Annotated in this window: 31 protein-coding genes; 17 read left to right on the top strand and 14 right to left on the bottom strand. The window is 70.3% G+C overall.

Annotated elements, in window-relative coordinates:
- Nucleotides 1-1,222 precede the first annotated feature (1,222 nt).
- Nucleotides 1,223-3,676: a (Fe-S)-binding protein gene (locus BKH32_RS06335; protein ID WP_075249154.1), complete on the bottom strand. Its 2,454-nt coding sequence runs from the start codon at nt 3,674-3,676 to the stop codon at nt 1,223-1,225.
- 476 nt (nt 3,677-4,152) lie between these two features.
- Here BKH32_RS06335 and BKH32_RS06330 point away from each other — a divergent pair, with 476 nt between their 5' ends.
- Nucleotides 4,153-5,592: a hypothetical protein gene (locus BKH32_RS06330; RefSeq protein WP_075249153.1), complete on the top strand. Its 1,440-nt coding sequence runs from the start codon at nt 4,153-4,155 to the stop codon at nt 5,590-5,592.
- Between the two features lie 247 nt (nt 5,593-5,839).
- On the opposite strand, the gene BKH32_RS06325 is transcribed toward BKH32_RS06330, so the two are convergent.
- From BKH32_RS06325 to BKH32_RS06305, 4 genes are all read right to left on the bottom strand, one after another.
- On the bottom strand, nt 5,840-6,157 hold the full coding sequence (locus tag BKH32_RS06325) for a DUF4235 domain-containing protein (RefSeq protein WP_075249152.1): 318 nt from the start codon (nt 6,155-6,157) through the stop codon (nt 5,840-5,842).
- A 1,580-nt stretch (nt 6,158-7,737) separates the two neighbouring features.
- Complete coding sequence (locus BKH32_RS06315; protein WP_075249150.1) at nt 7,738-8,103, bottom strand: hypothetical protein; 366 nt, start codon at nt 8,101-8,103, stop codon at nt 7,738-7,740.
- A gap of 80 nt (nt 8,104-8,183) precedes the next feature.
- Entirely contained in the window at nt 8,184-8,633 is a 450-nt protein-coding gene (locus tag BKH32_RS06310; protein ID WP_075249149.1) for a TetR/AcrR family transcriptional regulator, read from the bottom strand.
- A 78-nt stretch (nt 8,634-8,711) separates the two neighbouring features.
- Nucleotides 8,712-9,779 (bottom strand): YdcF family protein, encoded by a 1,068-nt coding sequence (locus tag BKH32_RS06305; RefSeq protein ID WP_075249148.1) that lies wholly within the window; start codon nt 9,777-9,779, stop codon nt 8,712-8,714.
- 683 nt (nt 9,780-10,462) lie between these two features.
- Between BKH32_RS06305 and BKH32_RS06300 the strand changes: the two genes are divergently transcribed.
- From BKH32_RS06300 to BKH32_RS06255, 10 genes are all read left to right on the top strand, one after another.
- Nucleotides 10,463-11,548 carry a thiamine ABC transporter substrate-binding protein gene (locus tag BKH32_RS06300; protein ID WP_075249147.1) on the top strand — a complete coding sequence of 362 codons (1,086 nt, stop codon included), beginning with the start codon at nt 10,463-10,465 and terminating at the stop codon, nt 11,546-11,548.
- Nucleotides 11,545-13,683: an ABC transporter permease gene (locus BKH32_RS06295; RefSeq protein WP_343213292.1), complete on the top strand. Its 2,139-nt coding sequence runs from the start codon at nt 11,545-11,547 to the stop codon at nt 13,681-13,683. The genes BKH32_RS06300 and BKH32_RS06295 overlap by 4 nt, the downstream gene beginning before the upstream one ends.
- A complete protein-coding gene (locus BKH32_RS06290) occupies nt 13,680-14,747 on the top strand; it encodes an ABC transporter ATP-binding protein (RefSeq protein ID WP_075249146.1) in 1,068 nt (355 codons plus the stop codon). The genes BKH32_RS06295 and BKH32_RS06290 overlap by 4 nt, the downstream gene beginning before the upstream one ends.
- 149 nt (nt 14,748-14,896) lie before the next feature.
- Nucleotides 14,897-18,559 carry a DUF3320 domain-containing protein gene (locus BKH32_RS06285; protein WP_075249145.1) on the top strand — a complete coding sequence of 1,221 codons (3,663 nt, stop codon included), beginning with the start codon at nt 14,897-14,899 and terminating at the stop codon, nt 18,557-18,559.
- Nucleotides 18,560-19,081: 522 nt separating this feature from the next.
- A complete protein-coding gene (locus BKH32_RS06280) occupies nt 19,082-20,137 on the top strand; it encodes a hypothetical protein (RefSeq protein WP_075249144.1) in 1,056 nt (351 codons plus the stop codon).
- 161 nt (nt 20,138-20,298) lie between these two features.
- Nucleotides 20,299-20,784, top strand: coding sequence for a hypothetical protein (locus BKH32_RS06275; protein WP_075249143.1), 486 nt, complete (start codon nt 20,299-20,301; stop codon nt 20,782-20,784).
- A gap of 124 nt (nt 20,785-20,908) precedes the next feature.
- On the top strand, nt 20,909-21,349 hold the full coding sequence (locus BKH32_RS06270) for a YbjN domain-containing protein (protein WP_075249142.1): 441 nt from the start codon (nt 20,909-20,911) through the stop codon (nt 21,347-21,349).
- A complete protein-coding gene (locus tag BKH32_RS06265; RefSeq protein ID WP_075249141.1) occupies nt 21,349-22,218 on the top strand; it encodes a hypothetical protein in 870 nt (289 codons plus the stop codon). Before BKH32_RS06270 ends, BKH32_RS06265 begins: the two co-directional genes overlap by 1 nt.
- Nucleotides 22,219-22,607: 389 nt before the next feature.
- Complete coding sequence (locus tag BKH32_RS06260) at nt 22,608-25,649, top strand: hypothetical protein (RefSeq protein ID WP_075249140.1); 3,042 nt, start codon at nt 22,608-22,610, stop codon at nt 25,647-25,649.
- A gap of 258 nt (nt 25,650-25,907) precedes the next feature.
- Entirely contained in the window at nt 25,908-26,774 is an 867-nt protein-coding gene (locus BKH32_RS06255) for a glutathione S-transferase C-terminal domain-containing protein (protein WP_081376719.1), read from the top strand.
- 72 nt (nt 26,775-26,846) lie between these two features.
- Here the strand turns inward: BKH32_RS06255 and BKH32_RS06250 are convergent, their stop codons facing one another.
- From BKH32_RS06250 to BKH32_RS06230, 5 genes are all read right to left on the bottom strand, one after another.
- Nucleotides 26,847-27,362, bottom strand: coding sequence for a GNAT family N-acetyltransferase (locus tag BKH32_RS06250; protein ID WP_075249138.1), 516 nt, complete (start codon nt 27,360-27,362; stop codon nt 26,847-26,849).
- Nucleotides 27,359-27,664 (bottom strand): DUF1778 domain-containing protein, encoded by a 306-nt coding sequence (locus BKH32_RS06245; protein WP_075249137.1) that lies wholly within the window; start codon nt 27,662-27,664, stop codon nt 27,359-27,361. The genes BKH32_RS06250 and BKH32_RS06245 overlap by 4 nt, the downstream gene beginning before the upstream one ends.
- Nucleotides 27,665-28,026: 362 nt before the next feature.
- The gene (locus tag BKH32_RS06240; protein ID WP_075249136.1) at nt 28,027-28,644 is read right to left on the bottom strand and encodes an Imm5 family immunity protein; all 618 of its coding nucleotides are present in this window, start codon (nt 28,642-28,644) and stop codon (nt 28,027-28,029) included.
- A gap of 225 nt (nt 28,645-28,869) precedes the next feature.
- Complete coding sequence (locus BKH32_RS06235) at nt 28,870-29,523, bottom strand: SMI1/KNR4 family protein (protein ID WP_075249135.1); 654 nt, start codon at nt 29,521-29,523, stop codon at nt 28,870-28,872.
- 8 nt (nt 29,524-29,531) lie between these two features.
- The gene (locus BKH32_RS06230; RefSeq protein ID WP_075249134.1) at nt 29,532-30,878 is read right to left on the bottom strand and encodes a DUF4921 family protein; all 1,347 of its coding nucleotides are present in this window, start codon (nt 30,876-30,878) and stop codon (nt 29,532-29,534) included.
- A gap of 168 nt (nt 30,879-31,046) precedes the next feature.
- Here BKH32_RS06230 and BKH32_RS06225 point away from each other — a divergent pair, with 168 nt between their 5' ends.
- Nucleotides 31,047-32,657, top strand: a complete 1,611-nt coding sequence (locus BKH32_RS06225) for a cation:proton antiporter (RefSeq protein WP_075249133.1) — start codon at nt 31,047-31,049, stop codon at nt 32,655-32,657.
- A gap of 104 nt (nt 32,658-32,761) precedes the next feature.
- Here the strand turns inward: BKH32_RS06225 and BKH32_RS06220 are convergent, their stop codons facing one another.
- Nucleotides 32,762-33,304, bottom strand: coding sequence for a GOLPH3/VPS74 family protein (locus BKH32_RS06220; RefSeq protein WP_256691169.1), 543 nt, complete (start codon nt 33,302-33,304; stop codon nt 32,762-32,764).
- Between the two features lie 94 nt (nt 33,305-33,398).
- Here BKH32_RS06220 and BKH32_RS06215 point away from each other — a divergent pair, with 94 nt between their 5' ends.
- The 4 genes from BKH32_RS06215 to BKH32_RS06195 all read left to right on the top strand — a co-directional run bounded on the left by BKH32_RS06215 (nt 33,399) and on the right by BKH32_RS06195 (nt 38,772).
- Nucleotides 33,399-37,097, top strand: coding sequence for a DEAD/DEAH box helicase (locus BKH32_RS06215; RefSeq protein WP_075249132.1), 3,699 nt, complete (start codon nt 33,399-33,401; stop codon nt 37,095-37,097).
- 285 nt (nt 37,098-37,382) lie between these two features.
- A complete protein-coding gene (locus tag BKH32_RS06210) occupies nt 37,383-37,634 on the top strand; it encodes a DUF4244 domain-containing protein (protein WP_081376717.1) in 252 nt (83 codons plus the stop codon).
- Nucleotides 37,635-37,834: 200 nt separating this feature from the next.
- On the top strand, nt 37,835-38,149 hold the full coding sequence (locus BKH32_RS06200; protein ID WP_075249130.1) for a TadE family type IV pilus minor pilin: 315 nt from the start codon (nt 37,835-37,837) through the stop codon (nt 38,147-38,149).
- 218 nt (nt 38,150-38,367) lie between these two features.
- Entirely contained in the window at nt 38,368-38,772 is a 405-nt protein-coding gene (locus tag BKH32_RS06195; RefSeq protein ID WP_075249129.1) for an Rv3654c family TadE-like protein, read from the top strand.
- Between the two features lie 223 nt (nt 38,773-38,995).
- On the opposite strand, the gene BKH32_RS06190 is transcribed toward BKH32_RS06195, so the two are convergent.
- The 3 genes from BKH32_RS06190 to BKH32_RS06180 all read right to left on the bottom strand — a co-directional run bounded on the left by BKH32_RS06190 (nt 38,996) and on the right by BKH32_RS06180 (nt 45,914).
- Nucleotides 38,996-41,122, bottom strand: a complete 2,127-nt coding sequence (locus BKH32_RS06190; RefSeq protein WP_075249128.1) for an ABC transporter ATP-binding protein — start codon at nt 41,120-41,122, stop codon at nt 38,996-38,998.
- A complete protein-coding gene (locus BKH32_RS06185; RefSeq protein ID WP_075249127.1) occupies nt 41,119-42,852 on the bottom strand; it encodes an ABC transporter ATP-binding protein in 1,734 nt (577 codons plus the stop codon). Before BKH32_RS06185 ends, BKH32_RS06190 begins: the two co-directional genes overlap by 4 nt.
- A 197-nt stretch (nt 42,853-43,049) precedes the next feature.
- Complete coding sequence (locus BKH32_RS06180) at nt 43,050-45,914, bottom strand: DEAD/DEAH box helicase (RefSeq protein WP_075249126.1); 2,865 nt, start codon at nt 45,912-45,914, stop codon at nt 43,050-43,052.
- A gap of 470 nt (nt 45,915-46,384) precedes the next feature.
- Between BKH32_RS06180 and BKH32_RS06175 the strand changes: the two genes are divergently transcribed.
- Nucleotides 46,385-48,016: a hypothetical protein gene (locus tag BKH32_RS06175; protein ID WP_075249125.1), complete on the top strand. Its 1,632-nt coding sequence runs from the start codon at nt 46,385-46,387 to the stop codon at nt 48,014-48,016.
- Nucleotides 48,017-48,363 lie beyond the last annotated feature (347 nt).

Genomic DNA, 48,363 nt, shown 5'->3' with positions numbered 1-48,363 from the left:
CTCCAATCACCAACCCCGGAGGCACCAGCATCGCGCCCCCGGGAGAAGCCTTGTAGGAATCAGGGAACACCACGAAAGTTAACCTGCCGATCAGCAAACACATAGGGACCAAGGCCCCTGTCCTCACGGGCATAACTCCCCATTGAGGCTCACCGGGTTCGCCACCTCATGGCGCGTACCGCATGACTGGGTGCCGGCCTGCCATCGACCCGGGCGTCGAGTCCAGTCTTGTGCTGGTCAATCGCCAGAACAACGTGCCTCATACGACGCCCGGGATCGCCTGACGTCGCTCACCGTACTCCGTCCGGTCCCGCCGATGATATCTACCTGGATTTCACGCCCGCAGAAGGGGTGAGCCGGTATTCTTCATCATGAAGGTATTTTCTCCGGAGCTCTCGGATTGGGGTCGCGACAATGAACATGATTCCAGAAACAGGGGATCCTCAGGCTCCGGATGGTGCCCTCATGATGTCATCTTGAAGCTGAGGGAAGCGAGTGGGTTCGTGGCCGACGACAGTGAAAGTGACATTAGAAGCGAGGGCGGCGTCCCCGTAACGGCGTCCGCCCCGCAGGTGGGTGGATGGCGAAAGCGTGGTGTCGCGGTGCGACGCGCCCTCCTCGGGACCATAGGAGCCTGCCTGGCCGTGGTGATCGGCCTTGCCGGCTGGATGTACTGGACCCACCCGAGCACCACCACCGCCCCCCTGCCCGCCAGCGCCCAAAGAGGCGAGGAAGGGCATTACCCCCTCCTGTCACAAGACACGGGGGCATATTCACAGAACTAGCCGACGCTAGCATCTATGCAGGTCACAGTACCTTCGACGGATGCTGCGAATAAGCCTCACGGGATGCTGCGCCCAGGGCCGTTGCGCTCCAGGAACCGCGAATGGGTTGGTACGGTGATGTGGAAACCGTTCCATGCGGCGGAGCCGGACTATGAGCTGCGGCTCGGCGAGAGCGTACACATCGAGGGACTGGGAACAGTGACCCTCCTCGAAGTCAACCCACCCCCAGCCATCCCAGAGATCAACTTCTTCAGAGAGAGAAACGTTGGAGGGTGGGACTATCGAGTGAATATCACTCTTGACCCCGGACTCTCCCTGTGCACAAAACGCAACCCATGCACACAGAAATAACCGCGGCATCGAGCCGGGCATTTCTCGCGGCCCCCAACAGAAATTCTGTCGGGCTACGCGAGAAATGCCCGGCTCGGCGGGGTGGGCTACTCCCCTCCGCGGCGCACGGCCTCCAGCATGAGGGTGGCCACGTCCGTGACCCGCACGTCCGCGCCCTCGGAGGCGACGCCGTCGGAGAGCATCGTCGTGCAGAAAGGACAGGCCGTGGCGATCACCTGCGCGCCAGTGCCGATGGCCTCGCGCGAGCGCTCCACGGCGATGCGCGTCCCAATCGTCTCCTCCATGAAGGCGCGCGCGCCGCCACCCCCGCAGCAGAAGCCCCGCTCGCGGCTGCGCGGCATCTCCACCGTGGTCGCGCCGGTCGCCTCCAGCAGCTCACGCGGCGGGGAGTAGACCTGGTTGTGGCGGCCCAGGTAGCAGGCGTCATGGTAGGTGACCGTCGGGATGGCCGGCTCGCCCGCCGCCTTGCCGGCGGCCTGCCCGCCCGACGACTCCGCCGGGGCTTCAGCCTGAGGCGGCGCCGGGCGCAGCCGGCCCTCGCGCACGAGCCGGCTGAGCAGCTGGGTGTAGTGGACGACCTCGTAGCGGCCCCCGATCTGCGGGTACTCCCGCGAGATCGTGTTGAAGCAGTGCGCGCAGGTCACCACGATCCTCTGCGCCCCGACCTCGCCCAGGGTCTCCACGTTCTGCGCGGCGAGCATCTGGTAGAGGATCTCGTTGCCGGCGCGCCGAGCCGGGTCGCCGGTGCAGGTCTCGGCGTCGCCCAGCACCGCGAAGCTCACCCCCGCGGTGTGCAGCAGCTCGGCCACCGCCCGCGTCGTCCTCTTGGCCCGGTCCTCATAGGCGCCCGCGCAACCCACCCAGAACAGGTAGTCGACGTCCGCGGCGCTCTCGACGTCGTCGCCGATGACCGGCACCTCGAAGTCCAGGTTCTTGGCCCAGTCCAGGCGCTTGCGCGCCGGCAGCCCCCACGGGTTCCCCTTGGACTCCATCTTGCGGAACATGCCGCCGAGCTCCTTGGGGAAGGCCGACTCCATGAGCACCTGCTGGCGGCGCACGTCGACGACGTGGTCGACGTGCTCGATATCCACTGGGCACTGGTCCACACAGGCCCCGCAGGTGGTGCAGGCCCACAGGACGTCGGCGGGGATGACCTCCCCGGCCAGGGGCGCCGGCCGCGTGGCCACACCCGTCTCGGTGGGGGCCGCCTTGGCTGCCAGCAGCGCGCCGAGCACGTCGCCGGTGTGGGCGGTGCCCGGCTCCAGGCCCAGGTTCGTCTCGCGCGCCAGCCCGTCGTGCATGCCCAGCGCCCTGCCGACCAGCCCACCGGAAGTCGGGCGGGAGGCCACCATCTCCTCGGTGACGTCGTCGGGCTCGACCCCCAGGGCGCTCGCGGCCCGCAGGTAGGGGGCGGCCGCCGCGTGGTGGTCGCGCAGTGCCATGACGAACAGCTTGGGGGACAGGGGCTTACCGGTGTTCCACGCCGGGCACAGGTCCTGGCAGCGGCCGCACTCGGTGCAGGTGGAGAAGTCCAGCAGGCCCTTCCAGGTGAAGTCCTCGATGCGGCCCACGCCCAGGCGCACCTCAGGGCCCTCGCCGGAGTCGGCGGCCTCCATGGCCTCCTCCAGCGCGTCCATGGTGGCCTCGGTCAGGGGCTCGTCGCCGACCATGAGCGGCTGGAGCGGGCCCAGGGCCTTGGAGCCGTCCACCTCGCGGCGCGCGTAGACGTTGAGGATCGCCAGGAACCGGTGCCAGGCCACACCCATTGAGGGCTGCAGACCCACAACGACGAACCAGGTCATCGACAGCACCACCTTGATGGTGGCGACGATGAGGATCGCGTTGCCCAGGGCGCCGGTGCTCACGGGGGCGAGCAGCGGGCCGGTCCAGGCCGTCAGCGGGAAGTGCGTCCAGGAGGCCAGGGCCCGCTGCGCCGGGTCGGGGGAGGCGGCCAGGCGGGCGTGCTCCAGCATCCGCAGCGCCAGCACGCAGGCGACCACGCCGATGATGGTGGCCTCGACGAACTTCGCCTGGGCTGACGTCGACCCGGCGAAGCGCGAGGTGCGCGGACGCTTGCCGCCCTCGGAGTCCGGTGCGTAGGGCGGGGCGGCCCGGCCGGCCCGGGTCAGGCGCCAGCGCAGGATCGTCAGCCCCACGATCCCGAAAGTGGACAGCCAGGCGATGGGCTCGACGATCCAGGCCCACCAGGAGGCGTGCCCAATGAGCGGCAGCGTGAAGTCGGCCCCGCCCAGCACCTGCCCGTAGCCGGCCACGAGCGTGAGGAACAGCAGCGGGAAGGAGACCATGACCAGCCAGTGGGCGGCCTTGATGAAGGGGCGGCCCTTGAAGGCGGTGTGGCCCACGAGCGCGCCCAGTGTGAGCGCCAGGCGCTTGCCGACCGGGCGCAGGCGCTCCGGCGCGGCCGCGCGGCCCACGGCCATGCGGGCGCCAATAGTGAAACAGGCGCGTGCGAAAACTGCGATACCGATCGTCGTGGCAATGACGACGATGACGACACAGACGATCTGCACGGCACTCATCGGGGCGGGCTTCCTCAGGTCTTTGAAGGCAAAGGCGGAAGCGCTGGGAGGTGGCCGGCGGCGCCCCGGAAGGTCGCCTGCGCGGCACACCGTCGGCGCTCCACGTCAGCCTACCCGTGGGTCGGCGGGGAGTTGGAAGGGGGCGGTCGCCGAGACGCCACAGTGGAAAAGTGTCACGATTGGCGACTTTTCGAGCTCGGCTGGCGGTCGCGAGCTTGGCCGGATCCTCGAAGACTGGCTCTGACCTGTGCAGATGTGGCAGCGCCCGGCGCGCGGAGAGCCTCCGCGAACGGCGTGCGGTCAGGAAAAGTCGCCCAGAGTGACACAACGGCATGCGGAACTGGTGTGTCGATTCATGCACGTCTCAGAGACGACCATTACCGTGCGGGCCTACAGCACCAGGAGGCGCGTACCTCCGTTCCCACCGTCCTGCGCCAGCAACAGGCCTGTGACCACCATCAGCGACAGGAGCAACTGTGTCCCCCCGCAAGAAGCCGACTGCCAAGACCCGCCAGTCCACCACACCCCGTAAGCCTGCCGCCCCCAGACCGACGAAGGTGACCCTCTCCCGGGTCAAGGAGATCCTGATCTGTGTCGACGTCCCCGCGATGGTCAGTTGGGATGGGTCGCTCGTGGGCCTGACCGACAACAGTGCCCTGAGGTTCCAGGTGGTCCCCGACCTCCTGACCGTCTCTATCCAATGGCATTCGAAGGCCCCGTTTTACATGTTGGAGGCGCTGTGTATCCTCGTCGAGTCCTGGAACGCCAGTCCGGACAACGATGACATGCTGAGGGCCTATGTCGTCCACTCGCCGGAGGATGACTCGGTGCTGTTGTGCGCTGCCTCCACACTGCCGGTGTCGGCTGGGATGACTGACGACCAGCTCGGCCACTACCTGCGCGAGGCCATTGACGCGTGCATGTTCTTCGAGGAGTTCCTGGAGGAGACTTTCCCGCAGACACGCTTTGACGACTTCGCCAAGGACGCCGGGATCCCGATACCCGACAGCCCGGAGGAGTTGCTGGCCGAGCTGGGCGGGGAACCTGCCGAGGCCGTGAGCCAGCTGGTCGAGCGGGCCCGGGTGCTCCTCGATAGCGACATGGACAGTGCCTCCATGCTCCTGACCCAGGCCTCCAGGATTGCCGAGGCCAACGGCCTCGACCCGGTGGAGATGGGCATCCATGACGTCTTCGCTGCCACGATGGAGAAGGTCCTTGGGCAGCCTGAGATGTTGGGTAGCCGGGAGGAGGTGCTGGGACGGGCCATGCTCGAGGCTCTCAAGGCGGAACGCGACGAACCGGATCACGCCGAAGGTGACGAGTCCGATGGTCCCAACGAGCCTGCCGAGTCGAACATGCTTGACGACGGCCAGGCCGAGGCTGCCATCGCGGACCTGTTCGGGCTGAGGGGCCTTGGTCGTGTTCCCTCTCGGCTGCCTGCGCTGACTCTCCCGCTCGTGGTGGAAGCGTTGAACCCCGACTACGACTTCCTGGAGAAGGACGATGCTGTCATCATCCCGATCGGGGATGATGCCTGCGAGCTGGTGGTCGGGGTCGAGGGGACGGAGCTCATCGTGACGGCGCGCTGGAGCGGGATGACCCCGTTGGACCGGGTGCTGGCGCCGATGGTTGCCAATGACTGGAACGTGGTCAGTCATGTGATGGGTGTGCGCACGGGCTTCGCTGACCGAATGGGTGAGGCGATCAGTGACGCAGCCACCACTGGTCAGGCCCCTCCTCAGGCAGGTGACTCGGTGCTGAAGGCCCGGCCCGATACCGGTGGTGACATCATCGCCCGTGCCTCGTGGTGCCTGGGCGCGGGGGTCTCCAAGGCTCAGATCGTCGCGATGGTGGATGCAGCCGCGGCGGAGGTCGAGGACATTGGCTTGTTCCTCCGCGGTGAGGTCGGCATCTGAGAACGGGGTCCTGGGGCTGAGGCGCGACAGAGGAGAAAGTGTCACGATTGGCGACTATTCCGAGCTCGGCTGGCGGTCGCGAGCTTGGCCGGATCCTCGGAGACTGGCTCTGACCTGCGCAGACACCGTGGCGCCGAGTGTGCGGAGGTCCCCTCGTGAACGGTGTGCCGGCTGGAAAAGTCGCCAATCGTGACACGGGACCACCAAAAAAGTGTGCCGACCCCGCAATGGGGCCAGCACGGAGTCCTCAGCTGCTGATGGCGCGCAGCGCGTAGGGGGAGTCGGGACGGCGGGCGCTGTACCACTTGGCGGCCTGGCGCAGCCCGAGCTCACGCACCAGGGTGACAGTGGCCCCGGAGATGATGGCGAAGGTGACGATCTCGGCCAGCTTGTAGTTGAGGAGCTGGTCCTCCTCGCGCGGGGCGGGCCGGCCGGAGATCGCCCGCCAGCCGAGCGCCACGACCTTCTCAGCCACGAACCCGGAGGCGAGCGTGGCCACGGCCGCGGTCGCCTTCCACATGAAGTCGGTGGTCTGGTCGATCTCGGCGGGGTCCTGTGCGCTCATTGAGTCCTCCTTGTGCCCCGGTCGGGCGGTGTCGTGGGTGCCTGCGTGGTGGCGGCGGACCGACGGTGTCGGTCCGTTCTGCCCCGATCATGCCGTACCCGGGCCGACGCCGCAGCCAGTCCCACCCGCGTGGCGCCAACTGTCGGGCCTGCGCGTTCGGGGGTTAAGAGACGAACCGACGACCTGCCCTACGAACGCGCGGGAGGGTGGTGGGTTTTGTGGCGCCGGGCGTGTGACTGGGTGGGGCGGAAGGGGGTGCCGACATTGCTGTGCTGGCGAGTGTCAGAGGATGCGCTGAGGCTTATTCACAGCATCCGTCAAAAACGCTGTGACCTGCGCAGATGCCGGCGTTGGCTAGCCCTGTGAATAAGCCTCGCTGCCGGCGTATCTCGAGGAATGCGCTGCCGAGAATGCTGGTGTGGGGGCATCACAGAGAGCGCGCCGCCCTGACGGCGAGGCCCACGGCAATGATCGAGGAGTTGAGGTGTCGAGCAGGGTCGCATGACGTCAACGCTCTGGATTGTTAAGACTTTTCAGGGAGAGTCTAAGTGGTTCCCAGGGAAATGGGTGGCCGGCACCTTGTGCACGCAAGTGCGCCCTGATACCTTATTTGACGAGGAGGCTTATTCGCGGCATCTTTCAAAGGTGCTGTGACCTGCGCAGACGCTGGCGTCGGCTAGCCCTGTGAATAAGCCTTGAGGTGTGGGAAGTCCCTTGATCATTTCTGGAGGGCTGGAATGGCCAAGGGGTGCCGGCTGGTGGGATTGCTTGCTGAAGAGCAGCCACCGTGTTTGCTCGATGGGGTATGTGAATGTTTCGGGAGAGCAACAGTTTGACTGCCGTGCTGACGTATGCCATCGTCATTGTTTTCACCGCGATTTTTGTTGCTGTCAACTGGTCGGGGCCGGGAAGAGTCTTGTCGCTGGCTTCCGTTGCCGTCATTGCCTGCGCATTGCTGGCACTTCACTCAAAGTCCTTCACCATGGCTGTCGGGGCCGCGGTTCTCCTTATCCCTCTGCCCTTGATGGCGATGTGGACGAGCGCCGGCTCTGCGACGGGCGTCATCGGGCCGCTGGTTCTCTTGGTCGGGGTCGCTTGCTGGCGAACCTGGAGGTCCTCAAGGAGGGTGGGGCTGAAGCGATCCGGTTGAGTCAGTCGACTGGGGGTGGCCTACCCCTTCGTGTGTGAGGGCGGTCGGGGCGTGTGGTACCTCCCGGCCGGCACCGCAGCCAGTCCCGCCCGCGTGGCGCCAACTGTGGGGCCTGGGTGCTCGTACCGCGCGCCGCGCCTTCGGGGGCGTCGGGGCGGCTGCGGGATGAGTCGGTGGGGCGGTGGCTTGGTGTCGATGGTGGAGTGGTTGCCTTGCTGTGTGTGTGGGTGGGTTGGGGTCAGGGCTCGAAGCGGCGCCCTGCCCTACGAACGCGCGGGAGGATGGTGGGTGTCATAGCGTGTGGTGCCGAGCCGCTGCCTGAATGAGGTGGCGGGCTCACGCCTGGAGGCTTATTCACAGGGCTAGCCGACTCCAGTATCTGCGCAGGTCAGAGCACCTTTGACGGATGCTGTGAATAAGTCTCTTGGGCTCACGCCTGGGTGGGGCGTATGGCGGCGTTGATCTGTGCGGCCAGGCCGGCGGGGTCGTCGACCGTGAGGTAGAGGTGCGTGAAGCGCTCCTCCTCCAGGGTGACGACCAGCGTGTTCTCGTAACCGGAGATGTTCCAGAACTGAGCCGTGCCCTCGGCGTGGAAGGTCCCGGAGAGCTTGCTGCCGGCCTGCAGTCCGGGCCCGCGCCAGCCCTTGGGCTCGTGGCGCAGGCCGGGGTCGTGCGTGGCGCCGCGCACGTGCGCGAGCGGGAACTCCAGTCGGGAGGTGTAGGACCACATCTTGTCCAGCCCGTGCGGCTCAACGCTCAAGGTGGTGTCGGTGATGGTGACGGTGTTGCGGCTCATGATGTCTGCTCCTCTCGTGGGCAGGCGGTGGGGTGGAAGTGAGCTGGTGGTCTGGCTAGTGAGTGCGGGGTCGGGGTGGATTACGTCGGCGGTGAGGCCGATGCTGTTGGGGCCGCTGTGGCCGAGCTCGACGTCGCAGAGCCGGCCCGCTCCAGCAGGCGCCGGCCGAGTGCCTCGGCGGTGATGTCCGCCCGGTCCAGGGCGACCTCGAGGGCCTCGCGCACGGTCGGGTCCCCAGGAGCGATCTCCATGAGCGCCACGAGGACCAGGTCGAGCTTCTCGCGGCCAGCCCCTGCGGCGTCGGTGGAATCACTGGGGGTGGCCGCAGGGCTCAGAGCGGCCAGCGCCTCAGTGAGGCAATGCTGGAAGAGCCCGTCCTTGGAGCCGAAGACCCCGTAGAGGCTGGCGCGGTTGACGCCGGTGGCCCGAACCAGATCGTCCACGGAGGCCCCGGTGAAACCGCGCTCGGCGAAGACCGCCGTGGCCGAGCTGATGGCCTCGCTCTCGATGAAGGTGCGTCGTCGTCCCATGAATCCAGAATAGATGTTCTGGAATGAACAGTCAAGAACGATTGTTCTGAAATCTTTGGGCGAGGGAGACCGCTTCGCTCAGCCGATGGTCCCCGTCTGGGCGCCGATGGCCAGCAGCGTGTACAGCACGGCGAAGACCCCGGCGACGGCGGCGCAGGCCACGGCGGGGCGGCGCCGGTAGGTCAGGACGGCGATGTACTCGCGCAGCCAGGCGTTGACGATGTAGAACCAGGCCGTGCGCGCCGGCGCCACCGCCCACGGCACTCCCATGTCGGAGGCGAGGATCGCGGTGCGCACCGCGTGGAAGGAGCTCGTCACCAGCAGCACCTGCAGGTCCGCCATGCCACGCTCGGCCAGCAGGTCGCGGGTGTAGGAGATGTTCGTGCGAGTCGTCGTCGAGCGGTCCTCCAGGAGGATCCGCTCGGGCGGGACGCCGCGGGCGATCGCGTAGTCGGCCATGGCCTGCGCCTCGCTGGTCGGCTCGTCGGCGCCCTGCCCGCCGCTCATGACCAGCAGCGGTACGCCGGGGCGCAGGGCCTCCTCATCGCGCCAGGCGTCGATGCCTCCCTTGATTCGCGAGCCCAGCAGCGGCCCGACCTTCCCGTTGATGAGGCCGGCGCCGTGGACCACGACGACGTCGGGGTGCGGCATCGCCCGACGTCCGCCCCAGATCCGCTGCACCATCGTCTGGCCCAGGAAGATGAGGAGGAAGGCGCCCAGGTAGGCGCAGGCGCAGAACATGAGCGCGGCGACCAGCAGGGCCCAGGGGTTGGCGGCGGCCACGAGGGTGACGGCGGCCACCGGCGTGGCGATGAGTCCCAGGCCGGCCGCCAGGCACAGCAGGTTGCTCAGGCGCCGGCCCTCGCGACGGATGAGGACGACGCCGTTGAACATGAGCAGGAACGGCATGAGGGCGATGAGCAGGAAGAAGGCGACGCTGCCCAGTCCCACCGGGATCGAAAGAGCAGGAATGAGGGAGGCCAGGTGGAGCAGCGCTCTCACCGCAGAGCCGACCAGGAGCAGAAACAGGAGCCCGTTGCGCAGCCGACGGTTGTCGCGGCGTCGCGAGAGCTTGAGGAGCCCCCACCACAGTGCCAGGGCGGCGACGTCGACCAGCGGAGCGGGGAGGAACCAGGGGGTGCTCATGGGGTGGGTTCCTCTCGTGGTGCAGGGGCGTCGAGTTTTCTCGGATGCGGGGGAGGCGGGCCCTTCCCGGCATGGCGCGGGGTGGTGGGTGCCGACGAGTCGGCGCTCATCACAGGCGCGGAGCCGGCAGATGCCGCCTTGACCGCCTTGCGCTCATGCGATCAGGGTAGGAGGTGGAGCCCCATGAGTGTGAGCGTCGTTGGAACGATTCGTGGGAGGTGGCTCTCCACCCTTCGGATGACGGCGCGCGCGCCGGCTCCTCCCTGGGGTGAGGTGGTCGGACCGGCCGTGCGCCGGCTGCCGGGCCGCGCGGTCGTGCCTTATGTCGCGCGATCGAGGGTTAAGGGTACGATCACGCGACCTACCCCACGATCGCGCGGGTGGGTGACCCGGGTGGGTGACTGGGTGACGCTGGAAGGCGAAGAGGCCCGGATCGCGGGCCGGACGGGGTTGGAACTGGCGGGCGGCCTCGAACTAGAGTCGACCTGCAACGACAGGGGAGCGCTCCGTCGTCGGCCCGGCCGTCACTGGCCGACGGGCCGACGCCGACGGCGCTGAGAGTGCGGAAGCCCGCAGACCCTCGAACCTGCTCCGGTTAGTACCGGCGAAGGAAGTCGAGACCATCTCCCCGGCGCGCCGCAGGTGGTCGCCGGGCCCTCCGGAGAACCATCCAGGAGGAACACATGAGCATCCAGTCCACCCACCGCCCCGGCCGGCCCCACCCGGCCCTCAGCCGCCGCGCCCTGCTCGCCGGGACCGCCGCCGGAGCCGCCGGCCTGAGCCTGGCAGCCTGCGGCAAGGACAAGAAGACCGACTCCAAGACCGTCACCGTCGTCACCCACGACTCCTTCCACGTCTCGGAGGACCTCCAGAAGGCCTTCACCTCCGAGACCGGCTACACCCTCAAGATCGCCACCTCCGGGGACGCCGGCGCCCTGGTCAACAAGCTCGTCCTGACCAAGGACGCCCCCCTGGGCGACGCCGTCTTCGGCATCGACAACACCTACGCCTCCCGCGCCCTCGACCAGGGCGTCATCGACACCTCCGCCACCGTCACCCTGCCCAAGGGCGCCGAGAGCTACGTCGTCGCCGACACCCCGGCCCTGGCGCCCATCGACGTCGGCGACGTCTGCCTCAACATCGACACCGGCTACTTCACCGGCAAGGGCCTCACGCCCCCGGCCACCTTCGAGGACCTCACCAAGCCCGAGTACAAGGGCCTGCTCGTGGCCATCAACCCCACGAACTCCTCACCCGGCATGGCCTGGATGCTGGCCACCATCGGCCACTTCGGCGCCGGCTCCTTCGCCGGCTACTGGAAGCAGCTCATGGCCAACGGCACCCGGATCGCCGAGGACTGGAGCGCCGCCTACGAGACCGACTTCTCCGGCAGCGGCAAGGGCACCTACCCCATTGTCGTGTCCTACGCCTCCTCGCCCTCCTTCACGGTCTCCAAGGACAAGAGCTCCAGCTCCACCTCCGCCCTGCTGGACACGGCCTTCCGCCAGGTCGAGTACGCCGGGGTCCTCAAGGGCGCCGCCAACCCCGAGGGCGGCAAGGCCTTCGTGGAGTGGATGCTCTCCAAGGCCGTCCAGGAGGACATCCCCGGCCAGATGTACATGTACCCGGTCCTGCCCGACGCCGCCCTGCCCGAGGCCCTCACCAGGTTCGGCCAGCTGTCGAAGTCGCCGGTGAAGGTCGACCCCAAGGAGATCACCACCCACCGCGAGGAGTGGCTGAGCACCTGGACCGAGGCCGTCGGCAAGTGAGCGCGCCGGGCGAGGAGACCGCCGCCGCGCGAGCCGACGCCGGAGCCTCCCGGCACGCTGAGCCCGCCGGCACGCGCCGCCGGGCCCGGGAGGTGCCCGGGGCGCAGTCATCAGCGGAGGTCTCGGGAGGCGGTCCGGTCCGGCCCGACGCCGGAGCCTCCCCGGTGCCGGTGCCGGTGCCGGTGACGGTGACGAGGACGGCGTCGGGGCCGGCCGGGGGAGGCGCCGCTGCCCGATGCGCCGGCGGCCCCCGGCCCGGCTGGGGCGAGCGGGCCGGCTGGACCCTGGCCGTCGTCGGCCCACTGGCCTTCCTGGCGGTCTTCTTCGCCTGGCCCGTGGCCACGCTCATGGGCCGCGGCCTCGCTCCCGACGGCGCCCTGGACCTGACCGGCTTCGGCGAGGTCCTGGCCCGCGAGCGCACCTGGCGGATCCTCACGCAGACCCTCACCCAGGCGGTACTCGGCACCGCCGTGTGCGTGGCCCTCGGCATCCCCGGCGCCCTCGTGCTCTACCGGCGCGCCTTCCCCGGCCGCGACCTGCTGCGCGGAGTGGTGACCGTGCCCTTCGTGCTGCCCAGCGTCGTCGTCGGCGTCGCCTTCCACGCCCTGGTCACCCGCGGCGGGCCCCTGGAGTCCCTGGGCCTGGACGGGACCCTGACCGCGGTGGTGGCCGCGCTGGCCTTCTTCAACTACGGGCTCGTGGTGCGCACCGTGGGCACCATGTGGTCGCGCCTCGACCCGCGCGCCGTGGAGGCCGCCCGGGCGCTGGGGGCCTCGCCGGTGCGGGCCTTCGCCACCGTCACCCTGCCCGCGCTGGCCCCCGCCATCGCCTCGGCCGCCTCCCTGACCTTCCTGTTCTGCGCCACCGCCTACGGGGTGGTGCTCGTGCTCGGCGGGGTGGGGATCGGCACCATCGAGACCGAGATCTACCGGCTGACCACCCAGTACCTCGACCTGCGGGGCGCCGCCGTCCTGTCGGTCGTCCAGCTCGGCGTCATCGCCCTGGCCCTGTGGGTGGCTGAGCGGGCGCGCGCCGCCACCCAGACGCGCCTGCGCCTGCGCACCGAGGTGCCCGCCTCGCGGCTGCGCGCCGCCGACGCCCCCGCGCTCGCGCTCACCGCCGCCACGGTCGGGGGGCTGCTGGTGGCGCCGATGGCGGTGCTGGTGGCGCGCTCCCTGCAGCGCGACGGCGCCTGGACGCTGGCGAACTACACCGACCTGGGCTCGACCGGCGGGCGCAGCGCCCTGCTCGTGACCGTGTGGGAGGCGGCCGCCAACTCGGTGGCCGTGGCCGTGGCGGCCGCGGCCATCGCCCTGAGCCTGGGGGTGGCGGTGTGCCTGGTGGTCTCGCGCCGACCCCGCAGCCGGGCGCTGGCCAGGGTCATCACCGGGCTCGACGCCGCCTTCATGCTGCCGCTGGGCGTGTCCGCCGTGACGGTCGGCTTCGGCTTCCTCATCACCCTGGCGCGCCCGCCGCTGGCCCTGACCCGCTCCTGGTGGATCCTGCCGCTGGCGCAGGCCGTGGTGGCCGTGCCGCTCGTGGTACGCACACTGCTGCCGGCGCTGCGCGCCATCGACCCGCGTCAGCGCGAGGCGGCGGCCGCCCTGGGGGCCGGACCCGGCCGGGTGCTGGCGACCGTGGACGGTCCCCAGCTGCTGCGTGCCGGCGGGCTGGCGGCCGGCTTCGCCCTGGCGACGTCGCTGGGGGAGTTCGGGGCGACGTCGTTCCTGGCCCGCCCCCAGGAGCCGACCCTGCCGGTGGTCGTCTACCGGCTCATCGGCAGCCCCGGCTCCCAGAACCAGGGGATGGCGCTGGCCGGGGGCGTGGTCCTGGCGGTGGGCAGTGCCGCCGTCATGCTCGGCTGCGAGTGGCTCCAGACCCGGCTCGGCCCCGGGCGGGGCGGGCGCGCGGGGGTACGAAGCAGTCGGCCGGCAGACTCCTTGAGCGCTGCAAACCTGGACGGGCGCGAGCTGGCGGGCGCCTCGGACCCGGCGCCCAGGCCGGCTGGGGCGTCGGAGTGTCGGCAGGTCTCGGACCGCGGGGTCTCCTTGGAGGCCAGCGGGCAAGCAGTGGACGACGATGGCGAAATGGTCCGGTCGCGCGGGCCCAGGACGGATGGAGGCGAGCGGCCATGAGCCCGACTGCCAGTGACGCCAGTGCTTCGACGGGCCTGTCCGTGCGCGGGCTCGCCGTGACCTACGGGGACCTGCGCGCCGTCGACGGCGTCGACCTGGAGGTGGCCGCCGGGGAGGTCGTCGCCCTCCTGGGGGCCTCCGGCTCGGGCAAGTCCTCCCTGCTGCGGGCGGTGGCCGGCCTGGAGGAGGTGGCCGTCGGCGAGGTCGCCTGGGACGGGCGGAACGTGGTGCGCGTGCCCGTCCACAAGCGCGGCTTCGGCCTCATGTTCCAGGACGGCCAGCTCTTCGAGCACCGCGACGTCGGCGGCAACATCGCCTACGGGCTCACCGGCCTGCCGCGCGCCCAGCGGGGCGAGCGCGTGCGCGAGATGCTCGAGCTCGTCGGCCTGCCCGGATTCGAGCGACGGCGCGTGACGACCCTGTCCGGTGGGCAGGCCCAGCGGGTGGCCCTGGCCCGGGCGCTGGCGCCGGCACCGAGGCTGCTGCTGCTCGACGAGCCCCTGTCCGCCCTGGACCGGGCCCTGCGCGAGCAGCTGGCCACCGACGTGCGCACCATCCTGCGCCGGGGCGGCACGACGGCGCTCTACGTCACCCATGACCAGGACGAGGCCATGACCGTGGCCGACCGGGTCGGTGTCATGGAGGCCGGCCGCCTCCTGCGCCTGGACACCCCTCAGCGCCTGTGGGCCGACCCCGCCAGCCGCAAGGTGGCACGGTTCCTGGGCTTCGACGTCGTCGGCGACCTCGCCCTCGCGCCTGGCGCGCTGCGCGTGGTGGAGGCCGTGGCGGGGGAGCGGGGTGGGGCCGCGCAGACGGAGACACCGGAGACGCCGGAGACACTGCCTGCCACCGTGCTGGCCTCGCGGCTGCGTCGCGGCCAGTGGGAGGCCGAGGTCGAGCTCGACCCCGAGCGGCTCGCCGGGCTGGCGGGGCCGGACGGCGTCGGGGCCGATGCCGCGGCTGAGCGTGAGTCGGCCCGGGCCACCGCCCTGACCCGGCGCCCCCATGCTCCCGGGGCGCGCGTCGCCCTGAGCCTCGACCCCGCCCGCACCGCCCGCCTGTAAAACGCTGGTGCGGAAGCCCCGTCGTCGCGGTCGTGCCTTAGGTCGCGCGATCGAGGGTTGAGGCTACGACCGCGCGGCTTAACCTACGACCGCGCGGAGGAAAGCGAGCGAGCGAGATGACACACATCCCTACACCACCCATGAACCGTATGAATTCCGTGATCTCTGACAATCTGCCCGTTTCCAAGGCGCCCACGCCGTTCCAAAACTGGCAGAAGAGCCTGCTCGACCTCTCCCTGCGCAACCCCCTCATCAATCGCACCTCTCGCCACGCCGTGGAGCTGCGCGTCCCGCCGGCGCTCATCGGTGAGTTCGAGGACCTTGTTAATGACAAGGAATACATCGCCCTCGCCGCGGGGCGATACCGGCCCGCTGGGCTGTCCGACGACGGCCTTCAGCAGGAGCAGATCCGAGCGGAATCACTCCTGCAGGAACGAACCGTCGAGGTCGAGCTGGCACCCAAGGAGCGTGTGCAGCGCCTCCAGGCCCTGGCCACCAGCGCCCGTACCGCCATCGAGGAGACCGGCGCCAACAACCTCTACCTGGCCATCGGCACCCTCCATTGGGACAGTGACGGCAGCCGCCTGCACTCCCCGCTCATCCTCATCCCTGTCAACCTCGAGCGGATCGGCGACGACTTCAGGCTTATCCTCGACGAGACCGGCGCCTCCACACCCAACTACTCCTTCCTCGATCGTTTCGCGCGGGACACCGGTATTGAGCTCACCGAGCTGAGGAGTCCGAGGCTCGACGAGCACGGCATCGACCTTCGGGCCACTCTCGACGGCGTGCGCGACCGTCTGCGACGCGCCGGCTGGGACGACGTCGTCACCCCCACGGTCCACCTGGGACTGTTCCGCTTCTCCACCTACCGGATGTGGAAGGACCTCGAGGACCACTGGCCGACGATCTCCGCCAACCCGCTTGTCGCCCACCTCATGACCGGTGGGCACCACGACTTCGTGGACCCGGTCGGCCCGGCCGATAGGGACCTCGACATCGACGAGGCGATCCAGGACCTGCCCCTGGCCGCAGACTCCGCTCAGGCCCGAATCGTGGCCGACGCCGTCGCCGGGCGCAGCCTCGTCGTCGAGGGGCCGCCCGGAACAGGTAAGTCCCAGACCGTCGCCAACCTCATCTTCCGGGCACTGGCCACGGGGCGGTCCATCATGTTCGTCGCCGAGAAGAAGTCAGCCCTCGACGTCGTCGCTCGGCGCCTGCGCGAGGAGACCGGCATCGGGGACCTGCTGCTCAACCTGCACGACAACGGTATGAAGCCGACCGAGGTTCGTCGGGCACTGCGTCGCGCTCTGGCCCTGCGGCGGGGAGAATCCGGAGACAGCGCCGGGTCCGACGTCGGTGCTGGTGAAGTGGCTGAGCGCTCTGACCCGACTGTGCTGCGCTCCGAGCTGGCCGGGATCCGCGCCGAGCTCGACACCTACCGCCGAGGTCTGTACGTGCCGGCGCCGGATGGCCCGTCCTATAGCGGGCTCCGAGAGATGCTTGCCCAGCTCGGGGGCTCTGGTGATTCTGCCGATTCTGCGGCTGCCCAGGCCGCTCTGGAGGAGCGGGCCCGCGCCACCGGCCTGGACGCCTTCGACGCCGCCGCCCACAACCGGCTCATCGAGCGCTACCGCAGCATCCTCCAAGGGCTGCGGGCAGCCCTAACCCCCGAACTGCTCGACGTCGTCCTGGCCCACCGCGACCAGGTCCTTCAGGGCGCCGCCGCCCGCGCCGAGGCGCTGCGCAGCGAGCTCAACCGCCGTCGCAGCGCCATGAGCGTGCGCGAGCTGATCCGCACCTACGGCGACCTCATCACCGCCCTGACTCCCTGCCTGCTCGTCTCGCCCGACTCGGTGGCCCGGTTCTTCCCGGCCGACCGCCGTTATGTGGACATTGTCGTCTTCGATGAGGCCTCCCAGATCCGGGTGGCCGATGCCGTGGGCGCCATGGGGCGCGGCCGCAGTGTGGTCGTGGTCGGTGACCCCAAGCAGATGCCCCCCACCCCCGCAGCCGGCGAGACACGAGGGGAGCAGACGGCCGAGGCCGACTCCATCCTCACCCGTTGCCTGGACAGCGGTCTGCTTCGGCGCCGTCTCACCTGGCACTACCGCAGCCGGGACGAGTCCCTCGTCGCCTTCTCCAACCGCCACTACTACGACGGCAAGCTGCGCACCTTCCCGAGCCCGCTGACCATGGCAACCGGGTCTGATGACGGCCCCGGTGGGCACGGCATCTCGCTGCGGCGGGTTCGCGGCCGCTACTTCCGGCCCGAGGACAGTGCTCGGCACCCCAGTGCTTCTCCGAACACCAATCCGCACGAGGCTCAACGCGTCGTGGAGGAGGTGCTCCGGCACGTCGAGGCATCCCCCGAGCGCCTGCCCTCGCTGGGCGTCATCACCTTCAACGATCGTCAGCGAGACCTCATCGAGAACAGGCTGCGTGAGGCCGCATCGCCGCGGGTCATTGAGGCCCTCGACGCCCGCGACGGCCTGTTCGTCAGAAACCTGGAGAACGTCCAGGGCGAGGAGCGCGACACGATCCTGTTCTCAGCGACCTTCGCCGCCAACGCGCACGGCGATCTGCCGCTGAACTTCGGGGTGCTCAATCATGCCGGCGGCGAGCGTCGCCTCAACGTGGCCATCACTCGGGCCCGCAGGCAGGTCATCATCTTCACCAGCTTCGACCCCCAGGACCTGCACGCCGAGCGCACGGCTCACCGAGGAGTCAAGGACCTGCGCGCCTACCTCCACCAGGCCGCCGAGGGACGGGCCCCACGGGCCCTGCCGGCCTCGCAGAGTCCACTCAACTGGCACCGGCGCGAGATCGCCGAGGCGCTGGACGCTGCCGGGCTCGTGGTCCACACCGGCGTCGGCCACTCCACCTTCGAGATCGACCTCGTGCTGGCACGTGCCGACCGGCCAGACCTCCCCACCGTGGCCGTCATGCTCGACGGGCCGCAGTGGAACGACCGGAAGGGCGTCGTCGACCGCGACCTGCTGCCGGTCGATGTCCTGCGCACCATGGGCTGGCAGCGGGTCGAGCGGGTCTGGATGCCTGAATGGGTGGCAGACCCGATGGCCGTCGTCGCCCGTCTCGTCACGGCAGCCGGCGGCCACTGGGCGCAGCCGACGCCGTCGACCACCGTGCTCGAATCGGGGCGGACTGCCCGTGCTGAGGATGCTGCGCCGCTGACCGACGACGACGTGAAGGCTGATGCCCGGGGCGCCACCGACGTGGGCGGCGAGGCGCCGGTTCCTGTTTCCGGCTCGCGTGCCCCGGGCGAGGAGTACGCGGCTTGGACCCCGGCGGGTGTGCGCCCCCTGGAGATCCTCGACCGAGCCAGTACTGACCCTGAGGCCAGGAAGGTGCTCGTCGAGGTCGCCACTGCTATCTGCCAGGTCGAGGCCCCGATCTCCAAGCATCGGCTCTACGTCAGGATCTCCCGCGCCTTCGGGCTGTCGCGAACCGTCAAATCACGCGAGGAGTCGATCCGGGCGGCCCTGGGGGAGGCCTTCGCCTACTTCGACGAGGACGGCTTCGTGTGGGCCTGCCGGGACGATGCGCTTGCGGCTCCGACCTACCGTCGCAACGCCTTGGACCATGTGGGGTCCATCCAGGACATCCATCCCCGCGAGCTGGTGGGGCTCATGGCCCAGGCGCGTGCGAAGAACCCGGAGTGGGCTTCCCAGGAAGACCTGTTCAGGTGGGCACTCAAGCGTCTGAGTGCGAAAAACCGCAGTCTCGGAGCGCGTGGGGTGGCGGAGGCTCTCACCAAGGCCCTCAAGGACGTGGAGGGCGTGCGCGTGTAGCCGCCGGACCCGTCGTCGCGTTCGTAGGGTAGGTCGTGCGATCGAGGGTTAAGGCTACGACGGCGCGGCTTAACCTACGACCGCACGGTCAGAGGGGCGTTGGGCCACCTGTCGATCACGGAAAGGTCTCGCCGCATGCCCCGGCCGGGCGGATCGCACCCATAGCGACGCCGTGATCCTTATCACTTATCGGCGCTTCTCGGGTCGCTCCGACACGGACTCCGTCAGGACTTTTCTCCTGCATGGCGCCGCCGTTGTGGGCGGACGAGAAGCCACATCGTCGGAGGAATGGCAAGGGGGAGTCCTGCCCGGATACTGAGCCTCGCGAGGTCAAAAGATCACGAACAGGTCGCAGTTGAAGTCTCTAGTTGAGTAGCATCCACAGTGCTGGCAGCCGTGGGTGTCATCTGCGCCGGGCTCGTGCGTCGGCGTTGTCGCCGGCACCGGGTCGCGTGTCCACCGCCTCGGCAATCGGCGCCTTCCTCAGTGATAATCCCGATCCTCCACCGCAAGGAGCCTGACATGTCCGCCTACGTCCGCTACTACCGGCGGCTTCAGGCACTCACTCAGCGCCTGAGCACCTACCTGGACCGGTTGGAGGCTCGCGCCCGGGAGTTCGGCGTCAGTTCGGCCCGCACCGCGATGGAGATGCAGATCACCGACCCGGCCTCCGTCTCAGCCTTCCGCTCGGAGGTCGAGGCCCAGATCATGTTCCTGCACACCAAGGCCCAGCGGGTCTTCGCCAAGCACTTCGCCCCCTTCCTGGACATCGACGCCGACCTGTCCATCGAGGAGGACCGTCAGCTCTCCGCCCGCCTCCAGGACGCGGCCAACCTCGTGGGCGGCTTCGAGGCGCGCCTGCGCGACATCATCGAGGAGGTCTTCGCCCCCGGCCGCGCCGAGCAGGCCCGCGAGGAGTGGAACCGGGCCATGACCGACTGGCGCCAGGCCCAGTTCTCCTTCACCTGCGACAAGTGCGGCGACCCGGTGCCGCTGCCCGAGCTCTACCACATGCCGGTGTTCATCACCTGCCCGCGCTGCAAGTCGCGCGTGGCCTTCCAGCCCACCGAGGCCATGGCGGCCGCACCCACCTGGGCCAAGGAGGTCGCCAAGACCACCTGCTACGCCGAGTGGCAGAAGTCGGAGTCGGAGCAGTCCGCCGAGGAGGGGGTGGGTCTGGCCTTCTTCTACTACGTCGACTACGCCATCGCCCACCACCTCATGATGAACCGCCTGCTGCCCTTCTACGTGCGCTCCGAGGGCGGCCAGGAGGCCCTGCGCCGCGACGTGCGCAAGGCGCTGGAGACCCGCACCCACCAGCTGCGCCCCGACGAGGTCTCCCCCCAGTACCACGCCATGGAGTACGTCAACTTCATGGGCGGGCTGGGCCGCTCGGCCCAGATCCTGGGTCAGGAGGGCCTTGAGGACCGCCGCCAGCTCATCCTGCAGACGGTGCGCGACATCATGCGCCCCGACGAGCCTCTGGCCCGCTCCATCCTGGACAACACCTTCACCGAGGAGCTGTGGAGCCAGCAGGCCCACGCCGCCGACCAGCTCTCCTGCGAGGTGCCCCGCTAGCGTTCCCACCCGCCGTCCGCCCGGCCCGGCTCGCGGGCGGCGCGCAGACGGCTCGAGCCCGACGGCGCACCGCGCGACTCCTGTGCCGTCCCGTCGGCTTGTCAGCTCTTCGTCCCCCGGGCGGCCCGACGCCGTTCGGCACCCTTCCCGAAAGGACCACCATGGTCGGCTTCCGCAAGAAGTCACAAGACAGCGCCTCCTTCTCCCGGTCATCCGGTACCAGGGCGGACGGGAGAGCGGGGGCCGCCTCCTCAGGTGCTGCCCAGCGCTCCCGCACCGAGCCCACCGCGCGCTCCGGCAAAGAGCGACGCGGTCCGGTCGCCGGCCGCCGTGGATACACGGCCTCCGAGCAGATGGACTCGCGCTGCCTGACCCTGGCCGAATCGGCCTCCGGTGTCCTGGGTCGATCCCTGGACCAGGCGCTGGGGCGGCTCCCGGACGGTCCCGGCGCCCCCGCCTCCGGGGGCTCCGCCGGACCGGCAGGACCGGCCGCGGGGAACTGGCTCGACGCCGTCGGCGTCCCGGGCTCGACTAGGGGTCGGGGGGCATCTACGGGTAGCGTGCGCAGCACACAGGTCGGCGCCGGCCAGGTCGGCGCCGGCCAGGTCGACACGGTCGCGGACATCGCCTCCGACATCGAGTTCTGACGGCCCGCCCTGTGCCACCACCGGCCCCAGGCCGGATCACCAGCTGCGCGCCGCACACCCCAGGCGGCGCCATCCGCACCGAATCCGCATTACGCCCCGCACCGGGAAGGAGGCGAGAGACCCCATGAGCGCGCAACCGGCTCTGACCCTGGAGAGGGTCGAGACCTGGCTGTCCCGGCACGGCATCACCGCCGGCCCCGAGGAGGACGGCGCCGTTTTCATGGGCTTCCCGGGCTGCGACATCGGCGTCTACCTGCACGACGAGGAGGCCGCCCTCGTCGTGGCCGGCATGTGGCGCGGGCGCCCGGCGGCCGAGCGCCTTGATGAGATGCGCGCCTTCATCGACGCCCAGCACCGCTCCACCTATGGCCCGGACCTGGCCGTCACCCCCGCCCACGACCCCGGCCGCCTCCTGCTGAGCACCCAGATGGTGGCCTACGTCGGTGCGGGCATGAGCGAGGCCCAGCTCGACGCCTTCATGGACATGGGCCTGGGCATGACCCTCGCCTTCTTCTCCACCGTGGAAGAGCGCTTCCCTGAGCTCGTCGCCTGGGAGGAGGACTGATGGCCTGGTGGAATCAGCCGGAGGGGTCGGTGACCCCGACCGTGACCCTCAGGCGGCTCGCCGCCCGGCTGGCCGTGCGCGGCCACCGCTACGACATCGACCTGTCCGAGGGGGTGGTGCGCTTCTCGGCGGCCGGGTTCGACTACGTGCTCATGGTGGTCGACCGCCGGATCCTCGCCGTGCACGCCCACCACCAGCTCACCGCCGCCCTGCCGGGCTCCGCGGAGCTCTCGCGGGTGCGTGCCGTGGCCCAGGAGGTCTCCAGCGGCCGGCTCATCCCCGCCTTCTACACCGAGGTCGACGACACCGGCCTGGGCCTGTGCGCCGAGGTCCTCACCAACATCGGGGCCGGGCTCGACGACGCCCAGCTGGCCGGCACCCTGGACTTCATCCTCGACGGCGTCGATAAGGCCCTGCGCGAGGTCCTCGGCCTTCTTGCGGCCCAGGACGCCGCTGCCGACAGGCGGCCCGCCGGCGGGCCGGAGGCTGAGAGCGCACCCGAGGCCCAGGCCGAGAGCGGGCCGAAGACCGAGGGCGAGACCAATGCCGACGGCGAGGGCGGCGGGGCGACCGTGATCGCCCTGCCCGAGGCGCCCCAGCCCGCCCGGGCCGCCGACGAACCCACCGGCGCCGCTGGTGCCGCCGACGCTGCTGGGGCTGTGGGAGGAGATCCCGCGCACGTGAGCGCGCAGGCTCCTGCTGGCGCGATGACGGGCGGCATGGCTGCTGGCATGTCTGTCGACATGGCCGATGCGACGGTGGAGATGGCCGCTGTCGTCGACGGGCCGGTCCCCGGTGCCCCGCGTGATGCTGAGGGCGGAACCGGGGCTGAGACAACCGACACCCCCAAGCCCCTGCTCGTGTCCTAGCGCGCGCCGGTCTCGCGAACCCGGCACGGCGGCATCCGTTGGAAACACTGGAGTGGTGGGAGCCGGCGTCGGGGTGCCCGGTCCTGTGACCGACCGGCCCGGATGGGGGCGCCCGCCCTCGACATGCCCTGCGGCCGAGTTGCCGCTGGCCGTTGCAGTGGCGGATTCTATAACTGTTCGGTAACACTGGACGTCGGGCAACCGCCCTCTGGACGAAAGGAGCCCGATATGCCCATGCCGCCGTTCACCGGTGAGCGGTGCGGGACGACGCTCCACCCACGGCGCCCCTGGGGTACGCGGATCGCATTCCGTGCGTTCTTGCAGCACACGGTGGAAGCCTTCGCCTCATGACGGTGCAACGTCAGGCTCCGCCCGGAAGGACAGACTCCATGACCACACGCGAAGACATCCTCGAGCGTCTGGCCTACGCCGATGCCCTCGGCCACGGCCCCCAGACCTCGGCCCTCATCGCGGAGGCCGTCAGCTGGGCGGACGCACTGGGCGACGAGGACCTGCGGATCGCCACCCGACTGGCCCTGACCGAGGCCTACCAGCAGGGCAACGAGGCATGGAAGGCGCTGGCGCCCTTCTCATGGAACCTCGGCCGCTACCAGCGCCGCCCCGAGGCCTTCGACGACGCCCAGGTGTGCACCCTGCACTGGCACTTCAAGTGGGCGGTGGCCGTGGCGGGCGCCAACCCCAGGGTCTCCAAGGACAAGGTGCGCCAGCTCGAGGCCAGCCTCGAGGAGTTCTACCGCTCCGGGTGCGCCTCCATGCACGTCGTCCACGGCGAGCGCGCCTCAGTCGCCGGCCTGCTGGGCCTCGAGGAGGAGGCCGCCGAGGAGCTGGCCGCCTGGCGGGCCACCCACCGCGATGAGAACGCCGACTGCGAGGGCTGCGACCCCATGCGCCAGGTCGCCTTCGCCTACCGCACCGAGGCCTGGGAGCTGGCCGTGGCCACCGCCGTGCCCGTGCTGACCGGTGCCGTCAGCTGCTCCGTGCAGCCCCAGACCACGCAGTCCCTCGCGCTGCTGCCGCTGCTGGCCTCGGGCCGGCCCCGGGCGGCCTGGGAGGCGCACCTGCGCTCCTACCGGGAGATCCGCCGCAACCCCAAAACCCTCATCTCCCTGTCCTACCACCTGGAGTACCTGGCCCTCGTGGGGCGGGTGGACCGGGGCCTGGAGATCCTGCGCCGGCACCTGCCCTGGCTGGCCCAGGCCGAGTCCGCCTACGTGCTGCTGTCGGCCCTGCGCGGCATGAGCCTGGTGCTGCGCGAGGCCGAGCGGGCCGGCCGCGGCGAGGAGCCCCTCGGCGTCGAGGTCCCGGCCGCCGACCTGTGGTACCCGCTGCCGGGGCTGGAGGCCTCCACCACCATCTCGCGCGTCTACGCCGAGATGACCGGCTGGGCCCGGCGCCTGGCCCAGCAGTTCGATATGCGCAACGGCAACTCCACCATCTCCGACCACCTGGAGCGCTCCCTGGCCCGGGCCGCCTTCGACGCCGCCCCCGGCGCGGTCCACGGGCTGGGCGTGGAGGTCGACCTCCTGGAGCCCTCCGAGGAGCTGCCCGAGCCGGCCCAGACGAGCCTGACCGTGGACGAGGACGGCGCAGCACCCGACGTCGCCTCCCTCCTGGGCCTCGTGGCCGACGACGACGGCCTGGTCCAGGAGCACGCGCCCCGCACGACGTCGGGCCAGGAGACGGATGGCCGACGCGCCCGCGCCGGACGCACCGCCACCAGCCACCAGAGCGGCGACGCGCCCTTCCCCCTGGTGGACCTCGTGCGGCCCCGGCCGGTGCGCAACGGCGAGGAGGCGGTGCGCCGCTACGTCGACCACCGCCGCACCATCGGCTGCTCGACGATGGACTACTGGTACGTCGTCGACCAGGTGGCCACGCGCGACCTGCTGCCCCCGATCGGTGAGGAGATCCCGGGCCTGGAGTACCACACGGGGCTGCTGCGCGCCGCCGCCATGACCTGCCGCACCGAGATGGACGAGGCCATCGCCGAGCGCCTGCGGATCCGCCCCCTCATCGAGCTGGCCTTCGGGCCGCTGGGCGCCTACTACGTGGACCTGCTCAACCTGGACAACGAGATCACCGCCGACTCCATCGCCGAGTGCTCCCAGGACGCCGTGCGCGACCAGCGCCTGCAGCGGGCCACCTCCCTCATCGGGCAGATCGAGGCCCAGGTCGAGGACCTGGTGTCCACCGAGCTGCTCGACCCCGGGGGCACCGACGCGCTCGTCCTGGCCGCCGACGCCCTGCTCGTGGGGGCCTCGGTCCTTACCGACCTGCACGCCAAGGACGAGGCGCTCGGGGCGATCCAGGTCGTCGCCCGCGCCGCCGACGCCGTCCCCGAGGACCGCCACGCCGAGCGGATGGACGACATCCTCGACATGGCGCGCGCCGAGGTCCTGGCCGAGTGCGGCGACGTCTACAACGGCTGCCTCCTGGCCGAGGAGGTCATGCGCCGCCACGAGAAGGTCTCCCCGGTCCTGGCCGCCCGCGGTCGGCGCCTGCTGGGCATCTCCTCCATGGAGGTGGGCCAGTTCGACGAGGCCATCGCCCAGTTCCGTGAGCAGGCCAACATCATGCTGGCCGCCGGCGTCACCCTGTACGCCGTGGCCTCCCTGCTGTCCCTGGGCTCGGCGCTGGAGGCCTCCGAGCGCTACCTGGAGAGCGCTGAGGTCCTGGAGTCCGCGCTGGCCCTTGCCCAGCGCACCGGGGCCAGGAGCATCGCCCTGTACCTGCACCGGCTCCTGGCCCAGACCGGCATGGCCATGGGTGAGGAGGAGAGCGTCGCCGAGCACTCGCTGGACGCCGCCCGGATCCTGCAGGACCAGGGGCGCCGGGCGCTGGCGGGGGAGTACCTCTCGCACGCGGCGATGGCCGCCTCCAACCTCAAGGACAATGTGCGCGCCGCCGCCCTGTTCCGTCAGGCCGCCGACCTGGAGGACACCCGCACCGACCAGGGCTGCCTGGACCGGGGGCGGGCGCTGCGCCGCTCTGCGCGGGCGCTGGTGGACGACCTCACCCTGCCCATGGCCCGGGGACGGCTCGACGAGGCCCGCAGGATCATGGAGGAGGCCCGCCAGGCCTTCGCCGGCGTGGCCGACACCGAGGGCTACTCCTCGGCGTGGGAGATCGGCGACTGGCACGACGACATGGCCTGGATCCTGTGGCGCACCGGCCAGAACTGGCAGGCCGTCCAGCACTGCGAGGCCGCCTACGACGGCTACATGGACACCGAGGACCGCGACTCGGCCTCGCGGGCCCTGTGCATGCTGGCCCGCCTGCATGCCGAGCGCGGCGAGCGCGACGAGGCCCTGGCCGCCTGCGCCCGCGTGCGCGACCTGCTGGGAGAGCCGCACTGGGACGGGCATGACGCCCTGGAGTTCGTGGCCTCCGTGGAGGAGACGCTGCGCTGACCCGCGGCCCTGGTCCGCGGACGGGGACATTCCGCGCGGCCGGGGGCGTGTCGTTCCGGACGGGGCGTTCGACGCCGTCGGGGACCGGAATCCTGTCCCCGAACGCGCAGGATGTCCCCGTTGAGGGAGGGACGTCGTCGGCGGCGGGTGCGGGATGCGAGATTCCGCCCCGTGAGAATCGGGTGACGGCGGCCGATATGCGAGGAATGATTAGCCCTGGGCATCCGACCCCTCGACGACCCTCCCGGGAGGCACCCCTTGGCCATCGCAGTCTCACACCGATTCGTACCCAGCGGCGACCTGCCCGTGGAGGCGGGGCGCTACCGACTCGTGGCGTCGGGGGCCTGCCCGTGGTGCCGCCGCGTCCTCATCGCCCGGCGCCTGCTGGGCCTGACCGAGGCGATCCCCGTGTCCTGGAGCTACGGCAAGGGTGCGGACGGGTACTGGGAGCTGACCGGTCCCGACGGCGGGCCCGGCGTGGATCCGGCGCTCGGCGCCCGGTCCCTGGCCGAGGTCTACGAGAAGACCCCCGGCTACGAGCCGCCCCCCACCGTCCCGGCCCTCGTGGACACCACGACCGGCCAGGTCGTCAGCGACGACTCCGGCGACCTGCTCTTCGACCTGTCCACCGCCTGGTGGGACCTCCAGCGCGACGGCGCCCCGGACCTCTACCCGCTCAACCGTCGTAACTCCACCGACGCCTGGGATGCGTGGGTCGGCTCGCAGATCAACGTCGGCCACGCGGTGGCCACCCACTCCCAGGACCCGGAGAAGGCTACGGCGGCGGCCAATGGCGTCCTCGTGGGCTTCGACGTCATCGACACTCTCCTGGCCCGCGCCACGCGGATGGAGGCCTCCCGCGAGGACGGCCTGACGATGCTCGACGGGCCGGCCCTGTCCGCCGTCGTCGCCATCGGACAGTTCCTGTGCGGCGACAAGCCCACCGGCAGCGACATCCGCCTGTTCACCACCGTCCAGTCCTACGAGTACGGCGGGCGCCAGCACTACCCCGGCGGGGAGGCGCCGTCAGTCTCCTTCTGGCCGGCGCTGGCCCGCTGGTTCCGTGCCCTGGAGAGCCGCTCGGGCTGGGTGGGGTCGGAGGAGCGCAGCGCCCTGGGCTGCTGAGGCCGCGCCGATCCGGTGCGGGGCCGGCGACGTCGGCCCGAGCCGGCGCTTGGTTCTCGCGGCCGGTTCGGGTCAGGAGGACCCGAGCATCCGGCTCAGCTGCTTCATGGACAGCAGCAGGTGCAAGGTGTTGGCCGGTGAGGGAAGAAAGTCGCCGTTGGCGAGGTAGAAGGCGCGCGCCTGCTCGTCTCGGCAGTGCACGATGAGGGCGGCGGCGCCCACTTCTCGGCTGAGCCTGTAGCACCGCTCGATCGCGTCCTTGAGCAGTGCTGCACCAACGCCCCGCCCCTGAGCCCGCTCGTCCACCGCGAGCCGGGCCAGGAGGATGCACGGGATCTCCTCAGGGCGGCTGCGGTGGTTGAGTCCCTGTGGCGCATCGTCGCGGGAGTATGTGGCCGTCGTGATGGCGTAATAACCGAGAATGACGCCATCTTGGGCGGTGACGTACACGACGGCGTTGTTGACTTTCTGGTTCTGCCATGCGTAGCGCTGGAACCAGTCATCCAGCTCGGTGGCCCCGCTGCGGAATCCGGCCGTGACGTCCTGGCGACTGAGGCGCCGAGGGGCCTCGAGGCCTCCGGCGCTCACGATTCGTCGTCAAGGTCGATGCGGGTCCCGAAGGGGGAGGGGCGGTTCCACAGGCGGGCGAAGCGGGACGTCTCCTCCAACGGAGCGTCCAGCACAGCCTCGATGGCATCGAACTGCTCTGAGGTCACGGAGAACCAGCGGCGGTCGGCAAGAACACGCTCGGCTTCACGTGTCGCTGAGGACAGGATGAACTCGCTGACGGAGCGGTCTGTCTGGGAAGCGGCCTGTTGAATGAGAGTCTCCTGGCGCGGCGTGGCGCGCAGATCGATTCTCTGGGTTCTGCGGGCTGTTGAGATCGGCATGCTTCGGCCTCCTTGGTGGTACGGATAATGTACGTACAGGTGGGAGGGTGTGCAAGGTCAGCGACGTGCACGGAGGCTTATTCACAGGACTAGCCGACGACGGCATCTGCGCAGGTCGCAGCACCTTTGAAGGATGCCGTGAATAAGCCTCACGGTGTGGCCACTCGGGCTGGGTAGGTCCGGAGGATCGCAGCGCCCTGGGCGGCTGAAGACGCCGCGCGGGGCCGCACTCGGTACGTCAGCAGAGGTGTCGCTCATGGTTTTCAGTCTCCTTCCCCAACGAGGATCATTGTCGGTTTGAACCCTGCCGGGCAGTGGTCATCCTGTTCCTCTGGATCGAAACTCATGAGGAGAGGGCGGGGTCAGCTGGCGAGGACGGCTGGGATCGCCTCATCCAGGTACCACATCCAGAAGGCCCGACGCGCAGCCACGTCGGTTTTCTCAACCGGCATTGAATTTGTTGCTCCAGAAACTGCGACTGCGCAACTGTAGCTGGGATCTAGTGCGTCCGGAAGCAACTCATCGTCATCAACCAGGTCTTCATCGATTTCTGCATAGAGGTCTCGATGGCAAGCAGAGTCGACCATATGAGAGGCGGCATCGGCCACCATAGCTGAGCGCAGCGCGGTGGGATCTTCAGCGCCGCGTGCCTCAACGTCATTGAGAAAACTCTCACTGCGCACCCCGGCCTCGTCGGTGCTAACTGTCTGATCTATTAGCTTCTGCGTCAGAGAGAGCATTTCTTCGACCCCATTATCTCCAGGGAAAGCCATCTCCCAAACGAACTGCACATGACGTACACAAGCCATGTGCAGGTGTGTGCGATCCCGGTAAGATCGTTCGGCGTCATCGACATCTAACATGGTTTTCCAAATTTGCGTGCGGGTCGCCAGTGACAGGATTCCCTTGACGTTGTCGTCACTGGAAAGCTCACACCTGGCTGCTTCAATGCTCGCGTTCAGTGCCGCCACGTCAATCATGCCATCGGACTCCTGTCCAGGATAATTATCAGAATCCCGTAGATTTATTACTGCTTGGTGATGGTTTCATCGGCGTCGAAAAAATGATGTTCCGCCAGGGGGGACGACGGGGCGCCGCAATCCCTGCTGAAGTGCGCGAACAGTAGCAGTGACTTTGTCTAAGCCGAGGATGACACGGGTCGGGCTTCAGGTTGCGACAAGCAGCGGATTCGCTCGTGCTGGGAGCTACAGGTCGTCGCGGCGGGTCTCCTCGATGATGGAAGGGCTGTCGGGGCGGTCGATAACAGCGTGAGGCACGCCGTCAGGCTTGGGGCCGTCCTTCCTTCGGATGGACTCTGTCTCCTGTTTACTGAGCTCCATCATGGACAGGTAGTAGTCCAGGAAGTCGTCGTATCGCTCAATCACTTCACCGCGCACCCAGGAGACGGCGCCCGCTGCTGGGGTGCCGGGCTTTCCCATGAGGGCGACGTCGATCGACTCCAGCGAGGCGGCTACGGGGAAGTGGTCGGCGGCGATGACACCGTCAGCGGCCATGGCCTCGACACACTCCTCCAGCTCCAACTGGGTCTGGCCGGCCTCGTGCAGCTCGCCGCCCAGTAGGTCGGAGGTGGAGAAGGCCGTCATGTCCAGGTAGAAGTAGGGCCAGCCGTTGGAGGCCAGGAGAAATCCGCGGTAGGACTCCGGCAGGCGGAAGCCCAGCTGGGCCTCCGCGCGGGCCACGGTCTCCTCCGTGGCGTGCACGTGTGGTAGGGCGTAGTTCCATATGCCTTTCCAGTCGGCCTCCATCCGCGCCTGGACGATCATCCACCCCCAGCCGATGTAGTCCGGCCACGTAAACTCCTGAACCCCCTGACTCGGTCGGCTCTCGTCGCCGGGCACGTCAGCTCCTACGGCCGGGCGGTGAGGACCGGGTTGTACAGGAGCCGGTTGGGCGTCGTCGGGCACTCCTCACCCACGGCCATCGGCGCGATGAGCCGGTCGGCCCGCAGGTCCTCCAGGCGTGCCACCACGCGGTCGCGCAGCGTCCACGGGTCGATGGTGTTGAGGTAGATCTTCGTGCCGCCCTCGAAACCCGCCAGGGTCGACACCCGCCACTTGAGCGTGATGTGCCAGGGCATGGGCTGATCCACGTCGAGCGGCTTGTGGTGCCACTCCTCGTTGCTGGGCACGTCCGCGCCCGTGGCCGCGTGCAGGGCGTGCACCAGGTCGGAGACGGCGTCGACCTCCTCATGGCTCATGAGCCACGGCTCGGGCATGGCCGACGTCGAGTACACCTCCAGCGTCGGGTAGCGGTGCCCGAACCCGGCGAAGGCCACCGCGTGCTCGTTGCTCGCCACCAGCAGGCCCTGGTAGGCGGCGTAGTCCACCGCCATCTCGTTGTACAGGTTGGGGTTGACCCGCACCTTCTGCAGCTCCAGCTGACTGGTCACCCCGCGCTCGTCGATGCCCACCAGCTGCTTGTGCAGGTGGTCGAAGCTCGCCCCGGCCGGCCGCAGCCAGTTCTGGAACACGGCCACGTAGCGCACCCACCGGTTGGCCTCGTACAGGCTGTGCATCGCATGGATCGCCAGGCGCGTGTAGGCCCGGTGCTCGGCCACGCTCAGCGTCCCCGAACCGGCCAGGCCCGTGGTGTCGAGAGCCTCGTCGGTGAAGTGGCGCCGACCAATGATGACGTCGTGCCCCCCGGCGAAGAATGCCGCCAGGAAGGTGCGGCGGGCCCGCTCGCTCATGGTGTCCCAGGAGCCCGGGTCCGCGCCCGCGGCCGCCAGCTTGGTGCGCGCCACCCGCTCCACGTGCTCGACGCCGGCCGGGTCAGCCAGGTAGGCCTCCATACGTTCGCGGGCGTCGTCGGGGATCTCGTAGCCGTGGTTGGTGTGCCAGTAGTCGAAGGAGAGGATCTCGAAGAGGTTGGGCACTCGCCGGAACTCGGCCACCGTGTCGAACAGGGCGGAGGCGGCGACGGCGTCGAGGCGCTCAAAACCGCCGTCGGCCCCGCGCACGACGCGCGCCTTCTCCGGGGGCGTATCCAGGTAGCGCGCCGAGCAGAAGGCGCAGCTGCGGGTGCGGTCGGCCTCATCCAGCGGACGGACCTCCGCCACCGGGTGCGAGATGGGCCGGTTGGCGCGGCCCGGCACGGTCCACACCTCGGTGCCGGTGAAGGGGCTGATCTGCTTGACCGTTCCATCGGCCAGGCGCGTGAGTGGTTCGGCGGAGGGGGAGTACGGCATAAGCATGCCTCCATTGTGACCCCTTATGGCGGCCCGCGCGCCCGGTGGCCCCGATGACGGGCCCGGCCGGCCGAGGTCGGGGTAGTCTCACTGGCTCGTGCGGACCTGCGCCGGGCCCGTCCCTGCGCCCCGCGCCTCCCACACCCCGCACCCGACTGGAGACAAGGAGACGATATGGCCGAGGTCTTCACCTCCCTGCTGCTCATCGTCGCGGTGGCCTTCGTGGCGCCGCTGATCTCCTGGACCATCCCCAAGCGGCTCGTGCCCGAGGTCGTCCTGCTCATCCTGGGCGGAATGCTCATCGGCCCCCACGGCCTGGGGCTGGCCGTCGAGGACTCCTCGATCGAGCTGCTGCGCGAGCTCGGCGTCGCCTTCCTCTTCCTCATGGCCGGCTACGAGATCGATGTCAACGAGCTGCGCGGGGCGGGCGGGCGCCACGCCGCCGTCGCCTGGCTGCTCTCGCTGGGGCTGGCCTTCGGCGCGGTCAGCGTCATCGGGGTGACCGGAGGGGCGGCGTCGGCCAACGGCATCGCCATCGCCACCGCCATGACCTCCACGGCCATCGGCACGATCCTGCCGATCCTGCGCGACCGCGGTCTGCTGTCCACGGCGGTGGGCGCCTCGATCCTCAACCACGGCGCCGTCGGCGAGGTCGGGCCGGTCATCGTCATGGCGCTGCTGCTGGGATCGCGCTCCACCTGGGCGAGCATGGTGATCCTGGGCGTCTTCCTCATCATCACCCTGGTCATCGTCCGCTTCACCAGCCGCGTCAAGCGCGTGGGGCGCCGCCTGGTCGAGGCCATCCACCTGGGGGCCTCGACGACGGCGCAGACCACCATCCGGGCCACCGTCCTGCTCCTGGTGGGGCTGTGCGCCATCGCCGCCATCTTCGACCTCGACGTCATCCTGGGGGCCTTCGCCGCCGGCTTCGTCCTGCGTCACGCCCTGCCCGAGGGCGACGCCGAGTTCGAGGAGAAGCTCGACGGGCTGGCCTACGGGTTCTTCGTCCCGATCTTCTTCGTCACCTCCGGCATGGGCATCGAGGCCGGGCTCGACGGCGGGGACATGGTCAACCTGCTGGCCTTCTTCGTGCTGCTGGTGCTCGTGCGGGGCGTGCCGGTGTGGCTGGCCTCCCGGGCGGAGCGCCGCAGGGACGGCTCGCGCGCCTACTCGATGCGCCAGAGCCTCCAGATCGCCGTCTACTCGACGACGGCCCTGCCCATCATCGTGGCCGTCACCCAGGTGGCGGTCAGCGCCGAGGCCATGTCGACCTCCTTCGCCTCCACTCTTGTGCTGGCCGGGGTGCTGTCGGTGCTCGTCCTGCCGGCCGTCGGGCTGGCGCTGGGCCACCAGAGCGACCATGCGCCGGCCAATGAGGTGATGCGCGTGGTCCAGGGGCCGGCCGCTCCCGACGGACGCACCCCCGAGGAGGCCACGGTCCCGGTCGGCGAGCAGGTCTCGGAGCCGCGCCGACCGGCGTCGCCGCCTGGCGGCATCAGGCTGCCGGCGAGGGAGCGCACCCCGGCGACAGGAGTGAGGCGACCGGCGCAGCCCGACCTGGTGGGCCTGCCGGACCTTCGCGAGCAGGCGACGCCGGCGATGGCGCGCCTGGCCGAGCTGGGGATGCACGCCCGGGGCCTGTCGCTGGAGGAGTCGCACCGCCTGGCCGCGCGCCTGGCCGAGATCGAGCAAGAGCACGCCCAGTGGCGCGAGCGCTGGCACCACGTGCGCAGACACGGCGCCACCTCCCGGGCGGCCCGACGTCGTCGGCCCCGCGGCGAGTGACGGCCCCCGTCGGCGAGCCGGGCATTTCTCGCGTAGCCGGGCAGAATTTCTGTAGGGCTACGCGAGAAATGCCCGGCTCGGCGGGGCCGGGACGCGGCCCCGAATCAGCTGGACGAGGCCGCTGCCCCGGCGCTCGCGGCCGCCACGATGGCTATCGTCACGGCCTCCACGGCCCGCTGCACCGCGCGCCCCACGGGGCTCTCCCCCGAGATCTCCTGGATCCGGCGCTTGAGCTCGCCGCGGCTGAGACCGGTCTCCTGCTGAGGCAGGACGGTCGGTGCGACACTGAGCGCCTGCAGGATCGACAGCAGGGCGACGTCGGAGGCGGTCGGTGGCTGCACCCCGCGCAGGGCGGCGTCGATGCGTGCGCGCAGCTGCCGCTCGGGGACGGGGTCGAGCGTGGGGTAGCTGGGGTGCAGCGAACCGAACGGCCCGCCGGTGTGGATGCGCACCACCCCGGCCGCCTCCAAGGACTCGGCGATGTGGCGGGTGGGGTTGAGCTTGCCCCAGGAGACCAGGGAGGAGAATCGCTTGCCGTCCTTGGCGGGCAGGATATCCAGAGCCCGGTCCAGCACGGGGTGCCCGGTCGTCCCTCGTTCTCTACCGGCTCCTCCGACCGGGCCGTGGCCGCCCTCACCCCGGCCCACGTGACGGGGCGAGGGCGGCGCCGTTCGCGCTGGGCGTGCGATCGGCGACCGGATGGCGCCCGAACGTGTCGCACCCCGCGTTTAACCTGGGGCCATGGCGCGCGCGATTCGGTATGACGACTGGCCGGTGGAGCTCACTGATGACCAGATCATCACTCGGGTCGGCCACCGAGCCTTTCTGCGCGGTCTGGACTACGCGCGCAAGGGACGGGTGCGCGGCATCGGCGTCGCCGGGGACGGGGACATCATCACCGCCCAGTCCAAGGGCTCGGGCGCGCACACCTACCAGACCATGGTCTTCCGCAAGCAGGGCGCCCGCAGCGCCCCGGCGTCCTGGGCCGGCACCTGCTCGTGCCCGGTGGGCAGCAACTGCAAGCACGTGGCCGCCCTGCTCATCACCGCGCGCGCCCTGGCGGAGGAGCCCGACGACGCCGCCCCCTCCGGCCAGGTCTCCCTCTGGGAGAGCCGGCTGGCCGGCCTGCTGCGGGTGGAGCGCGCGCCGCGCCGTCGGATGGCCCTGGAGATCATCGACGACCCCGGCAGCATGTGGGGCACTCCTGCCGGTCTGTCCATGCTGCCGCTCATTGAGGGCAAACGCGGCTGGAACCGGCAGGGCGCCTCCTGGAGCCAGATCGCCGCCGGGGGCCTGGACGACGACGTCGACCCCACCGTCATGGGTGTCCTGCGCGAGCTGTCCGGCATGGCCGGTGGCTACGGCTTCTACTACGCCGACGACCGCCTCTCCCTGATGACCGCTCCCGCCCGCGTCTGGGACGTGCTGCGCCGCGGGGTGGCGGCCGGCCTGACCCTCACCACCGCCCAGCGCCACGGCATGCCCGTCCACCTCGCCGAGGGCCTGCGCGGCGGCGTCCACCTCACCCGGGAGGGCGACGGCGGTGTCGCCATCACCCCCGCCCTGGACTTCGACGACGTCGAGGAGCTGCGCCGCCTGCAGGTCCCCGGACTGCGCCTGAGCTTCTCCCTCATGCCGATCGGTGACCCGGTTCATGGCTTCTACACGTGGATGCCCGGGCGCGAGCTGCTCCTCATGCCTCTCGAGCCGCGTCCCACCGAGGCCCTCTCCCGGGTGCTGCTGGGTGACGGCGAGGCCATCACCATCCCGGCCGGGGACGTCGAGCGCTTCGAGACCGAGCACCTCGAGGCCCTCACCCGGGCGCTGCCGGTCCTGTCCGCCGACGCCTCCATCCGCATGCCCCGCCCCACGACGCTGCGCGCCGCGCTCGCGGTCCACGTCGATACCGCCGAGCACCACCTGACCACCGAGTGGTCCGTCCGCTACGTCGGCGAGGACGGCGAGGTCCGGCACGCTCACGGCCTGCCCGACCTGTCCGCGGCGGCCGAGGGCCGTATCGAGGGCGGGACCGCCGGCCGGGACCTCGAGGGCGAGACTCGCCTGGCCCGCGAGGTCCTCAACCACCTGCTGCCCCTGGCCGGCCGGCACCCGGCCCTCTGGCAGCCCCTGGACCTGCGCGGCATGGCCACGGCCCGTTTCATGACCGAGACGCTGCCGGTCCTGCGCGAGCTGGAGGCCTTCGATATCGAGGTCGACGACGACGTCCCCGACTACCGCGAGGCCGACGCCGCCCCGGTCATCACCACCAGCGTCAGCGACGACGAGGACCGCCCCGACTGGTTCTCCCTGTCCGTGCGCGTCCACGTGGGTGAGGAGGAGATCCCTCTGGCGCTGCTCATGGCGGCCGTGGCCACCGGAGAGCCCGAGGTGCTCCTGGAGTCGGGCACCTGGGTGAGCATCGACCGTCCGGAGATCGAGGCCCTGGCCCGCCTCATGGAGGAGGGCCGCGAGCTGGCCGACCCGCAGGCGCAGGGTGCGATGCGGGTCAGTGCCCTGCACGCCGGCTACTACGAGGTCCTGGAGTCCCTCGGCGTCATCGGGCAGGCCACGGCCCGCTGGAAGGAGCGGGTCGGGCGGCTGCTGGAGCGGGCGCGCGCCGCCGAGGCCGCAGCCGAGCCGTCCGGTGGGGCCGCTGACGACGCGGATGGTGCTGGTGAAGGGGCCGGCGGGGTGTCCGTGCCCGAGGGGATGCGGGCGACGCTGCGCCCCTACCAGCTCGAGGGCTACCGGTGGCTGGACTTCCTGCGCCAGGCGGGCCTCGGCGGGGTCCTGGCCGACGACATGGGACTGGGCAAGACCGTTCAGGTGCTTGCCGCCGTCCAGCGCCTCATCGAGCAGCGCGAGGAGGCCCAGGGGCGGGCGCCGGCCGACGTCGGCACCGACTCAGGGGGCGCCCTGCAGGACGGGTCGGGCGGCCCGGCCGCCGAGCCGACCGACTCCGGTGATCCGGAGGGGACCGGGCCGGTGCTCGTCATCGCGCCGACCTCCGTCGTCGGCTCCTGGGTGGAGCAGGCCGAGCGCTTCTGCCCGGGGCTGCGGGTGCGGGCCGTGAGGCGGACCGCCGCCAAGCGCGAGCAGACCCTGGAGGAGATCGTGGAGGGCTGCGACGTCGTCGTCACCTCCTACACGATCGCGCGCCTGTGCGAGGAGGAGTTCATCGCCCAGGACTGGGCCTGGGTGGTGTGCGACGAGGCCCAGTTCGTCAAGAACCACACCTCTGCCACCTACAAGGCCGTGCGGCGGCTGCGATCGCCGTCGACCATCGCGATCACGGGCACGCCGCTGGAGAACTCGCTCATGGACCTGTGGGCGCTCATGAGCATCGCGGCGCCGGGGCTGCTGCCCGATCCGGAGCGCTTCGGGCAGGTCTACCGCAAGCCGATCGACCGCGGGGACACCGAGGCGCTGGGGCGGCTGCGGCGCAGGATGCGGCCCTTCCTGCTGCGGCGCACCAAGGAGCAGGTGGCCGCGGACCTGCCCGCCAAGACCGAGCAGGTCCTGGCCGTCGAGCTGGGCGCCAAGCACCGCAAAGCCTACGACCAGCGCCTGGCCCGCGAGCGGCAGAGGATCCTCGGGCTGCTGGAGGAGGACACCGCCCAGTCGCGCTTCATCGCGCTCAAGGCGCTGACCACCCTGCGGCAGATGGCGCTCGACCCGGCGCTCGTCGACGGCGGGGACAGGGCCGAGTCCGGGGGCATCGACGCTGCCGGGACTGAGGGTGCCGCGGACGGCGGGAAGGACGGTTCCGGCAAGAAGCCGGCCCGTGGCGCGAGGGCCGCGAAGTGCAGGGCTGCCGGCGCCCCCGCAACGAGCCGCAGCGGGCCGGGGCGGCAGCCGAGCCCGTCGGCCAAGGTCGAGGTGCTGCTGGAGCACCTGGGGCCGATCCTCTCCGAGGGGCACCGCGCCCTCGTCTTCTCCCAGTTCACGCGCTACCTCTCCGGCGTGCGCGAGCACCTGGAGGCCACCGGTGTGCGAACCGCCTACATGGACGGCTCCACCCCCAACCGGCAGAAGGTCATCGACGCCTTCCGGGCCGGTCAGGCCGACGTCTTCCTCATCTCCCTCAAGGCCGGCGGCTTCGGGCTCACGCTCACCGAGGCCGACTACGTCTTCCTGCTGGACCCGTGGTGGAACCCGCAGGCCGAGGAGCAGGCCATCGACCGCACCCACCGGATCGGCCAGGACAAACCGGTCATGGTCTACCGGCTCGTCTCGGCCGACACCATCGAGGAGAAGGTCATGGCCCTCAAGGAGAAGAAGGCAGAGCTCTTCGCCCGGGTCGTCGAGGGGGCCGGTGAGGCCGAGACCGGCGGTGAGGGCAGTACGGGTGCCGGTGCTGCGGCTGCTGCGGCGGGCTCGGGCGGGCTCAGCCCGGCGGCCCTGACCGCCGCCGAGATCCGCGAGCTCATCGAGGGCTGAGGCACTCGACGTCGTCGGGCGCCGCTGTGGGCCGGCCGTCCCCAACCACCTGCCCTGCGGCCCCTACCCGGTTCTGCCCTGGCGGGGGCCTTCTACGTGATCGGGCGGATCGGCGAAGGCGCGGGCGATCCCCGGGTCCACAGGGCCGGGACTGCAGGTGGTCTCCACAGGGCTGACAAGCCCCTGAGCGCGGGGGCCCGGGACGACCCGATGCTGGTGGTGCGGGCACGGTGCCCGCTGGGGAGCAGCGGTGCGCTGGTCCCCACCGACCAGAGGAGAACCACCATGAGGAGACCCACCAGGACCACCCTGCGCGCTCTGCGCACCAGTGTGATGCTGGCCCGCCCGAGTGACGCCTCAACGGTGCCAGCCGTCCTGCGGCGACTGGCGACCAAGGAGGAGGGCATGGCCACCGCCGAGTACGCCATCGGGACCTTGGCGGCCGCTGCTTTCGCCGGCCTGCTGCTGGCGCTCATGCGCTCGGGCAGCCTGAGCGGGGCGTTGCAGTCCATCATCGAGTCGGCGCTCTCGGTGTGATGTGCGGCGTCATCGCAGCAGGTGGGCGCGCTCGCCCCCGAGTGGCCTGGGCCCCCGGTGGCGGCCGACTCCGCCTCCCGGGTCCCGCATCCCGCCGGCCCTCCGGCCGCGCGGAACCGCATCCCTCACCTGGTCGCCGGCCCCGACGAGGCCGTGGGGGCGGCGACCAGGACGGGTGCACCGAAGGAGGAGAGGAGGGCATGGTGACGGCCGAGACGGCGCTGTCGCTGCCCGCCGTCGTCCTCGTCCTGCTGATGGTGCTGGCGGCGGTCAGCGCCGGCGTCACCCAGCTGCGGGTGGCTGACGCCGCCCGCACCGCCGCCCGCCAGGCCGCCATCGGCCAGGAGGACTACGCCGGCGCCGCCCAGCGCGTGGCCGGAGGGGTGAGCCTCGGCCTCGAGCAGGGCGAGCTCACCTGCGTCACCGCGGCCCGACCCGTGCCCGGACCCCTGGGCGGGCTGGGCCTGACGGCCCGGGCCCGCGCCTGCACCTACACCGAACCGAGCAGCCCATGAGGCGCCGTGGAGACAGGCCCCGACAGGCGGCCCACACCCCGGTTCTGTCGGAGTTGTTGGCCTTCGCTCACCGAGCCGAGCACTTCATGGGCCGCCGTGGAGATACGCCCCGGCAGACGGTCCACACCCCGGATCCGCCAGACCTGCTGGCCTTCGCCGCGCTCGCGACCTTGAGTCGGCAGACCGGCGGGCCGCTCAGCCGCCCGGCTGGACGAGCGGTGCGGCAACCGGCCACGCGGGGTGCGGGGGAGAACCGCCCCGGCTGGGACGAGCGCGGCTCGGGGACCGTCTACGCGCTGGGCGTCATCGCGGTGCTGCTGGCGGCGGCGCTCGGCATCACGGGCCTCATCCAGGCTCAGAGCGCCACCGGCCGGGCCCGGGCCGCCGCCGATCTCGCGGCCATCTCCGGTGCCACGGTCCTGTCCTCGGTCATCGCTCCCGGCGATCCCTGCGCCATGGCCGGGCGCGTGGCTGCAGCCAACGGCGCCTCGGTGAGCTCCTGCTCCGTGACCGGCGAGGACGTCACCGTCAGCGTCGTCGTCCCGACGACGATCCTCGGGCGGCCCCGCCAGGCCACCGCCCAGGCCCGCGCCGGCCCCGTCGACGCCCCGCCCAAGCCGTGAACCGGCACGACCCCTGTCGTCGACACGGTGGCCCGGGCACCCGGGGCTCGAGGACGCACCCTAGCCCTCGACGACGCCTGTCACGGGTACAGTCCGCGAGGCCTACCGTGCGTCCTCGACGGTCGAGACTGGCGAGAATCGGCCTTCACACCGGCGGATGCACCCGGACCTCAGGCCCAGCCTGACCCGGCTCAGCCCCGCCCGGCCCCGCTCAGCCCCAGCCTCAGTCCTCGACGGCGACGGTGGCGCCGCCCGCGAACTGGGCCGCGTGGAGGCGCGCGTAGGCGCCGCCCGCCGCGATGAGCTCATCGTGGCTGCCCTGCTCGACGATGTCGCCGTGCTCCATCACCAGGATGGTGTCGGCGTCGCGGATCGTCGACAGGCGGTGGGCGATGATGAAGCTCGTGCGGCCCTCGCGCAGCGCGTTCATGGCCTGCTGGACCAGCAGTTCGGTGCGGGTGTCCACCGAGCTCGTGGCCTCATCGAGGATGAGCACGGCCGGGTTGGCCACGAAGGCCCGCGCGATCGTGAGCAGCTGGCGCTCGCCGGCGGAGATGTTGGCGGCGTCCTCCTCCAGAACCGTGTCGTAGCCCTGCGGCAGGGCCTTGATGATGTGGTCGACGAAGCACGCCCGCGCGGCGGCCTCGACCTCCTCATCAGTGGCCCCGGGCCGCCCGTAGCGGATGTTCTCGCGGATCGTGCCGGCGAACAGCCACGGGTCCTGCAGGACCATGCCGGTGCGGCGGCGCACGTCGTGGCGCGTCATGGTGGCGATGTCGCGCCCGTCGATGAGGATGCGTCCCCCGTCGAGCTCGTAGAAGCGCATGAGCAGGTTGACCAGGGTGGTCTTGCCCGCTCCCGTGGGCCCCACGATCGCGACCGTGTGCCCGGGGTCCACCCGCAGGGACAGGTCCCGGATGAGCTCGACCTCCGGGCTGTAGGAGAAGCGCACGTGCTCCATCTCGATGACGCCCGGCCCCGCCGGACCCTTCGGCGAGTCCGCCCGGGCGCTGGGGCCGGCCCCGGCCCCGGCGGCCCGGCCGGCATCCGCGGCCTCTGCGGCGTCAGCGGGCGCGGTGCCTGCTGCGCCCGAGGCGTCTGCCGTGCCTGCGGGGGCCGTCGGTGCGACGTCGTCGGGACGCTCCTCCTCGGCGTCGAGCAGCTCGAAGATCCGCTCGGCGCTCGCGGTCCCGGACTGCACGGCCGTGGCCATGCCGCCGAGCTGGCCCAGGGGCTGGGAGAACTGCTGGGAGTACTGGATGAAGGCCTGCACGTCGCCCAGGCGCAGCGACCCGGAGGCGACCATGGCGCCGCCGACCACCGCGATGGCCACATAGTTGATGTTCCCGATGACCAGCATGATCGGCATCATGATCCCGGAGAGGAACTGGGCGCGCAGCGAGGCCCGGAACAGCTCCTCGTTCTCGGCGGCGAAGGCCTCGCGCACCGAGGCCGTGCGCCCGTAGACCTGCACCAGGGCGTGCCCGGAGAAGGACTCCTCCACCCGGGTGTTGATCTTGCCGGTGCGCGCCCACTGGTGGGTGAAGGCCTTCTGCGAGCGCGGCCCGATACCGGCGAAGACCACGCCCATGAGCGGGAACACGATGAGCGCCACCAGCGCCAGCTTCCAGGAGATCGAGAACATCATCCCCAGCACGCCCACCACTGTGAGGATCGCCGTCAGGGCACCGGACAGGGACTGCTGGAGGGTGTTGGTGACGTTGTCGACGTCGTTGGTCAGGCGACTGAGCAGCTCACCGCGCTGGACGGTGTCGAAGTAGCTCAGCGGCAGGCGGTTAACCTTGTCCTCCACCTGGGCTCGCAGCCGGTAGAGGGCCTTGATGGTGATGCGGTTGATGAGCCAGCCCTGGAGCCAGTTCAGGACCGCCGAACCCACGTACAGGGCCAGCACCACCGTCAGGATCCGCCCCAGGTGGGTGAAGTCGATGCCTGTGCCGGGAATGATGTCCATCGCCGAGAGCATGGTGGCGAAGTCATCCATCCCCCGCGCCCGCAGGGCCTCGATGGCCTGAGCCTTGGTGGTGCCGGCCGGCAGCATCGTGGAGACCACGCCCTCGAAGATGACGTTGGTGGCCTGGCCCAGCACCTTGGGGGCCGCCACCGCCAGCACGACCGTGCCCACGGCGGCCAGGGCCACGACCACCAGGGAGGCCCGGTAGGCGCCCAGCAGCCCGACCATCCGCTTGAAGGAGGGCCAAAAGGCCTCGGCCTTGCCCGGGGGCGGCCCGGCGTGCCTGTCGCCCGAGGCGGCCTGCGCCTCAGCGGCCAGCTTGAGGTCCTCCTCGCTGAGCTCGTCGGGGCCGACGGCGCTGCTCGCGTTCTTGCTCATGCTGCGGCCTCCGCCCCGAGCTGGGAGGTGACGATCTCGCGGTAGACGGAGCAGGTGGCCAGCAGCTCGGTGTGAGTGCCGCTGCCCACCAGGTGGCCGCCGTCCAGGACGAGGATCTGGTCGGCCTCGGTGATCGTGGAGACGCGCTGGGCCACGATCACCTTCGTGATGCCGGCTGTGGCCGGCCCCATGGCCTCGCGCAGCCGCGCATCGGTGGACACGTCCAGGGCCGAGAAGGAGTCGTCGAAGATGAGGATGTCGGGCCGGCGCACCATGGCCCGGGCGATGGCCAGGCGCTGACGCTGACCACCCGAGACATTCGTGCCGCCCTGGGCGATGGGCGCCTGAAGGCCCCCGTCCATCTTCGACACGAAGTCCTTGGCCTGGGCGACCTCCAGGGCCTCCCACAGCTCGCCGTCGGTGGCCTCCTCACGCCCCAGGCGCAGGTTGGAGGCCACGGTGCCGGCGAACAGGAAGGGCTGCTGGGGCACGAGCCCCATCTGCGACCACAGCGCCTCGGGGTCGGCCTGACGCACGTCGGTGCCGCCGATGAGCACCTGCCCGCTGCTGGCCTCCAGCAGCCTGGCCAGCAGCCGCACCACCGTGGACTTGCCCGACGCCGTCGAGCCGACGATCGCCGTCGTCGTACCGGGCCGGACCGTGAAGCTCACCTCCGCCAGGACGCGGGCGTCGGCGTCGGGGTAGACGAAGGTGACGTCCCGCATCTCAACCGTTCCGGGAGCCGGGAAGGTGCTGACGGCGTCGGGGGAGGAGGTGATGGTCGGCGGCGTCGCCAGCACCTCGCTGATGCGTTCGGCGCACACGGCGGCGCGCGGGATCATGATCGTCATGAAGCTCGCCATGACAATGCCCATGAGAATCTGCATGAGGTAGGACATGAAGGCGATGAGGGTACCCACCTTCACGTCGCCGTCGCCGACCCGGTGGCCGCCGAACCAGATGACACCGACGATCGTCACGTCCAGCACCAGCATCACCAGCGGGAACAGCAGGACGAAGAGCTGCCCCACACGCTCGCCGACCCGGGCCATATCGGTGTTGGCGTCCCCGAAGCGCTCGGTCTCGGCCTGCTCGCGCACGAAGGCGCGGATCACTCGGATACCGGTGAGCTGCTCGCGCATCACCCGGTTGATGGCGTCGAGCTTGTCCTGGTAGGAGCGGAACAGGGGCAGCATTCGACCCACGATGAGCCCCACCGCCACCAGCAGGACCGGCACCGACACCCCGATCAGCCACGACAGGCCCGGGGCGCGCGTGACCGCCATGAAGATGCCGCCCACCGCCATGACCGGCGCCGTCACCAGCATCGTGCAGCTCATCATCACCAGCATCTGGACCTGCTGGACGTCATTGGTGTTGCGGGTGATGAGCGAGCCCGCCCCGAAGTCGGAGATCTCCCGCTCGGAGAAGCCACTGACCCGGTTGAAGACCTCACCGCGCAGGTCCCGGCCCATGCTCATCGCCGCGCGCGCCGCCAGATACGTCGCCGCCACCGAACACACTCCCTGGGCCAGGCTCACCCCCAGCATGAACGCGCCCATCCGCCAGATATAACCGGTGTCGCCGGTGGCCACACCCTTGTCGATGATGTCGGCGTTGAGGGTGGGGAGGTACAGGGAGGCCATCACCTGAGCGAACTGAAGCACCAGGACGCACACCAGTAGCCCCGTATAGGGGCGCAGGTGCGTGCGCAGTAATCGAAGGAGCATGCTGGGAACGTATCAGTCTCACGTTACGTGAGGGTGGGCATCTCATGAATATGAGGGCGAGCGTCTTATGAATTCACGTTCATGCCCGAGTACTGAGCGGCCTCACGTCGCGTCAGGTCCGGCGGCCGGATTGACCGTTTCGGACGGCTTTGCCGCCGTTCCTGCGAAGTGCGACTCGCAAAGCAGCAGGTCGAAGCTCAGTTACTTCTGGTTACTGGGCTGGAGGGTGCGTCAAAGTCGTCCGCTCCGGACAGTTCTCGGTGAGCGGAGTCGGCGGTTGAGGGGTCCTGGGGCGCCGTCTCGAGCAGGAGCCGCAGCAGGACGGCGGCTCCTGCCTTGTCCAGGGGCTCGTTGTTGTTGCCGCACTTGGGCGACTGCACGCAGGAGGGGCAGCCGCTCGCGCAGCCGCAGCCCTCGATGACGGCCAGCGTCGCCTCCAGCCAGTCGCGCCCGGCCCGGTAGCCGCGCTCGGCGAAGCCCGCCCCGCCGGCGTGCCCGTCGTGGACGAAGACCGTGGGCGTCCCCGTCTGCGGGTGCATCGCCGTTGACAGCCCGCCGATGTCCCAACGGTCGCAGGTGGCCAGCAGCGGCAGCATCCCGATGCTCGCGTGCTCGGCCGCGTGCAGGGCCCCGGGCAGATCGGTGGGCTCCAGGCCCGCCGCCTCGCAGACCTCCTGCGGGATCGTCCACCACACGGCGGCGGTGGGCAGCACGTGCTCGTCCATCTCCAGGGCGTGCTGGGAGACGACCTCCCCGCCGGGCAGCGCCATCCGCTGGTAGCCGGTCACCTGACTGGTGACCTCCACCGAGCCGAAGGACCAGGTGATGGCCGCCGTGCCCCAGGGCTCGGGCTCGTCGCCGAGGGCTGATTCGGCCCGCCCGCCACCGACCGGATCGGAACCGGTACTGGCTGGATCGGAACCGCCGCCGGAGCCGGCCGGCCCTTCGGGCTTGCGCGCCGACGGCTCACGGAAGTCGCCTGGCGTCGTCTGACCCGGCCGGCCCCAGACCTGCTGCTCGCGCTCGGCGATGATGCGCACGCTCGAGCGCGACCGGGCCCGCGTGCGGTAGCCGACCGCCGCCTGCTGCCGCACGAGCGCGACGTCGTCGGCCAGCTCCTGGACGACGTAGACGCGCCCCTGGTGGACGTAGACCGCGCCCTCGTGGACGGTGGAGTCGGCGGCCGCGCCGTCGACCGTGCCGATGACGACGCCCGTGTCGGCCTCCACCACCGGGACCTCGGGCGGCCCGTCGCCACGCAGGGAGGTCAGGTCCTGGGGCCGCCCGGGCAGGTTCACGTTCCAGAACCAGCCCGTGGGCCGACGCCGCAGCGCGCCCCGCCCCTCCAGCTCGCGCAGCAGGGCGTCGTCGGACAGGCCGAACAAGGCCAGGTCCGAGGCCCGCAAGGGCGCCTCGGAGGCGGCCGCGCACAGGTGGGGCGCGAGGACGTAGGGGTTTGCCGGGTCGAAGACCGTGGCCTCAGGGGCGGCGAAGACCGCCTCGGGGTGGTGCACCAGGTAGGCGTCCAGCGGGTTGTCGGAGGCGATGAGGACGGCCAGGCCGCGGCCACCGGCGCGTCCGGCCCGGCCCGCCTGCTGCCCCAGCGAGACGCGCGTGCCCGGCCAGCCGGCGATGAGGACCGCATCCAGTCCGGTGACGTCGATGCCCAGCTCCAGGGCGTTGGTGGTGGCCAGGGCCCGCAGCCGGCCCGAACGCAGGTCGGACTCCAGGGTCCGGCGCTCCTCGGGCAGGTAGCCGCCGCGGTAGGCCGCCACCGTGCCGACGAGCTCGGGCAGTGAGAGCCTCAGCGTGTGGCGGGCCCGCTCGGCCACGACCTCCGCCGAGCGACGCGAGCGCACGAACACCAGCGCCCGGGCGCCCACGCTCAGCAGGTCCACGAGCAGCTCGGCGGCCTCGACGACGGCGCTGCGCCGCGCCGAAGGGTCCTCGCCAGGGTCGCCCGAGTCCGGCTCGGCACTGCCGGGCGGGGTAGCGCCGCTCGTGACAGAAGGCCGGCCGTGGGCGGCGGAGGCGGGAAGGCTGTCGTCGTCGGTGCGCGCCGGCCGGGGTGCACCGGAGGGGGAGGTGCCGTTGAGCGCGGCCGGGCTTGGGGAGCCTGTGGGTGCTGGACCGACCTCGCTGGGGGCCGGTAGTACCCAGGGGTCGCGCAGGGCCGGCTGCCACAGAGCCAGGGTGCGCTCCCCGGCGGGGGCGGCGTCGTCGGTGACGGCCACGACGTCGTCGGGCTCGACGCCGATAAGGCGGGCTGCGGTGAGGGCCGGCTCGGCCGCCGTCGCCGAAGCGCACAGGACCACCGGCTGCGGGCCGCGCGGGCGCAGGCGCGCCACGAGCCGCAGGAGACGGCGCAGCACGAGGGCGACGTGCGCCCCCAGGATTCCGCGGTAGGCGTGACACTCGTCGATGACGATGTAGCGCAGGCCCCGCAGGAGGCGGCTCCAGCGCTCGTGGCCCGGCAGCAGGGAGAAGTGGAGGAAGTCGGGGTTGGTCAGGACGACGTCGGCGTGGGCGCGCACCCAGTCGCGCTCGGGCGGGGGAGTATCGCCGTCGCAGGTGCCGGCGCGCACCGTGCGCAGGGAGCCCGCGGGCGTGCCGGCCTCCCGCTGGGCGGCCTCGAGCTCACCGATGAGCCTGGCCAGGGCTGCGGCCTGGTCGGCGGCGAGCGCCTTGGTGGGGGAGAGGTAGAGGGTGGTGGGGCGCCGGGTGTGGGCGGAGATGCGCGAGTCGGCGCCGGGGGACTGGGCGGCCAGGATGTCGGAGAGCGCCGGCAGCCAGGCGGCCAGGGACTTGCCTGAACCGGTGCCGGTGGCCAGGACCGTGTGGCGGCCGGCGTGAGCGGAGCAGGCGGCAGCGGCCTGGTGCGTCCAGGGGTACTCGACGCCCAGACGGCGGTAGGCGGTCACGAGGTCGGGGTCCGCCCAGTCGGGCCAGTCGGTGTGGCGTCCGGGGCGGGCCGGGGTGCGCTGGAGGTGGACGAGCCGGCCGTCGCGCCCACCGATGGACTCCAGGAGCCCGGTGAGGTCGCGTGGGGTCCGGTCTGCCATGGGGCACAGTGTGCACCACCGGTGGATGGAGGCGTCCGTCGGGTCTCGGCGGTGGGCTGTGACACCACTCGCCGAGCGAGCCGGCGGCCTATCCCTCCGGCCGTGTGCGTCGGGGTCTGGGGCTTAGGGGTGGGCTGAGTAGGGGGCTGGGTGGTCGACTGTGAGGTCTTGGTGTCACGTTTGGCGACTTTTAGGTCGCCCATCGGCTGACGCCCCCGAGCCTGTGCTGCTCTGACCAGCGCGAATGTGCCGGAGCGCGACGGTCATCGGCTAGGAGCGCCCCTAAAAGTCGCCACTTGTGACACCAGTCGCGGAGCGGGCCGGTGGTCTGCCCTCCGGCCGCGTGCGCCGGGTGTGGGGTTAGGTGCTGCGGGCCGAGTCGGTGACTTTAGCCGCGTACGAGGTTGTCGTCCCCCGGGACTACTGTTCCTCCGTAAGCAACCGACGAAGACGTCTGGAGGAGCAAAACAATGGGTGCGAACGAGGGCGAGGCCTCGCTGGAGACACAAGGCACGAAGACCGAGCTGGCTCTCTTGGAGGTGGAGCCCGGCGTCGCTGTCCTCTTCGGAGAGGTTGCGCCGGAGGGATGGGACGTCGAGCCCTTCGGGTTGGGACACCGCAGCGACCGCGAGATCGTCGACGCCTTGAGCAACGCCGTCGGTACCGCCAACGCCATGGCGCAGGGTCTGGGAGGGCTCGCCTCCGCTCAGGGACTGGTCAGGCTCGCACCGGAGACAATCCGTAACCTCAAAACCATGCGGACCATGGTGGAAGGTAACTACAATCTGGGCGTTCTTAAGCAGGGTGGCAAGTTCGCCGCCCACATCCGCTGGGCGCCAGCCGCGGGCGCCCAGGCAGCATCTGTTCTGGAGAACCTGGGCCCTTCGCTCGCGCTTCTGGCGATCAGCGCTCAGCTCACCGCGATCTCCAACAAGATCGATGAGAACATCGAGCTGACCCGCGACGTGCTCAAGGCCCTTCGTGAGGATCACTGGAACACGCTCGCAGGCCTGTGTGACACCGTCGCCGGCGCCATTGACGAAGCGCGCGAGGTGGGAACCGTGACGGCGCGTATTTTCGGCCGCGTCAAACATCTTGAGGATTCGCTGCGTAAGGAGCGCAAGACCTTCACCGCTTATCTCGACAGGCACCTGAAGGAGCTTGAGACCGACTACGCTGGCCGACGCGACTATCTGAGAGACAATGCCGAAGACATCATTGCGGATACTCAGGGCTTCGTCATGGCAGAGACTGCTTACTATCGTTACCTGATGCTCCGAGCCGCAGAGATCGCGGCCGACGAAGACCGCACTGCCGGGGACGACGAGCTCCTGAGACTCCTCGCCAGGCAGGTTCCAGCGGAGCGCCGAGACTCGATGGACAGGGTTGCCAGAGTCCTTGAGAAACTTGATGTCCACTGCCATCTCGCTGACATTGTGAGTGGCCGGAGATGGAGACTCCGTGACCTCCGGTCCCGGCGCTCCAGCAGCGTCAACCAGACCGTGACCGCCATGATCGAGTATGTCGACCGTTTACGTGGCGCGGTCTACGAGGAACCCGCCGCGCTGAGGCCGAGTATCACGGTCGTCAAGGACAAGGATGACGCCTTGAGGCGCGCTCTCGACGTCCTCGCGTGGGTGCTGCCCCGCGAGGAGCCCCTTCTCGCCCTGGCAGAGGTCTCTCAGAGCGGTTTTGCCAAGGCCATCCCTGGTTCTGACGCCGTCTCCGGGGGTACTTCGGGGCGTTTGATGGGCGCCGCCAGCTACCTCGGTATCACGCCGACGCGGTTCTTCCTCACTTCGCAGTCGGCGCTGACCGGAGACGGGAGCATCGAACGAAGCGTTCCCCTGTCGGAGCTGCGTTACGTGCGTCTTCGGGAGGGAAAGAAGGGGAAAATCCTGGATATCATCACCAAGGACGACAACATCACCGTGAACTTCGATACCTGGGCCACGGAGGGGGCTCAGTGCAACGAGGTTCACCGTGTGGCGGATCTGCTGATGTCCTTCGTCAACCTTCCCCAGGAGGAACAACGCTCCATGCCTGAACTTCAGCAGATCAAGACCCGTCGTGAACTCTTGGAAGGTGAGACAGTCGCGTAACTGCGATGACGCGGTCGGTGCAATGGTGCTGACGGCGGTCGTTAATGTCCGCCTCCGGTTGACGAGTTCGTGGGTTAGCCCGTGTGTTCGGGGGGTTAGGGGTACGACTGCGGCATCTCCCTTACGACTCTGTGTGCGCTGGCGTCTGGGTGGGCTTAGTGGTGGGTCTCGGCGGTGTGCTGTGAGGGCCTTGGTGTCACGGTTGGCGGCTTTTAGGGTGTCCATTGGCTGACGTGCCTGAGCCTGTGCCGTCTCTGACCTGCGCATACGCGCCAGGGCGTGACGGTCATCGGCCAGGTGAGCCTGGAGTGCGTGGTGTTTCTCGGACTGGGGGAGTTTTTCTTCCC

It is taken from the genome of Actinomyces oris, from assembly GCF_001929375.1.
Classification (GTDB): Bacteria; Actinomycetota; Actinomycetes; order Actinomycetales; family Actinomycetaceae; genus Actinomyces; species Actinomyces oris_B.
This window is presented reverse-complemented; position numbering and strand designations above follow the sequence as displayed.

Bases quoted from the DNA above. Each gene is read 5' to 3' on its own strand.
- BKH32_RS06335 (WP_075249154.1), bottom strand. From the start codon at position 3,676: ATGAGTGCCGTGCAGATCGTCTGTGTCGTCATCGTCGTCATTGCCACG.
- BKH32_RS06325 (WP_075249152.1), bottom strand. From the start codon at position 6,157: ATGAGCGCACAGGACCCCGCCGAGATCGACCAGACCACCGACTTCATG.
- BKH32_RS06315 (WP_075249150.1), bottom strand. From the start codon at position 8,103: ATGAGCCGCAACACCGTCACCATCACCGACACCACCTTGAGCGTTGAG.
- BKH32_RS06310 (WP_075249149.1), bottom strand. From the start codon at position 8,633: ATGGGACGACGACGCACCTTCATCGAGAGCGAGGCCATCAGCTCGGCC.
- BKH32_RS06305 (WP_075249148.1), bottom strand. From the start codon at position 9,779: ATGAGCACCCCCTGGTTCCTCCCCGCTCCGCTGGTCGACGTCGCCGCC.
- BKH32_RS06300 (WP_075249147.1), top strand. From the start codon at position 10,463: ATGAGCATCCAGTCCACCCACCGCCCCGGCCGGCCCCACCCGGCCCTC.
- BKH32_RS06290 (WP_075249146.1), top strand. From the start codon at position 13,680: ATGAGCCCGACTGCCAGTGACGCCAGTGCTTCGACGGGCCTGTCCGTG.
- BKH32_RS06285 (WP_075249145.1), top strand. From the start codon at position 14,897: ATGAATTCCGTGATCTCTGACAATCTGCCCGTTTCCAAGGCGCCCACG.
- BKH32_RS06280 (WP_075249144.1), top strand. From the start codon at position 19,082: ATGTCCGCCTACGTCCGCTACTACCGGCGGCTTCAGGCACTCACTCAG.
- BKH32_RS06275 (WP_075249143.1), top strand. From the start codon at position 20,299: ATGGTCGGCTTCCGCAAGAAGTCACAAGACAGCGCCTCCTTCTCCCGG.
- BKH32_RS06270 (WP_075249142.1), top strand. From the start codon at position 20,909: ATGAGCGCGCAACCGGCTCTGACCCTGGAGAGGGTCGAGACCTGGCTG.
- BKH32_RS06265 (WP_075249141.1), top strand. From the start codon at position 21,349: ATGGCCTGGTGGAATCAGCCGGAGGGGTCGGTGACCCCGACCGTGACC.
- BKH32_RS06260 (WP_075249140.1), top strand. From the start codon at position 22,608: ATGACCACACGCGAAGACATCCTCGAGCGTCTGGCCTACGCCGATGCC.
- BKH32_RS06245 (WP_075249137.1), bottom strand. From the start codon at position 27,664: ATGCCGATCTCAACAGCCCGCAGAACCCAGAGAATCGATCTGCGCGCC.
- BKH32_RS06240 (WP_075249136.1), bottom strand. From the start codon at position 28,644: ATGATTGACGTGGCGGCACTGAACGCGAGCATTGAAGCAGCCAGGTGT.
- BKH32_RS06230 (WP_075249134.1), bottom strand. From the start codon at position 30,878: ATGCTTATGCCGTACTCCCCCTCCGCCGAACCACTCACGCGCCTGGCC.
- BKH32_RS06225 (WP_075249133.1), top strand. From the start codon at position 31,047: ATGGCCGAGGTCTTCACCTCCCTGCTGCTCATCGTCGCGGTGGCCTTC.
- BKH32_RS06215 (WP_075249132.1), top strand. From the start codon at position 33,399: ATGGCGCGCGCGATTCGGTATGACGACTGGCCGGTGGAGCTCACTGAT.
- BKH32_RS06210 (WP_081376717.1), top strand. From the start codon at position 37,383: ATGAGGAGACCCACCAGGACCACCCTGCGCGCTCTGCGCACCAGTGTG.
- BKH32_RS06200 (WP_075249130.1), top strand. From the start codon at position 37,835: ATGGTGACGGCCGAGACGGCGCTGTCGCTGCCCGCCGTCGTCCTCGTC.
- BKH32_RS06190 (WP_075249128.1), bottom strand. From the start codon at position 41,122: ATGAGCAAGAACGCGAGCAGCGCCGTCGGCCCCGACGAGCTCAGCGAG.
- BKH32_RS06185 (WP_075249127.1), bottom strand. From the start codon at position 42,852: ATGCTCCTTCGATTACTGCGCACGCACCTGCGCCCCTATACGGGGCTA.
- BKH32_RS06180 (WP_075249126.1), bottom strand. From the start codon at position 45,914: ATGGCAGACCGGACCCCACGCGACCTCACCGGGCTCCTGGAGTCCATC.
- BKH32_RS06175 (WP_075249125.1), top strand. From the start codon at position 46,385: ATGGGTGCGAACGAGGGCGAGGCCTCGCTGGAGACACAAGGCACGAAG.